58 protein-coding genes (1 of these 58 running past the window's edge) are annotated in these 54,596 nt (G+C 69.5%); 28 read left to right on the forward strand and 30 right to left on the reverse strand.

What is annotated here, in order from left to right; all coding sequences use genetic code 11:
* The first annotated feature begins 200 nt into the window (after positions 1-200).
* Positions 201-524, forward strand: a complete 324-nt coding sequence (locus tag KXC43_RS05240) for a hypothetical protein (RefSeq protein ID WP_221374789.1) — start codon at positions 201-203, stop codon at positions 522-524.
* 202 nt (positions 525-726) lie between these two features.
* On the opposite strand, the gene KXC43_RS05245 is transcribed toward KXC43_RS05240, so the two are convergent.
* Positions 727-1,347 carry an HAD family hydrolase gene (locus KXC43_RS05245; RefSeq protein WP_221374790.1) on the reverse strand — a complete coding sequence of 207 codons (621 nt, stop codon included), beginning with the start codon at positions 1,345-1,347 and terminating at the stop codon, positions 727-729.
* Positions 1,348-1,705: 358 nt separating this feature from the next.
* Complete coding sequence (locus KXC43_RS05250; protein WP_221374791.1) at positions 1,706-2,293, reverse strand: hypothetical protein; 588 nt, start codon at positions 2,291-2,293, stop codon at positions 1,706-1,708.
* 233 nt (positions 2,294-2,526) lie between these two features.
* On the opposite strand from KXC43_RS05250, the gene KXC43_RS05255 reads away from it, so the two are divergent.
* The gene (locus KXC43_RS05255; protein ID WP_221374792.1) at positions 2,527-2,973 is read left to right on the forward strand and encodes an SMI1/KNR4 family protein; all 447 of its coding nucleotides are present in this window, start codon (positions 2,527-2,529) and stop codon (positions 2,971-2,973) included.
* Between the two features lie 165 nt (positions 2,974-3,138).
* Here KXC43_RS05255 and KXC43_RS05260 read toward each other — a convergent pair whose 3' ends face one another.
* Positions 3,139-3,729, reverse strand: coding sequence for a hypothetical protein (locus tag KXC43_RS05260; protein WP_221374793.1), 591 nt, complete (start codon positions 3,727-3,729; stop codon positions 3,139-3,141).
* Between the two features lie 149 nt (positions 3,730-3,878).
* Complete coding sequence (locus KXC43_RS05265) at positions 3,879-4,169, reverse strand: barstar family protein (protein ID WP_221374794.1); 291 nt, start codon at positions 4,167-4,169, stop codon at positions 3,879-3,881.
* Positions 4,170-4,976: 807 nt separating this feature from the next.
* Here KXC43_RS05265 and KXC43_RS05270 point away from each other — a divergent pair.
* Positions 4,977-5,189: a hypothetical protein gene (locus KXC43_RS05270; RefSeq protein WP_221374795.1), complete on the forward strand. Its 213-nt coding sequence runs from the start codon at positions 4,977-4,979 to the stop codon at positions 5,187-5,189.
* A 744-nt stretch (positions 5,190-5,933) separates the two neighbouring features.
* Here KXC43_RS05270 and KXC43_RS05275 read toward each other — a convergent pair.
* From KXC43_RS05275 to KXC43_RS05285, 3 genes are all read right to left on the reverse strand, one after another.
* Entirely contained in the window at positions 5,934-6,620 is a 687-nt protein-coding gene (locus KXC43_RS05275) for a hypothetical protein (RefSeq protein WP_221374796.1), read from the reverse strand.
* Between the two features lie 320 nt (positions 6,621-6,940).
* On the reverse strand, positions 6,941-7,351 hold the full coding sequence (locus KXC43_RS05280) for a hypothetical protein (RefSeq protein ID WP_308128968.1): 411 nt from the start codon (positions 7,349-7,351) through the stop codon (positions 6,941-6,943).
* A gap of 71 nt (positions 7,352-7,422) precedes the next feature.
* The gene (locus tag KXC43_RS05285) at positions 7,423-8,226 is read right to left on the reverse strand and encodes a DUF1206 domain-containing protein (protein ID WP_221374798.1); all 804 of its coding nucleotides are present in this window, start codon (positions 8,224-8,226) and stop codon (positions 7,423-7,425) included.
* A gap of 134 nt (positions 8,227-8,360) precedes the next feature.
* Between KXC43_RS05285 and KXC43_RS05290 the strand changes: the two genes are divergently transcribed.
* The gene (locus KXC43_RS05290) at positions 8,361-9,431 is read left to right on the forward strand and encodes a hypothetical protein (protein WP_221374799.1); all 1,071 of its coding nucleotides are present in this window, start codon (positions 8,361-8,363) and stop codon (positions 9,429-9,431) included.
* Between the two features lie 191 nt (positions 9,432-9,622).
* On the opposite strand, the gene KXC43_RS05295 is transcribed toward KXC43_RS05290, so the two are convergent.
* Positions 9,623-11,020, reverse strand: coding sequence for an RICIN domain-containing protein (locus tag KXC43_RS05295; RefSeq protein WP_255643565.1), 1,398 nt, complete (start codon positions 11,018-11,020; stop codon positions 9,623-9,625).
* A 451-nt stretch (positions 11,021-11,471) separates the two neighbouring features.
* On the reverse strand, positions 11,472-12,545 hold the full coding sequence (locus tag KXC43_RS05300) for an NAD-dependent epimerase/dehydratase family protein (RefSeq protein WP_221374800.1): 1,074 nt from the start codon (positions 12,543-12,545) through the stop codon (positions 11,472-11,474).
* 1,841 nt (positions 12,546-14,386) lie between these two features.
* Between KXC43_RS05300 and KXC43_RS05305 the strand changes: the two genes are divergently transcribed.
* Genes KXC43_RS05305 through KXC43_RS05325 form a run of 5 tightly spaced genes read left to right on the forward strand, consistent with a single transcriptional unit; the run spans position 14,387 to position 20,916 of the window.
* Positions 14,387-15,658 carry a glycosyltransferase gene (locus KXC43_RS05305; RefSeq protein ID WP_255643566.1) on the forward strand — a complete coding sequence of 424 codons (1,272 nt, stop codon included), beginning with the start codon at positions 14,387-14,389 and terminating at the stop codon, positions 15,656-15,658.
* On the forward strand, positions 15,655-17,175 hold the full coding sequence (locus KXC43_RS05310) for an ArnT family glycosyltransferase (RefSeq protein WP_221374801.1): 1,521 nt from the start codon (positions 15,655-15,657) through the stop codon (positions 17,173-17,175). The genes KXC43_RS05305 and KXC43_RS05310 overlap by 4 nt, the downstream gene beginning before the upstream one ends.
* Positions 17,172-18,329 carry a glycosyltransferase gene (locus tag KXC43_RS05315; RefSeq protein WP_221374802.1) on the forward strand — a complete coding sequence of 386 codons (1,158 nt, stop codon included), beginning with the start codon at positions 17,172-17,174 and terminating at the stop codon, positions 18,327-18,329. Before KXC43_RS05310 ends, KXC43_RS05315 begins: the two co-directional genes overlap by 4 nt.
* A complete protein-coding gene (locus tag KXC43_RS05320; protein WP_221374803.1) occupies positions 18,326-20,401 on the forward strand; it encodes a galactose oxidase early set domain-containing protein in 2,076 nt (691 codons plus the stop codon). Before KXC43_RS05315 ends, KXC43_RS05320 begins: the two co-directional genes overlap by 4 nt.
* Complete coding sequence (locus KXC43_RS05325; protein ID WP_221374804.1) at positions 20,398-20,916, forward strand: hypothetical protein; 519 nt, start codon at positions 20,398-20,400, stop codon at positions 20,914-20,916. Before KXC43_RS05320 ends, KXC43_RS05325 begins: the two co-directional genes overlap by 4 nt.
* A 4-nt stretch (positions 20,917-20,920) precedes the next feature.
* On the opposite strand, the gene KXC43_RS05330 is transcribed toward KXC43_RS05325, so the two are convergent.
* A complete protein-coding gene (locus KXC43_RS05330; RefSeq protein WP_255643567.1) occupies positions 20,921-21,655 on the reverse strand; it encodes an SIMPL domain-containing protein in 735 nt (244 codons plus the stop codon).
* A gap of 123 nt (positions 21,656-21,778) precedes the next feature.
* On the opposite strand from KXC43_RS05330, the gene KXC43_RS05335 reads away from it, so the two are divergent.
* The 3 genes from KXC43_RS05335 to KXC43_RS05345 all read left to right on the forward strand — a co-directional run bounded on the left by KXC43_RS05335 (position 21,779) and on the right by KXC43_RS05345 (position 23,157).
* Positions 21,779-21,997 carry a sigma factor-like helix-turn-helix DNA-binding protein gene (locus tag KXC43_RS05335; protein ID WP_221374805.1) on the forward strand — a complete coding sequence of 73 codons (219 nt, stop codon included), beginning with the start codon at positions 21,779-21,781 and terminating at the stop codon, positions 21,995-21,997.
* A 10-nt stretch (positions 21,998-22,007) separates the two neighbouring features.
* Positions 22,008-22,601, forward strand: a complete 594-nt coding sequence (locus KXC43_RS05340; protein ID WP_221374806.1) for a GNAT family N-acetyltransferase — start codon at positions 22,008-22,010, stop codon at positions 22,599-22,601.
* 97 nt (positions 22,602-22,698) lie between these two features.
* Positions 22,699-23,157 carry a hypothetical protein gene (locus tag KXC43_RS05345; protein WP_221374807.1) on the forward strand — a complete coding sequence of 153 codons (459 nt, stop codon included), beginning with the start codon at positions 22,699-22,701 and terminating at the stop codon, positions 23,155-23,157.
* Between the two features lie 54 nt (positions 23,158-23,211).
* Here KXC43_RS05345 and KXC43_RS05350 read toward each other — a convergent pair whose 3' ends face one another.
* Complete coding sequence (locus KXC43_RS05350; RefSeq protein ID WP_221374808.1) at positions 23,212-23,574, reverse strand: DUF4267 domain-containing protein; 363 nt, start codon at positions 23,572-23,574, stop codon at positions 23,212-23,214.
* A gap of 85 nt (positions 23,575-23,659) precedes the next feature.
* On the opposite strand from KXC43_RS05350, the gene KXC43_RS05355 reads away from it, so the two are divergent.
* The gene (locus tag KXC43_RS05355) at positions 23,660-24,232 is read left to right on the forward strand and encodes a TetR/AcrR family transcriptional regulator (protein WP_221374809.1); all 573 of its coding nucleotides are present in this window, start codon (positions 23,660-23,662) and stop codon (positions 24,230-24,232) included.
* 79 nt (positions 24,233-24,311) lie between these two features.
* Here the strand turns inward: KXC43_RS05355 and KXC43_RS05360 are convergent, their stop codons facing one another.
* Entirely contained in the window at positions 24,312-25,307 is a 996-nt protein-coding gene (locus KXC43_RS05360; protein WP_221374810.1) for a LacI family DNA-binding transcriptional regulator, read from the reverse strand.
* A gap of 52 nt (positions 25,308-25,359) precedes the next feature.
* On the opposite strand from KXC43_RS05360, the gene KXC43_RS05365 reads away from it, so the two are divergent.
* Both KXC43_RS05365 and KXC43_RS05370 read left to right on the forward strand, forming a co-directional pair.
* Entirely contained in the window at positions 25,360-26,169 is an 810-nt protein-coding gene (locus KXC43_RS05365) for a phytanoyl-CoA dioxygenase family protein (RefSeq protein WP_255643568.1), read from the forward strand.
* Between the two features lie 16 nt (positions 26,170-26,185).
* Positions 26,186-26,761, forward strand: a complete 576-nt coding sequence (locus KXC43_RS05370) for a hypothetical protein (RefSeq protein ID WP_221374812.1) — start codon at positions 26,186-26,188, stop codon at positions 26,759-26,761.
* On the opposite strand, the gene KXC43_RS05375 is transcribed toward KXC43_RS05370, so the two are convergent.
* Together KXC43_RS05375 and KXC43_RS05380 are read right to left on the reverse strand one after the other, a co-directional pair.
* Positions 26,710-29,154, reverse strand: coding sequence for a M36 family metallopeptidase (locus KXC43_RS05375; RefSeq protein WP_221374813.1), 2,445 nt, complete (start codon positions 29,152-29,154; stop codon positions 26,710-26,712). The genes KXC43_RS05370 and KXC43_RS05375 overlap by 52 nt on opposite strands.
* A 60-nt stretch (positions 29,155-29,214) precedes the next feature.
* Positions 29,215-29,913, reverse strand: a complete 699-nt coding sequence (locus tag KXC43_RS05380) for a hypothetical protein (RefSeq protein ID WP_221374814.1) — start codon at positions 29,911-29,913, stop codon at positions 29,215-29,217.
* A 200-nt stretch (positions 29,914-30,113) separates the two neighbouring features.
* Between KXC43_RS05380 and KXC43_RS05385 the strand changes: the two genes are divergently transcribed.
* Positions 30,114-30,344, forward strand: a complete 231-nt coding sequence (locus KXC43_RS05385; RefSeq protein ID WP_221374815.1) for a hypothetical protein — start codon at positions 30,114-30,116, stop codon at positions 30,342-30,344.
* Here the strand turns inward: KXC43_RS05385 and KXC43_RS05390 are convergent.
* Positions 30,341-31,156 (reverse strand): AfsR/SARP family transcriptional regulator, encoded by an 816-nt coding sequence (locus KXC43_RS05390; protein WP_221374816.1) that lies wholly within the window; start codon positions 31,154-31,156, stop codon positions 30,341-30,343. The genes KXC43_RS05385 and KXC43_RS05390 overlap by 4 nt on opposite strands.
* A 300-nt stretch (positions 31,157-31,456) precedes the next feature.
* Here KXC43_RS05390 and KXC43_RS05395 point away from each other — a divergent pair, with 300 nt between their 5' ends.
* A complete protein-coding gene (locus KXC43_RS05395; RefSeq protein ID WP_221374817.1) occupies positions 31,457-33,235 on the forward strand; it encodes a carbohydrate-binding module family 20 domain-containing protein in 1,779 nt (592 codons plus the stop codon).
* A gap of 90 nt (positions 33,236-33,325) precedes the next feature.
* Here KXC43_RS05395 and KXC43_RS05400 read toward each other — a convergent pair whose 3' ends face one another.
* Positions 33,326-34,054, reverse strand: coding sequence for a siderophore-interacting protein (locus KXC43_RS05400; RefSeq protein WP_221374818.1), 729 nt, complete (start codon positions 34,052-34,054; stop codon positions 33,326-33,328).
* Positions 34,055-34,084: 30 nt separating this feature from the next.
* Between KXC43_RS05400 and KXC43_RS05405 the strand changes: the two genes are divergently transcribed.
* Positions 34,085-34,756, forward strand: a complete 672-nt coding sequence (locus KXC43_RS05405) for an HAD family hydrolase (protein WP_221374819.1) — start codon at positions 34,085-34,087, stop codon at positions 34,754-34,756.
* A 4-nt stretch (positions 34,757-34,760) separates the two neighbouring features.
* On the forward strand, positions 34,761-35,303 hold the full coding sequence (locus KXC43_RS05410) for a carboxymuconolactone decarboxylase family protein (RefSeq protein ID WP_221374820.1): 543 nt from the start codon (positions 34,761-34,763) through the stop codon (positions 35,301-35,303).
* 7 nt (positions 35,304-35,310) lie between these two features.
* On the opposite strand, the gene KXC43_RS05415 is transcribed toward KXC43_RS05410, so the two are convergent.
* Positions 35,311-36,204 carry a GNAT family N-acetyltransferase gene (locus KXC43_RS05415; protein WP_221374821.1) on the reverse strand — a complete coding sequence of 298 codons (894 nt, stop codon included), beginning with the start codon at positions 36,202-36,204 and terminating at the stop codon, positions 35,311-35,313.
* Positions 36,205-36,329: 125 nt separating this feature from the next.
* On the reverse strand, positions 36,330-36,917 hold the full coding sequence (locus KXC43_RS05420; protein ID WP_221374822.1) for a TetR/AcrR family transcriptional regulator: 588 nt from the start codon (positions 36,915-36,917) through the stop codon (positions 36,330-36,332).
* A 74-nt stretch (positions 36,918-36,991) separates the two neighbouring features.
* Here KXC43_RS05420 and KXC43_RS05425 point away from each other — a divergent pair, with 74 nt between their 5' ends.
* On the forward strand, positions 36,992-37,627 hold the full coding sequence (locus tag KXC43_RS05425; protein WP_221374823.1) for an NAD(P)-dependent oxidoreductase: 636 nt from the start codon (positions 36,992-36,994) through the stop codon (positions 37,625-37,627).
* Between the two features lie 8 nt (positions 37,628-37,635).
* Here the strand turns inward: KXC43_RS05425 and KXC43_RS05430 are convergent, their stop codons facing one another.
* From KXC43_RS05430 to KXC43_RS05440, 3 genes are read right to left on the reverse strand one after another with little or no spacing between them, the layout of a single operon-like run.
* Complete coding sequence (locus KXC43_RS05430) at positions 37,636-38,415, reverse strand: hypothetical protein (RefSeq protein ID WP_221374824.1); 780 nt, start codon at positions 38,413-38,415, stop codon at positions 37,636-37,638.
* A gap of 33 nt (positions 38,416-38,448) precedes the next feature.
* Positions 38,449-38,889 (reverse strand): RDD family protein, encoded by a 441-nt coding sequence (locus KXC43_RS05435; RefSeq protein ID WP_221374825.1) that lies wholly within the window; start codon positions 38,887-38,889, stop codon positions 38,449-38,451.
* A 45-nt stretch (positions 38,890-38,934) separates the two neighbouring features.
* A complete protein-coding gene (locus tag KXC43_RS05440; RefSeq protein ID WP_221374826.1) occupies positions 38,935-39,189 on the reverse strand; it encodes a DUF4386 family protein in 255 nt (84 codons plus the stop codon).
* On the opposite strand from KXC43_RS05440, the gene KXC43_RS05445 reads away from it, so the two are divergent.
* Positions 39,161-39,685, forward strand: a complete 525-nt coding sequence (locus KXC43_RS05445; protein ID WP_221374827.1) for a TetR/AcrR family transcriptional regulator C-terminal domain-containing protein — start codon at positions 39,161-39,163, stop codon at positions 39,683-39,685. The two genes, KXC43_RS05440 and KXC43_RS05445, sit on opposite strands and share 29 nt — an antisense overlap.
* On the opposite strand, the gene KXC43_RS52595 is transcribed toward KXC43_RS05445, so the two are convergent.
* On the reverse strand, positions 39,682-40,779 hold the full coding sequence (locus KXC43_RS52595; RefSeq protein WP_308128969.1) for a diguanylate cyclase domain-containing protein: 1,098 nt from the start codon (positions 40,777-40,779) through the stop codon (positions 39,682-39,684). The two genes, KXC43_RS05445 and KXC43_RS52595, sit on opposite strands and share 4 nt — an antisense overlap.
* A gap of 127 nt (positions 40,780-40,906) precedes the next feature.
* On the opposite strand from KXC43_RS52595, the gene KXC43_RS05455 reads away from it, so the two are divergent.
* The 6 genes from KXC43_RS05455 to KXC43_RS53200 all read left to right on the forward strand — a co-directional run bounded on the left by KXC43_RS05455 (position 40,907) and on the right by KXC43_RS53200 (position 47,246).
* Positions 40,907-42,799: a Na+/H+ antiporter NhaA gene (locus tag KXC43_RS05455; protein WP_221374828.1), complete on the forward strand. Its 1,893-nt coding sequence runs from the start codon at positions 40,907-40,909 to the stop codon at positions 42,797-42,799.
* 44 nt (positions 42,800-42,843) lie between these two features.
* Positions 42,844-44,331: an MFS transporter gene (locus KXC43_RS05460; protein WP_221374829.1), complete on the forward strand. Its 1,488-nt coding sequence runs from the start codon at positions 42,844-42,846 to the stop codon at positions 44,329-44,331.
* Positions 44,328-45,473, forward strand: coding sequence for a serine hydrolase domain-containing protein (locus KXC43_RS05465; protein ID WP_308128970.1), 1,146 nt, complete (start codon positions 44,328-44,330; stop codon positions 45,471-45,473). The genes KXC43_RS05460 and KXC43_RS05465 overlap by 4 nt, the downstream gene beginning before the upstream one ends.
* A 71-nt stretch (positions 45,474-45,544) precedes the next feature.
* The gene (locus KXC43_RS05470; RefSeq protein ID WP_255643572.1) at positions 45,545-46,036 is read left to right on the forward strand and encodes an anthrone oxygenase family protein; all 492 of its coding nucleotides are present in this window, start codon (positions 45,545-45,547) and stop codon (positions 46,034-46,036) included.
* Between the two features lie 75 nt (positions 46,037-46,111).
* On the forward strand, positions 46,112-46,903 hold the full coding sequence (locus tag KXC43_RS05475) for a hypothetical protein (RefSeq protein WP_221374830.1): 792 nt from the start codon (positions 46,112-46,114) through the stop codon (positions 46,901-46,903).
* Positions 46,896-47,246, forward strand: coding sequence for a transposase (locus KXC43_RS53200; RefSeq protein WP_221374910.1), 351 nt, complete (start codon positions 46,896-46,898; stop codon positions 47,244-47,246). The genes KXC43_RS05475 and KXC43_RS53200 overlap by 8 nt, the downstream gene beginning before the upstream one ends.
* Here the strand turns inward: KXC43_RS53200 and KXC43_RS05485 are convergent.
* The 5 genes from KXC43_RS05485 to KXC43_RS05505 form a co-directional block, all read right to left on the reverse strand.
* Positions 47,243-47,869, reverse strand: coding sequence for a response regulator (locus KXC43_RS05485; RefSeq protein ID WP_221374831.1), 627 nt, complete (start codon positions 47,867-47,869; stop codon positions 47,243-47,245). The genes KXC43_RS53200 and KXC43_RS05485 overlap by 4 nt on opposite strands.
* Positions 47,866-49,032 (reverse strand): sensor histidine kinase, encoded by a 1,167-nt coding sequence (locus tag KXC43_RS52600; protein WP_221374832.1) that lies wholly within the window; start codon positions 49,030-49,032, stop codon positions 47,866-47,868. The genes KXC43_RS05485 and KXC43_RS52600 overlap by 4 nt, the downstream gene beginning before the upstream one ends.
* A complete protein-coding gene (locus KXC43_RS05495) occupies positions 49,022-49,393 on the reverse strand; it encodes a hypothetical protein (protein ID WP_221374833.1) in 372 nt (123 codons plus the stop codon). Before KXC43_RS05495 ends, KXC43_RS52600 begins: the two co-directional genes overlap by 11 nt.
* 71 nt (positions 49,394-49,464) lie before the next feature.
* Positions 49,465-50,880: a pyridoxal phosphate-dependent decarboxylase family protein gene (locus KXC43_RS05500; RefSeq protein ID WP_221374834.1), complete on the reverse strand. Its 1,416-nt coding sequence runs from the start codon at positions 50,878-50,880 to the stop codon at positions 49,465-49,467.
* A 9-nt stretch (positions 50,881-50,889) separates the two neighbouring features.
* Positions 50,890-51,477: a DUF2278 family protein gene (locus tag KXC43_RS05505; protein ID WP_221374835.1), complete on the reverse strand. Its 588-nt coding sequence runs from the start codon at positions 51,475-51,477 to the stop codon at positions 50,890-50,892.
* Positions 51,478-51,646: 169 nt separating this feature from the next.
* Here KXC43_RS05505 and KXC43_RS05510 point away from each other — a divergent pair, with 169 nt between their 5' ends.
* Positions 51,647-52,222: a lysophospholipid acyltransferase family protein gene (locus tag KXC43_RS05510; protein WP_255643574.1), complete on the forward strand. Its 576-nt coding sequence runs from the start codon at positions 51,647-51,649 to the stop codon at positions 52,220-52,222.
* A gap of 150 nt (positions 52,223-52,372) precedes the next feature.
* Here the strand turns inward: KXC43_RS05510 and KXC43_RS05515 are convergent, their stop codons facing one another.
* The 3 genes in view from KXC43_RS05515 to KXC43_RS05525 are tightly spaced (each overlapping or abutting the next) and all read right to left on the reverse strand, a layout consistent with a single transcriptional unit that may run on beyond the window.
* Entirely contained in the window at positions 52,373-53,380 is a 1,008-nt protein-coding gene (locus KXC43_RS05515; protein WP_221374837.1) for a phosphotransferase family protein, read from the reverse strand.
* Positions 53,377-54,096 carry an SDR family oxidoreductase gene (locus tag KXC43_RS05520; RefSeq protein ID WP_221374838.1) on the reverse strand — a complete coding sequence of 240 codons (720 nt, stop codon included), beginning with the start codon at positions 54,094-54,096 and terminating at the stop codon, positions 53,377-53,379. The genes KXC43_RS05515 and KXC43_RS05520 overlap by 4 nt, the downstream gene beginning before the upstream one ends.
* Positions 54,093-54,596, reverse strand: the 3' portion of a protein-coding gene (locus tag KXC43_RS05525) for a TetR/AcrR family transcriptional regulator (protein ID WP_221374839.1). It continues 135 nt past the right edge of the window; the window shows 504 of its 639 coding nt (coding positions 136-639); the start codon falls outside the window, past its right edge; the stop codon is at positions 54,093-54,095. The genes KXC43_RS05520 and KXC43_RS05525 overlap by 4 nt, the downstream gene beginning before the upstream one ends.

The raw sequence follows: 54,596 nt of genomic DNA on the forward strand, positions 1-54,596 counted from the left end.
AGCCCTCGCCAGCAGCTACCGGCGGACGTGACCCGGTGTGTCGCCGACCCGGTGAACGTTCGTGGCCACCGCACTAGCCAGCCACATCCACCAGCACAGACCGGGACACGGAGCAGTCTTGCCGCCTCGAGCGCGCATTATCGGCGGCAGAAGAGCGCACTCGATCTGACCTATGAGAAGATCCCGAGGTGTCTCATTCTGTGCCACGGACCGTCAAGGTCAACGCCGCCTCCTGCGGTATCTGTGGTAACCCGCTGGACGATTGTCATGGCGTTGATGGCCACAGCGGCGACGGGGGCGTGACCGGCAAGAGAGTCGAATATGTCGTTGTCGGTAAGCGCGGCGGCATCGCCGATTTTCGTGAGACCGACGGCGACTCGAAGGTACGCAGGACTGACGCGGCGACCTTGGCGTTTGAGCTAGGCGTCGATGAGTCGGCCCTTCCGGGATGCCGGTTCAGTTGCTGGGTGGAACGCGCAGAATACGGCGTGATCAGGAGCAACTTCACGCTCTCGGTGAAGTAATCCCGGGTTGCCGGGGACCCAACGGAGCCGCGCAACCGCCAGCCGCGCACGGCCAGCGGCATGAGAGTGCGCTCAATCTTGACTGCATCTAATCATTTGCCAGCGTGGTCCGCGGCGCCGGCGTTGCCCACCGGTCCGGCGAGAGGAAGCTGCAGGTTGCAACGGGTTCGCCGGGCAGCTGGTCGCCCTGCGCCCCGGCCTGCTACTCCGCGCGCGGGGGCGTGAGGAGGCCGCGCTGGGCTAATTCCGTCAGCAGTTGGTCATTGTCGCGGTAGTGGACCGTGGCGATGCCCGCCTCGGCGGCCCCGGCGAGGTAAGTGACTTTGTCGTCGACAAACAGGCACTGGTACGCGCGGCGGCGCACCCGCATCAGAACGGCGTCGAAGAACGACCTGTAAGGTTTGCGGCTACGAAGTTCGTGAGAGATCAAGATGCCCGCTATCGCCGGGTGTCCTGCGTAGAGCTGCCTAACCTTGGCTCCTCGGACGGCTTCCTGGTTGGTGGCTAGAAAGATCTGTGCCACAGCAATCTGCGGCAGACATTCGAGTAGCTGCTCGTTGACGGCGATGTTGCCGGTCACCCACCGGTCGAGGAACTGCTCAGCGCTAAGACCGGTCACGTGGCGGGGTAGCAACCGTCGGACGACATCGACCAAATCACCGTCGCCGACCAGCGTTCGCTCCTCGCCCGGATCCTGCAGCAGCTCTCGCTGAAACGCAAGGAAGCCCGACGCCCACCGGTAGTCGCGCTCAATCTCAACGATGAACTCAGGCCGCGGGAACTGCAGAACCCCGTCGACGTCCAGCAGCAGGGTGTCAATCACCTCAAGCACTGTACGTACGGTGCCGACAGGATGGACCGGCGTCACCGTACGTCAGCCGTAACGTCGTCTGTTCAGCGCATACCATGCGGCAAATGAGGTCACTCGATCTTGGTTATGGCAGCCGGGGACTGAGTCTTTCGCTACCACGCGCTGGTATGAACGCCACGTCAGTCGTCGCTGTGGCCGGAATCGTCGGCACCTTGGTCGGTACGGTTATCGGTCCAGCCATGACCGCGCGGCTGGCAAGCGGCAACGAGCATCGGGCTCGACTACGCGACGCTCGGACGAAGCCGTTCATCGAAATCAATATTGCGACGAGTGCCGCTGAACGTCGAGTGCCCAGGCACGGGGGCAGACGTCACTCGCCGTGTTGCTTCATTTTCTCGGCTGCAGTTGCCTGCCGTCGTGCAAGTGCTTCGCGCTCTTCCAACGTCATCGTCGCGACGTGGTCCTCCCAACGGAGCTGGGATTCAATCGTGGCGATCTCGAGACCGAAGGCGTCCCTCAGTGCCTCGTGCAGGTCAAAGGTGACCGCTCGCAGCGCCTGAGCCGTCTCCTGCACCGCGGCGACCGATGTGCCCGAAGTAGGAAGAGTGTGGTCACGACGCTTGCTGCGCATCAGCACTGGACCCTCGGGCCCACCGAAGGCCCATACATCGTGGATGAGACGGTTGCGCGCTTCACTGAGAGCTTTCGCTAAGCTGAGGATCTCCGTCAGCCTCGACCGTGCAGGTTCGGTGATCTCGCGATGCCGCTTCGCCACTGCGGCAGAGTTCTCTATCAGTTCACCGGCCATCATGCCGGCCGCGATCACCGCCGCGTACTTACTACCCACCAGCGCGCAGAGCGCGGCCCGAAGTTGCATCTCAAATGTCGACGCTGCGTCGACGAGCTCGCCGAGGGCGAGGTATCGGGCATTCGTGTCGGCCTGGCCTGCCAATTCCATCGGAGAAGGATCTCAGATCGCTTCCATGTAGCGGCTCTCGCCCCGCTCGTGCCGCTCACTCAAAAGTCGGCCACCACGGCCACCAAATCCCTCCGACGTAGAGCTCGGCTTAGGTCAAAGCAGCATGAATCACCACAGCGTGCGAGCGCGCGGATCGCGGCAGAAGCGGATGCGGAAGAGTGGCCCGAATGCGTCTGAGAGTCATACCGATTCGTCCATGCCATCCTGTATCGATGGAAGATCAAGACGATCGAGCTGCCGTTCTGCGCCTACTTACTCAGGCCGAGCGCGCACCAGAGCAGCCGACGCCCGGAGGCGCGAGCGAGAATGAGCTCGCCGATCTGGAGCGGCGGCTCGGAGGGCCCTTGCCTATGGAGCTTGTTGAGTGGCTGCGAATTTGCAAGGGAGAGGCTATCTGCGCTGGTGGTGTATTCGGAGCGCGGCCCGATCGGGAAAACCTTGATATCGCCGCACACCTCACCTTGCATCCGTATTGGCGAGAACTAGGCTGGCTGCCGGTGGCCGGTGATGGTTGCGGCAACTACTACGTATTTATCAACAGCGGCCGGCTTCGTGGCAAGGTGGCATTCGTCGACACGATGTCGGACCCGAACTCCGTCGAAGAGATTGCCGGGCCCAACTTATGGACGTTCTTGAGGTCTCTCCTGATGCGCGGGTGAGTGCACTCAACTCGGCACGAGCGTGCGTCGCACCACCTGAATAAATCCGTCACCCACTGTCAACGGCCGTTAATCGGAAAGCCTCACTGCCACAGTCGCACGCAGTCGGCGGCAGATGAGGGCGCGGACTGCTGCCAGCGTTTTCCGGACCTTGGAAGCGGCGGGTCAGGCCCAGCGCCACGCAGGAAAGCCACGTTCGAGGACTTCGGAGCATTCATGCCAGCGTTCCCTGGACGTGGCCACTGGGGCCACGATTGACGGTGCCGTCTTCGGATCCGCAGATTCGTTGTAGCCCCAAGCGAACGACGCCAGCAGCGTGATCGGCTCGGACCTGGATCGTAGAGGAACGGTGACGAGGAACGTGTCCGCACGCCATTCGAGGTGGTGGGCTCCGTTGAGGTTGTTGGACGGCGCGTCATAGATGGCCGCCGGGTAGCCATGGGCGAAGAACGGTGAGTCCGCCTCGGCCCAGACAGGCCCCGAGTCGACCTCGCTCGCGACCACCTCGTTGGCGTGGTCCCATGTGCGTCTGGTGTGAACGACTTGGATCCAGCCCGTCAGCTTTCGGTATCCAGCGCCTTCGTAGCTCACTGTCGCCGACATGCTCGGGTACCCCGCCGCCGTTTCAGGGCCGAACGGCAGACCAGGGAGAATATCGAACCCCGCATCAATTCCATTCACGACCTTCGTGACCAGGACACTGACCTGTCCATCGCGGTCGTGGTGCCGGAAGGGAATCTGCAACGCCACGGACATGCCCGCCATCGTAGGGCTGACCAGATGTCCTCCGCTCGACTTGAAGTTGCACAGGGACGAAACGCACTAGCGTCACAGCGCGTGGCCGCGCGCTCGACCCGACGTACACTCTCGGCGGCCATGAGAGGGCGCTGACTAGCGCCGGGACACTACCCGAGTTCGTACGTGAAACGGTCGGTCCGTTGGAAGGCCGCGTCCTGTTCGACGGTCTTCTGGAGTATCCGTTCGATGCGATCAAACGTCAGCGGGCCCATCGCGGCGCGGCTGGTTCCGGATGCAGCCCAATGCAAGTGGACAGGCCGCTCGACGTCGGCACTCAGCCGATCCCACAACGCGTCCAGGTTCGCGCCGTAGTGGCGGCCGAAGTCAAGCAAGGCCGCCAGCTCGCGGTGAAAGTCGCGCTCAGGCTTCACCCGGTTGCCATCGAGGACTACTTGCACCCGAGGATGCTATCGACCACGCTAGCGGCTCCCGCCGACGGTCGCACGCTCTCCGCGGCCAGAAAAGGATGCGCGATCTTGGAAGCAATTCCGTTGCTATGCCCGGTGGACCTCCGGCACCGTCGAGCAGAACGCGACTCGCGGCAGCTCGGTACACCTCGTACCGCCAACGGCGACCGTCCTCGAACGCGGCCCCGTCCAGGACCTACCCTACAAGGGGACGGGTGGCGGTCACATTCGTGAGGTTCTCCCCGAGCCAAACCGCCGCCCGTCTCAACTCCTCACGCCCAGCGCACCCTGGCCGCGCCTTGTCTGCGGCATGAGGGTGCACTCGTCACCTTCTCGGCAGTGCAGTTTGATGCTTACCGCCCCGCTGGCCACGCGCATGCCCGGCCAGCACTGGACCGCCTCGCTGCCATAGACGTGGATAGGCCGTAAATGATCCGGGCAACGGCAACGGCAACGGCAACGGCAACGCCGGCGACAACCAGCTCACAACGTCGACCCCACGGGTATGGCAAGCGGCGAGGCGGGTGTCAAGCTGTGCTACGTCGCGGGCGACGGCGACAGCGATCACCCATATCCCTATCTGGGTGGAACCCCCGCCGGTGCCGCCACCGGAGGAGGGTTCATGTTTTCGAACAGCGACGTCAGCGAAGGCTGGTCCGCGGAAGCCGGTTGCAGCGCAGGGTTCATCGCCAGCTCCTGCGGCACGTCCGGACTGAGCGATGGGATCGACACCTACGCATCAACTCTGAGGGCGATGCGGGAGTCAAGCACACCTTCGGCGCTTACTAGGAGAAACGAGTGGGCAGGGTAATCGCAGGCATCGTGCTGCTGACGGGCATTACCGCGATCGTGATGAACCGCCGGTTCGTTCCTCTCCCGGCCAGGAAGGGATCCGCCAACAGTACGCAGGTCAAGGTGTCTCGGGTCTTTGCCGTGATCGTCGGGGCGTTCCTCGCGGTCGTCGGGCTGTTGGGGCTCTTCGGCACGGACTTCCGAACCCTATTCGGCTGACCGGCCATTTTAGTGCGGTGACAGCCGCCGCTTCGGCGGCGGCTGTCACTGTGGCCCGTTGACCGGCTTGCTTTCTGGGGATCGAACGTCTCGTGGCGGGGCCGCATCGCCACAAGATCGCCGGTCTTTGGCTGTCGTGCCTCGGGGCGCTTCACGGCGTTCAGGCGGTAGATCAGCGCGAAACGGTTCGCCTTGCTTGGTCAAGACTGCCTGTTCGAAGTCGTAATTCTGGGCACCGATGACTGCACTACTCTCGGCAGTTCAGGACGGCGGCCGGCCGAGTGCGCAGACCACCGCGCGTGACGGCGCAGCGTTGCCGGCGCGCACGGACGGCGGCAAATCCGGATGCCGGCGTAGGGGTCCGCGGGGTTCAATTCGCAACTGTGGTGAAGGAGAAAGGCGGCGGTATTGCCGAGACGGAAGATCCTGGAAACGTGGGACCACGACCTTCCCGGCCTTGACGACGACCAGCTGCGCGCGCCTGATCATGGCGCAGGGAGCGCGAGCAGTCGTCGAACCGTTCACCGGGCCGGAACCCCAAGGCTCAACGCGATTGGCGGCAGCGCCGAGAGGCTGTTGAGTTCGAGGCGCAGGGAGCGTGGGCTGTTGTAGGCATACGGGTCGACGTAGCGTAACTCAGCTTGCCTCCCTGTGGCCGCTCTGCGACCAAATGTGTGCCCCTGAGCTGAGTGAGCGTCACACTTTCCGAGCCGCTTCGGGAAGGTGCAGCGGCGTTACGAAGGATCAACCCTCTGCCCGACGTTGCTCGGACTTCGCAGGATCAGAAGATGATGGCCTGGTGCGCCTTAATGGCGTTTCGAGGATAAGTGGAACGAGGATGTTCAATGCTGAGTGATATTCGGCGAGTAACCTGATCGGGTTCTGCAGCTCCCTGACAGAGAGTCCAGAGTGCTCTTTTCCCTCACAATCTCGGGCGTTTGCTGCGTATAGCCGTGGCGTCGCCCGGCCCACTAGCTGCATATACCTCACGGTCAGTAAGTCGTCGACCTTATGCCAAGCTTCAGCGGGCTCTTCCGTCTCGAAGAGCGCCCTCAACTTGGCCTCCGAGGCTGTACCGATCGAGCGACTCTTGAGGTACTGTGCGTCCAACACCAAGCGCACTTTTTTCAACTCCTGTCGAGATCCTCCATTCTTCGCCCGCCAGTAATGCTGAGTCGAAAGGTACAACTCGGCAGCAGCACTGAGCAATGGTGTCAGCAACTCCTGTCGCAGCTTGTTGTCCAGCTCGTGCCGCGCGTGCTGCAGCTCGAGGTCCTTCCGCCCATTCTCCGCTTTGTTCGACAATAACCATAGCAACCATCCGATGACGCCTGTGCCAACGATGGCACCGGCTATTGGACCCGCCGCCGAGACAAGCAATCGCTCGGACAAAGGCGGGGTTTCCGCGGCGAAAAACATTCCCATCAGCATCGCTACCCTCTCTCGTGCTCAATGGCATGGCCATAGTCACTCACGAGTCCAGGGATCGATCAGGCGGATGACCGACAGCCCTTCTGTCGGATCGAGGCCGGACTTGACCTGTATAGACTAGTGACGCGGCACGAGTGATCGGGTGTCCTCTCATCGGCACGATAGTGCGTCGGGCGCTCGCGAACGTGCGTCACGTGGCGTGACGGCTCACCGCCGGCAGTCGCGCGCGGTCAGGGCCCAATTCCGGATGCCGGCGCCGGACCTGCTTTCGTGGTTCAAGGTTCCCGAGACCCATTACGCTCTTGGCACCTTGTCAGCACTTAGTGGTCGCGGTACGCCGTCAAAGCCCTCCATAACCGCCGTCGCCAGCTCGTGCGCCGAGGGTGGAGGAATACTTCGATGTCGTCCAGCGCGTCGGTCACCGTGGCGGCCATGTGTGGGGTCGATCGACGTCGGTGGAGTGCTTCCACCACGCGGGCTTCGTCCAGCTGCCGATGAACTCTGGCCAGATGTCCCAGGCACGTCGCGGCCAGGGCGCTGACTTGGTGGTCGTCGTGCTGGAGGAGTTCCAGGTGAAGCTCCTGCAACTCTTTCCAGTCGCCCCGGTCGTAGAGGGCGGTGCCGACCATGGCATCGAGCGCCGTCGGCAGGTCACCGCGATCCAGCGCGGCTCGAACGTCGGCCGGTGCGGCGGGCGGTGGATTCTGGAAGACGCGATGCTCATACGACACCAATGCATCGTGCCATTGCGGAGGAACGCCGACGGGTCGGGCGGATTCAGGATCATCGGCGCGGGCGGGTCTCAGACCTTGCGGTAGCGGGCCTCCGCTACGGCGAACAATCCGTACGCGACGAAGCCGATCGCGGTCAGCAGCAGCAACCACATGCCGTAACTACGCTCGGACAACGCCCGCAGCGCGGCATCCAGGCCACGCGCCTTGTCCGAGTCGTACTGCACGGCAGCCACCACGAACAGCACCCCGGCGATGGCGTAGGCGATTCCCTTCGCGATGTAGCCCAGCATGCCCAGCCGACCGATCAGCCGACGCATCGCGGAAGTCATCTGTCCGACCTTCAGGTGCTTCTCGAATCTCCGGGTGAGGCCGACGACCGCCAGGCCGATGCCGATCCCGGTGACCACCAGCCCGGCACCGACGACGGTGAGCCGGCCCGGGCCGGAGCCGAGCAGGCCTTCGGTCGCGTTCTGCTGGGTGTCCGCGCTGGACGTGTTCTTGCCGCGCAGCACCTTCACGCCGTTCCAGGCCAGATAGAGATAGAACGCGGCGCGGACGGCGGACGCGGCACGCTCCAGGTGGCGGCGCACCGTGAAGATCTCGAGGATCTGCCAGACCGCCATCGCGACCAGGCCGATCACCATGATCACGATCAGCGCCGCACCGAAGGACTCCTCGGCGAGCTCGTGCATCGCGCCGGATTGGTCGCCGTCCGCGGTCCGGCCGCCGACGGCGATCTGCACGATCACGTAGGCGAACAGGAGATGGAGTACGCCGTACCCGAGGAAACCCGCGCGGGTCAGCCGTTCGAGCCAGGTGTTGCCGGCGGCGCGTGAGGCCGCGCCGCGGGCCTGCGAGGTTACGGAGGGCATCACCCAGCTTTGACCCGAGAGCGCTAGAACAAAACCTCCCCCGGTTCCCATTCAGGGGGATACGGGACGACGTCCAATGCGGCAGTTGTGCCATATTCAGTGGTTGGACGCCTGGCTCTTGAGATCCTACGATCATGCTGGTTGAGGTCCTTCTGGACTCCGAGATCAACGTGCACTACGGCTTTCTCACCCTGTGCAGCGCGCAGACCGAGGAGGATGACGACACCCTCGTCGACGCGTGGCGTGGGCAGGTGAACGGGCTGGTGGGTGCGGCGGTGCCGGAGATGCTGCGAATCCGGACCGATACCCATACCGGGCAGGTCGACGTGCGCATCGAGCTGCACGACGGCGAGCCGGAGCTCAGCAACGACTGGTCCGAAATAGTGGATGTCTGGTTCGCCAGCTGGGTCGACGACCTCACGCTGAGCGCGTTCGAGGAGTTCGCCGGGCCGGTTTCCCTGCCACCCGGCAGTTACCAGGTCCGCTGTGCCGCCGTCAGCGAACCCACGTCCGGGTCGAGTGCCGAGAAGATCCTGCTGCAATTCTGGCCGGCCGCCGGCACCGATCGCATCGTGCGGCAAACCGGCCAGATCGCGGCTGCTTGGCACCGCGACGGTCGCACTGCGCCGTGGACCGCCGCCGAGCTCTCTGCCCGCGTCGAGGAACTACGCCAGAACCGGGACCTCGACGACGAGGAGCCGGAAGACCTGCCAGCCGGTTGGCCTCATCACTATCTGCTGAGCAGTCTGGGGTGGTCCGGACAGGAGATCGGTGGAATCGACCCCGCCTTGGCCGCCCATCTCACAACGGCCGGGCCGGAGACACTGCGCCGTCTCGCCTGCTGGGCCGTTGAGCAGGCGCTCACCATGGCGGAGATTCGCGACCGGCCGGAAATCGACGAGGCCTTGGCTGCCGTCCGCCGCGGGATGGACCTGCCACCAGACCTGGTCATGTCCGGCGGACCTCTTGGCGAACTCCTCTACCCACAACTCGAATCCGAGGACCCTGAGGCTGTCGAGCAATTTCGCCGAGCGGTCGTCCGGCGGCAGGCCGTGAAACTACTGTCCCAAGCTGCCGCGCCACCGGATCTGGAGAGAACCTGCTCGATCCTGCTCGCTGCCGGCCGCTTGACCGGCGGTAGCCCCGACTGGATTGTCGCCGCCGTCCGTCAGGTCTTTCCTCATCTCATACCGGCCGAGCGCTGACGGTCATCGTTGCGGAGGTCCCGCTGTGCCCATCCGGACCAACGGTCTGGTCAGCGTAGGTCAACGCGTCGACGATCGGTCTCCGGCCGCCACCCGCGCACAGGCCATGAACCGCTTGCGCCTCGGCTTACGCAGGGTGGCCCCCGGCAGCGGTGGTCCGACCGGTCAGCGGCCGGACCACCGTCGATCATTCAGGAGAACTGCGCGAAGAACCGCCAGATCTCGCCCTTCGTCCAGGTCGTGACGCCGCTCTCGGCATACGTTCCCTCCACGGGACCGGGCATGTGCCCGTTGTCGTACGCCGCCCACTGCACCGGGTAGCCGGCCCGGCAACCCGAGTACGTGGTGGTGATGTGCGTGCGACTGCCGGCTGCGGGCTCACGCGGGCTCTGCGCCGTGCACCCGTTGTTGCGCACGAAGGTGTCCCGCAGCCCCCGTCCCTGCGCGATGGGCAGTACGTTGTCCGAGATGCCGTGGAGGCCGAAGTAGGCGATCGGCTGCGTACCGCCGCTGCATCCGCTGATCTGCCCGCCGGAGATCACCGCGACGGCCCGGAAAACGGTGGCCCGGGCGCAGGCCAGCGCGTAGCTCATTCCGCCACCCCAGCTGAAGCCGAGTGCGAACCGTTGCCGGGGGTTGACGCAGAGGCTGCTCTCGATCCGGGTGATCATGTTGTCGACGAACGTCACGTCCTCACCGCCGGCGTTGCCCCAGCCGTTGCCAAGACCCTGCGGCGCCACCAGGACGGCGCTGTTGTTGGACTGTTCCTGTTGGCCGTAGTAGGACCACGCGGCGCCGCTGGTCCCGCCGGAGGAGATCTCCTGCATGGTGCCGCCGCGCCAGTGGAAGCCGAAGATCAGCCGGTACGGCTGGCTGTTGTTGTAATTGGCGGGCACCCGCAGGATGAATTGCCGGCTCTTGCCGCCGCTCTGGATCGTGTAGGTGCCGCTGGCCAGGGTAGGCGCCTTGCCGCAGCCGGAACTCCCACCCGGCGCCGGCGTCGTGGGGTCGGTCCCGCCGTCGGTACGCACCAGCTGCCACTGCTGGTTGGCGCCGCTCCAGTCGGCGTACTGCACAATGGCGGCGTTGTCCGCTGTGGACGCCCCCTGCACCTCGACGGCCTTGCCACTGTGCTGGGCCAGCAGCCGGACATGGCCGCCGTCCGAGTCGGCCAGCCGGAACTGCTGGTTCGTCCCGTTGTTGTCCGACCACTGCACGACAGCGCCGCCGTCCGCGGTGGAGCGGTTCGCGACGTCCAGGACCTTGCCGGAGCTCCGCGACTTGATCCGGTAGTAGCCACCGCCCGAGTCGACGAACTGCCACTGCTGGTTGGCGGCGCCGGTGCGGGTCCACTGGGTGATCCGCGCGCCGTCGGTGGTGGCCGACCCGGAGAGGTCCAACGCCTTGCCGCTGTTGCGGTTCACCAGGGTGTACCAGGCGTTTGTGTCGATCGTCGCCGCGTTCGCGGGAGCCGCGACCACCGCGACGAGCGTGCCGATCGTCATCGCCGCTATGGTCGCGGCGGCCATGACGGTGCGCCGGGGCCGTCTCAGGGCCGATTCGGTACGGGGTTCACCCGTGGCTCTCATGAGTCCACTCCTTACGGATCGGAGTCACCCGCGCGCGGCGGAACCCGCGCGGTGACGATCACAGGCGCCACTGCCGAAAGGGCACGCTGACACCCTGGGGATTGTGCGTGAAGTTAACGCTAACGACATCGATACGTCAAAGATGATTGTCGATGAACCATGATCTCGGATCATCTACATATCGGCGCATAACCATATTTTCAGCCGAGTTGGCGGGTCAGTTTCGCATGATCCGGAAGAACTCATCCCAGGGTTCACGGACGCCGAGCGGTGGAACATTGTGAACGCTTACATCGACGAGCACGACGAGACGCACCGGTGCGCCTCCCCGTTGCTCCGATGGCCGCCGAACATCGTGAGGACTACCCCCGAGACGAAAGCGACAGCCAGAAACCATCGATGGGCCGCGCCGACCGCAGCGGCATCCATTGGTCCGGCCAAGCGATGATTGTCAGATCGACGGACGCGCGTCGGTCCGGAGCCAGCTGTCTTCTGCCGCATAGTCGAACCACATCGCCGTCGCCTCCGGGGAGATGCCTGATGGCGTCCATGCGGGATGCCGGGCGACTTGGTCGATCATCCGGCTGATCTCGTCGGTGACTGTGGCCGCGTAGTCGCCCACCGGCCGGTATCCCAGCGCCTGCCCGGCACTGGTGTCCAGGACGATCGGCGGGATCCGGTGCCAGGGGTGCCTGCCCAGCCGCGGCGGCGCGTCCTCGTCGAGGAACACTTCGTGCCATGTGTGTCCGGCCAGGGCGGCGATCAGGCGCGAGATCGTCAACCCGTCGGGGACGTCCGGGTCGGCTGCGTTGAGAATTCGGCGCCCCGGCTGTTCCGCGACGACCTCGACGAGAGCGGCAATGTTGACAGCTGCTGATGGATGGTCGGCCCCCTTGCCGTGGCCGGCAAGCAGAAGCGCCGGCCGGCGGTCCAGGGCACGCTTCACGAAGTACCACTCTCGCGGTGGTGCAGCGCCTTCGCCGTGCACCTTCGATGGTCGCAGCACGGTTACCGGCAGGCCGCTGTCGAGCAGGACGAGTTCGGCGGCGACCTTGTTGGCCCCGTATCCCTGCGGTGAGTTGTACGGCATATCGCCTGGCTTCAGAGTGGCTTGCTGTTCGGTCACCGCTGCGTCGAACCGGGGCGGTGCAGCCGAATTGACGTGGTTGCCCTCGCCGTCGACGTATACCGCCTTGCTGGAGATCATCACCGTGGAGCTGACGTCGCGGATCAAGGGGAGGAGCAGCCGCGCCTGAGCGGCGGTATAGCAGGCGCAGTCGACCAGAAGATCACGCCCATCCTCCACGGCCGCCGCCAGACCGGCGGGATCGTCGTGATCCACCAGCACCAAGTGACCCCCGCCGGCTGCCAGATCAGCAGGCATGCGCCGCGGATCACGACCAGTCACAGTGACCTGCCAGCCGGCCGAGAGCAAACGACGTGCCACGGCGCGACCGATCAACCCCGTGCCACCGATGACCAGCGCAGACCGCACTTCCGACCCCCAACCGGCGTGGCCCGGCATACCGCACCTTGTCCAGCCGATCCTATTCGAGCGGCTGCCACTCGAGAGTCAGCCCGGAATCCCGCAGCGGCATGGCGGTGGCCGCCTCAGCCAGCACTCTGGCCATCCGCACATCGTCACATCGAGTTCGGGCCGCCCGGCGTGCGTCACGCCGCGTACGTATCCCCCACCGCGAGCACCTCCCAATCTGGAGGCGAGCCCTCATGATCCGGTCCGCGTGACGGCTCACCGCCGGCCGTCGCGCGTGTTCGGCGGCAAATAGGGGCGCCTCATCATGCATCAGTGGTTCAGCGACGGTGGTATCCGATTGTCCGGGGCGGCAGCGCAATTCGTCGACGTCGCCCTGCTCTCGCAGAAGCCCGACCAGCTGTCCGGCCGCGAACCATTCGCCCGCGGCGGCGCGGCGGCGGCTGGCTCTACTGATCAATCCTCGCCAGAGAAGCGTTCCAGGGGCGGACTGTCGGGTGGATACGGGTGCACCCCCGGGAAGGCGCGGTGCCGCTCGATGACTGACCAGCACAACAGCGGCATGACTGTGCGACCGATCGTGTTACCGGGCAGGTGGCAGGGCAGGGCGTGACGAAGCCCGGAACAAGAATGGAACGCCCACCCCGGTAGCGGAGTCGGAAAATACTCGTGAGATAATAATTGCGTCGTCGGGAATACAATTCGTTCCCCACATCACCAGCATAGCTGAGCCTGTTGGGCCCTTGCTGGTTTTCGCGTCCCGTTTGAACTCTGCCTTCACATTTCCCGGAAACGCTGGATCGTGGCCTGCCCGGCCCGCACATTGATCCTCGTCCAGCAGCCGTCGAAGGCATCGGGGGAACGGTCTTTTGAAACTGCACGCGATATTTCGAATGCTCACCATCGCGAGATCCGGAGCGCTGCGGCGAGCGTCCGTCGGGACGGAGCCGTCGCGGGAGATCGCACTCAAGGTCAGACGCGAGGAGGAACGGCAGCGGCTTCGATGAGAATCGTGGCACGCGTAGGAAACGAGGATCCCGCTCGGGCGACGCCGACCACCGTGCGCACGATCGTCACACCTGGGCCGAGGCCATGCCCGGGCAGGCTGCGCCGCGGCGTGGCGGTGGCCGGCCGCGCCGCCGGGACGGTCGATCCGACGCCGAGTCGCCGATTCGCCGGACTTCGACGCATCCGCTCGGCGTGCGGTGGATCTACCCGCACGCCGAGAGGCACCGAAGTGTCTTGAGTCAAGGAAATTGCCCGGGCCGGCGTTGGGCATGGCGGCCACCACACCGCACGCCCCAGCCGCGCTGCGCAGGGCGACGGTCGTCATCGGACGACGGTGGCGCACAGTGGCGCCGGACGGCCTGCGGCACGACGGCCGAGTTCCGGACAGGCGAGGACGGTCTCGATCGAGGTCGACGTCCACCATCTGCTGACAGCGCCAGAGACCCCGCCGCACAGGAGGCTGAAATCGCGTTCTGACCGAAGTGAAAACGGGTACGGTCCGTGACTCGGACAACAGCCCGGCCTGCGCCGTATCCCTTGCAGCCGATTGATCAAAACGTCGAAAGTTTCCACGGTTCACCACTGTGGACTCAACGCGTCGCGGCGGTAACACGTCGGAAGCAAAGGTTCGGCGGATCGGGCCGTTGTGTCGCAATCCCTTGTGCGGTAAGGGTTTCGGGCGACCGATCGGCCGGAAAGAAGATGGGATGCCCGGTTCCTTGTTGCGGTCCTATTTCTGATTGGATAACGCTTCCGTGCGGGCTGTAAAACCCACGACAGTCCACTTGATAGGTACGAGGCTATTCCGGTTAGGGTCTTTCTCGTACGGCAGGGGTACGCCTGCCGAGGAAATCGGGGAAGAGGCCATGACATTGGCTGCCGTCGTCATGATTTTTGTTTCTCTGGTGCTCGCGGCGTTCGCCGCGGTCACGTTGTGGTGGACCATGCACGCCTGGCGCACGCCGGAGACCCTGGCCGGCACCCGCTTCGCCCCGCCCGACGGGGAGCAGCACCTGACGTTCTCGTTGCTGTTGCCGGCCCGGCACGAGACCGCCGTCCTCGAGCACACGGTCGAGCGGCTGCTGCGCTCCACTCACGAGGGTTTCGAGATCATCATCATTGTGGGGCACGACGACCCGGAGACCGCCGAGGTCGCGAACCGGGTCGCCCTGGGCGCGCCGGGGCGGATTCTCGTGGTGACCGACCACAACGAACAAAAGAACAAGCCTCGCGCGCTGAATACCGCGTTGCCTTACGTACGCGGTGATGTGGTCGGGGTCTTCGACGCGGAGGACCAGGTGCATCCGCTGCTGCTGGAGCACGTCGACCACGCGTTCCGGGCCACCGACGCCGACGTCGTGCAGGGTGGCGTCCAGCTCATCAACTTTCACTCCAGTTGGTACAGCCTGCAGAACTGCCTCGAGTACTTCTTCTGGTTCCGCAGCCGGCTGCACCTGCACGCCAGGAAGGGGTTCATCCCGCTCGGCGGCAACACTGTCTTCGTCCGCTCCGACGTGCTGCGCCGGGCCAACGGGTGGGACGGCACCTGCCTCGCCGAGGACTGCGACCTGGGGGTGCGGCTCTCCAGCCGGGGTGCGAAGGTCGTGGTCGCGTACGACGCCACGATCGTCACCCGCGAGGAGACGCCGGGCTCGGTGACCGCCCTGCTCAAGCAGCGCACCCGCTGGCACCAAGGGTTCCTGCAGGTGCTCCGCAAGGGCGAGTGGCGCCGGCTGCCCACCTGGCGGGCCCGGATGCTCGCCCGCTACACGTTGACCAGCCCGTTCCTGCAGGCGTTCTCCGGTGTGGTGATCCCCCTCGGGGTGGCCGTCGCGATCTGGGCCCAGCTGCCGGTCTTCGTCGCGCTGGTGACCTTCCTGCCGGTGCTGCCGATGGCGGCCACGCTGATGTTCCAGATCGTCGGCCTGCACGACTTCGGCCGGCAGTACGACCTTCGGATCCGCTGGCACCACTACGCCAAGCTGGTGCTCGGGAGTTTCCCGTACGCGCTGGTGTTGTCGACGGCCGCGCTGCGAGCCGTGTGGCGGGAATACACCGGCAAGCGCAACTGGGAGCTGACGACCCACGTCGGCGCGCACCTGAGCGCCACGCGGCCGGCCACCGAGGTGGCGGCATGACCGTTCTGGAGCTCGTCAAGCCGGCACAGGAAGAACCGGTTCAAGCCCCCAGGGATCGCAGCGATCTTTACCTGTCCGTGGGGCTGACGACGGTGGTCCTCGCGTTGCTCGCGTGGAACATCACCGGCTTCCCGACGGCCAGCGACGACGAGGGCACCTATCTCGCGCAGGCCTGGGCGGTGCAGCACGGCAAGGGCCTGGCCCACTACACCTACTGGTACGACCACCCGCCGCTCGCCTGGATCCAGCTGGCCGCAGGCTCCTGGCTGCCAGGCCTGATCGCCCCGAGCCTGATCGCGGTGGCCGCGGGCCGGATAGCCATGCTGCCGCTGCAGGCCGCCGGGCTGCTGCTGGTCTACGTGGTCGGGCGCCGGATGGGCCTGCCGCGCTGGGCAGCGGCGGTCGGGCTGCTCACGTACGGGCTCTCGCCGCTTTTTCTCACCATGGGCCGGCAGATCTATCTGGACAGTTTCGCCGTGGTGTGGCTGCTCGCCGCGCTGGCCCTCGCGCTCTCGCCGCGCAAGCACCTCTGGCACTTCGCGGCAGCGGGCGCGGCGGCCGCGATCGCGGTGCTCTCCAAGGAGACGATCCTGCTCATCCTGCCCGCCGTGCTGGTGGCGATGTGGCAGAACACCGCGCGCAGCACCACGCGCCCGTGGGCGTTCGGCGCGTTCGCCAGCGGCCTGGTGCTGGTCGGTTGCTTCTATCCGCTCTACGCGCTGCTGCGCGGCGAACTGTTCCCGGGCGAGGGGCACGTGTCGCTGATCGGCGCCGTCCAGTTCCAGTTGGGCTCGCGCTCCGGCTCGGGCAGCATCTTCGAGGCGGGCTCGGGCGCGAACTCGCTGGTGCGCTCGTGGCTCTACTACGACAGCGTCATCCTGGTCGCGGGCATCGCCGCGACCATCGCCGGCCTGGCCATCCGCCGGCTGCGCCCGGTCTCGGTGGCCGGCGCGATCCTGATCCTGGTGGCCCTGCGCCCGGGCGGTTACCTGCCTGCCATGTACGTGGTGCAGGTGCTGCCCTTCTTCGCGCTGGCCGTCGCGGGCGTGCTGGCCTGGACGATCGGGCGGCTCGACCGCTGGTTCAAATGGGGTGCGATCGCCCTCGCCGTGGTGCTGGCCGCCACCGTCGTGGCGCCGCGCTGGTACGTCGGCGACCGCCGCGCGCTGACCGCGAACGACAACGCCGCGTACGTCCAGGCCGCCGAATATCTGCGCGCCCAGCCGCCGTCCACGGTCGTCGTCGACGACGTGCTGTGGCTCGACTGCGTCAACGCCGGCTACCCCGAGCAGCGGGTGATCTGGTTCTACAAGCTCGACCTCGACACCGAGGTCGCCGCCCGGCTCCCCGGCGGCTGGCGGGACGTCGACTACATCGTGTCCACCCCGGCCGTACGACAGGACCCGGGCACCCTGCCGACCGTGACCGCCCTGCTCGAGAACTCCACCGTGATCGCGTCGTTCGGCCCGGCCGACGGCCTCATCGAGATCCGCCAGGTCCTCAAGGAGCCACAATGACCATCACCCCGGTACGGGCGACGATGCGGGGCACGCTGGGCGAGTTGCCGGTGAGCACGGCCCTCGAGCAGACCGTCGTGGTGCCCACCTACAACGAGCGCGACAACATCGGGACCCTGCTGGAACGGCTCGCCGCCGCCCTGCCGCACGGCGGGACCGAGATCCTCTTCGTCGACGACAGCACCGACGACACACCGGCCGTGATCTCGGCCGCCGCCGCGGACTGCCCGATCTCCGTACGCCTGATTCATCGCGAGCACGCGACCGGCGGCCTCGGCGGCGCGGTGGTCGAGGGCATGCGGGCCGCCCGGGGCGAGTGGATCGTGGTGATGGACGCCGACCTGCAGCACCCGCCCGAGGTGGTTTCGACGCTGGTGGGAGCCGGCCGGCGCGACGGCGCGGACCTGGTGATCGGCAGCCGGTACGCCGGGGGCGGCAGCAGCCGGGCCGGGCTCGACGGCGGCTACCGGCGCATCGTGTCGGGCGGTTCCACCGTCGTCACCAAGGTGATCTTCCGGAACAACCTGTTGCAGGTGAGCGACCCGATGAGCGGGCTCTTCGCGATCCGGGCCAGCTCGCTGGAGACCGAGGAGCTGCGCCCGCTCGGATACAAGATCCTGCTCGAGCTGATCGTGCGCAACCGGCCCGGCCGCATCGTCGAGGTGCCGTACGCCTTCCAGCCCCGCCACGCCGGGGAGTCCAAGTCGAGCGTGACCGAGGGGCTGCGCTTCCTCAAGCACCTGGCGATCCTGCGGTTCGGCGCCAAGCGGGCCCGGATGCTCGTGTTCGCGCTCATCGGCATCTCGGGGCTGCTGCCCAACCAGTCGGCGCTGTGGTTCCTGCACGACGTCGTGGGCGTGCACTACCTGCCGGCCGCTGTCGTCGCCAACCTCCTCGCGGTCGGGTGGAACTTCCTGCTGACCGACGCGCTGCTCTACCGCGACCGCCGGCAGCATCGCAGCTTCGCCGGGCGGATCAGCCGGTTCTTCGTGCTCGGCAACGCCGACCTGCTGCTGCGGGTGCCCCTGCTGGCGCTGCTCGTCTCGGGCCTGCACGTCGGGGTGCTGATCGCGAACCTGCTCACGCTGCTGGTCTCGTTCGTGGTGCGGTTCCTGATCCTGGACGGCGTCATCTACCGGGCGCGACGCCCATGACCCCACGGCCCTGGCTCAGCCGGCGCAACCGCCGGGACCTCGGAGTCACGCTGATCCTGTCGCTTCTGCTGCTGCTCGCGCTGCCTACGCTGCCGGCCGCGGCGGGCGCCAATCTGGTCGCGAACGGCGGCCTCGAGTCGGTCGGCGCGGACGGCTTCCCGGTGTGCTGGGAACGCTCGGGGTGGGGCGACTCGCCGTACACGTTCGACGTGACCGCCCAGGCCCACACCGGCGCCAGGGCCATGCAGATCACGCTGGCTCAGACTACGGCCGGCGACCGCAAGGCGATGATGCTGGAGAACCCGTCCTGCGCGCCGAACGTGTCGCCGGGCCACCAGTACGACCTGAGCGTCTGGTACACGACGACCACCCCGAACACGGCGATGACCGTGTTCCGCCGCGACGTCGCGCAGGGCTGGGTCTACTGGACCGATCTGGCCAGCCTGCCGGTCACCTCGGCCTACCAGCAGCAGACCGTACGCACCCCGCAGGTCCCGCCCGGCACCGACCAGATCGTCTGGGGCGTCACCCTCTACGGCGCCGGCACCCTGCGCACCGACGACTACCGGATGGAGGACGTCACGCAGCCCTCCCCCGGCACGACCGCCTGCACCGCGGGCGCGGCCTGCACGAAGGGCGCCTGGCAGGTCATGCCGTTCGACACACCCGTACGGGCCATTCACGCCGTCGTTCTGCACAACGGCGACGTGTTGCTGGTCGCGGGCTCGGGCAACAACCTCGACGACTTCGCGGCCGGCACCTTCAAGACCGCCGTCTACCGCCCGTCCACCGGCGCCTTCTCGAACGTGGCGACGCCGGCCGACCTGTTCTGCGCCGGGCACGTGCAACTCTCCGACGGCCGGGTGCTGGTGATGGGCGGCAACAAGGACTATCCGTCGGCCGACGGGACGGTCGGTTACAAGGGACTGCGCGACTCGTTCGTCTTCGACCCGGCGACCAGCAGCTACGAGCGGGTCAACGACATGTCGGCCGGCTCCTGGTACCCGTCGGCGACGATCCTCGGCAACGGCGACGTGATCTCGCTCGGCGGGCTCAACGAGGACTCCTCGGGCATGGTCGCCACGCAGTACTTCGACGCGAGCGAGGAACGCTGGCTCGGCCTGGGCGAGGCCAACCAGACCTGGAGCTTCTGGGGTCTCTACCCGTCGATGATCCTCATGCAGGACGGCCGGCTGTTCTACACCGGCAGCCACGTCTTCGGCAACGGCCTGCCCGGCACGGGGGCGTCCATCTACGACTACGGGGCGAACACCATCACGCCCGTGCCCGGCCTGCAGAACAAGGACGAGCGCGACCAGTCGATGAGCGTGCTGCTGCCACCCGCGCAGGACCAGCGGGTGCTGACCCTCGGCGGCGGCAACATCGACACCAACCCGGACGCGAACCGCTTGACCGACCTGATCGACCTCAAGCAGGCAGCCCCGGTCTACACGGCCGGCCCGCTGCTGCCGACCGGCGTCGGCCAGACTGCCACCCAGGGCAAAATGTACGTGTCGGCGGTGCTCCTGCCCGACGGCAAGGTCTTCGAGACCGGCGGCGCCCTGCACAACCGGGCCGATCCGGTGTTCGAGGCGTCGATGTTCGACCCGGTGACCGACACGTTCACGGCCGGCCTGGCCACCGACCCGGTGCCGCGCGGCTACCACTCGTCGGCGTTCCTGCTGCCCGACGGGCGGGTGATGGCAGTCGGCAACAATCCCGGTGACGGCACGTTCGACACGCGCGTGTCGGTCTATTCGCCGCCCTACCTGTTCCGGGGCGCCCGCCCGCAGATCCTCACCATGCCCGACAACACCTGGGCGTACGGAAGCGCGAACACCATCACGGTCGACGGCCCGATTCTGAAGGCGGAACTGATCCGCCCGGCCGCCGTCACGCACTCCAGCGACCCGAACCAGCGCTTCGTCGACCTGCCGATGACCGTCACCGGCAACACGATCGCCCTGAACCTGACGAGCAACCCGAATCTGGCCCCGCCCGGCTGGTACATGCTCTTCGTGGTCGGCGCGAACGGCGTCCCGTCGGTGGCGAAGTGGGTGAAGGTCGGATGACCGCCCGGCGCGCGTCCCTGCTCCTGATCGCCGCGGTCGCGGTGGTCGCGACCCTCCTGCTCCTGTTGCGCCCGGGGCCGGCCGCACCGGTCGAATCGGGATTGCAGGCCCCCTCGGCGTGGTCGGCGCCACCGGCCCCGTCATCCGAGACGCCGGCGGCGCCGGCTCGGGTCAGCCCGCCGCCTGGCACCACTCGTCCGCCGGCCGCGACGGCCGCTACCGTTGCGGCCGGCGGGCCCCCGGCGCCGTTGGTCCAGACCTTCGCCGGGCAACCCGGCGTCCGCCCGCTGCCCGCACGGCCGTCGCCGACCGCACCGATGCCAGTGCCGGCCCATGTCGACGGCTGCGACCGCGCGTACGGCACGCGCGCGCAATGCGTGCCGTGGACCTTCCCGCCGAACGTGACCGACAAGTGCGCCTGGCTGGCCGCCAACGGCTTCACCGGGCTGACGGTCCGCTCCCCCGACCGGCACCGCCTCGACCCCGACCGCAACGGCACCGCCTGCGATTCCTGAGCTCCTACTGGGCCTTCGGCGCGTCGAGGACCCATTCCACCGTGACGCTCACGGTCAGCTGCTGCCGGCCCGGCTCGAGTGGAACCGGCGAGTCGGCCGCGAACCTGTCCTGCCCACCCTGTCCCCAGTAAACGGGGCCGCCCTCGCTCACCTTGACGACCCGGCCGAGCGGCCGACCTGCCTCCCGCGCATACAGTTCGGCCTTCCGCCGGGCATCGGCGAACGCCTTCCTCCGGGCCTCCGCCAGCAGAGCCGCGTCGTCCTCGATCGCGAAGGACGTTCCGTTGACCCGAGCCGCGTCGCCGCCGGCCGCCACAGCGGCGGAGATGAGCATCCCGCCCCGGGACAGGTCACGGATCTTCGCGGTGAGTCCCTGGTTCACCGTGTAGCCGGTGATCGCGCCGTCGTCCTTGCGCGTCGAGGTGACGCTGACGTTCGACGTCTGCAGGTCGGCCTTGGCCACCCCGCCCCGGACGAGCGAGTCCCGCATGCGACCGGCGGCCGCGCTGGCCCGTTTGAGGGCGTCGGCCACCGTGGACGAGCTGGTCTCGACCGCGAAGCTGGCATCGAGCCGGTCCGGCTGACCGGACACCTCGCCCTGACCGGTGACCGTCACGCTCTCCCAGGGCTGGTCCACCGCGGCCCCGCCCGCCGCGAGCGCCGTACCCCCGCCGGCAAGCGAGGACAGGGCGACAACAGCCGCCAGAAGGACGACCACGGATCTTGACTTCTTACTCATACTTTGAGGGTATATGCCGGTTTCGGAAAAGCTCCGCATCTCGCTGTGGCCTGCCGTCACCGGGCGACTACGCCGCAGGTGCTCACTGGAGTTGCGCCGCACCGGTTGACCACAGTGTCAGACATGCCGACCACCACCCAGCGGCCGCCAGCCGATCTGCTGCTGCGCAGCCTGTCGCCCCACCACCGCAAGATTCTGGTCGCCACGTACTTCCACCGCCGCACGACCCGCGAAGCCGCCCACCTGCTGGGCCTGACCCCCGAAGCAGCGAAGTCCGACCTCTACCACGCGATGCGCGACCTCTCCGACAAACTCCGTCGCGCGACGGTCGCCGGTATGTGATCGTCGCGGGATGGCCCAGCCCATTCTGCGCACCGACCGTCTGCTGATGGTGCCGCTGGCCGACCGCCACCTCGACCTGGAGGTCCATCTCGACGCCGACCCCGAGGTGCTGCGCTACCTCTGGGGACGGGCCCGATCCCGCGAGGAGGTGACTGCCAGCCACGCCCAACGAATCGCGGCCGCTCGCCCGGTCGACGGCCTGGGCCATTGGATGGCCTTCCGAGCCGACCGTGACTCCACCCCGGCCGAGGCCGAAGACACCTTCGTCGGACTCATGATGCTCCCGCCGGCCCACGGTCCCGACCAACCGGACGACCCGTCCGTCAGCGAACTCGGCTACCGGCTGGTCCGCCGCTGCTGGCGGCAGGGCCTGGCCGGTGAGGCATCCCGCGCTCTACTGCGCCACGCCTTCGACACCGTCGGGCAGCGTCGCGTGATCGCCCAGACCATGGCCGTGAACGCCGGATCCCGGGGCGTCATGGAGTCGATCGGGCTGCGCTACGTGCGCACGTTCTTTCCGGTCTGGGACGACCCCCTGCCCGGATCTGAGCTGGGCGAGGTCGAGTACGAGATGACCCGCGAGATGTGGCAGAGGGTGCGCTGAGCCGGAGGCACCGGGGAGCACCGGCCGGGCCTTAAGTGGCGACAGGTTGATACCGTCCGGCACATCGACTCTCGTCACCGTCCAGAAAGGACGTCGCGTGTCTTTGCGCCGCTCGTTCGCCGGCCTGTTCACCTTGCTGCTGATGGCAACCGGCCTCGTCGTGGCCGGCCCCGCCCCGGCCCACGCCGCCACTCGCTACGGCTCCTTCGACCTTCCGTACGGCCAGTCGTTCCTGACCGGCACGATCGCTTTCTACGACCGGAGCGTCCACATCAAGGGCACTCTCCGGACCACGGCCGGCAACTGCCGCGCGCTCTATGCCTCGACCCGCACCGCGGACGGCAGGATCCTCTTCCACACCGCCGACAACTACGCGGCGACCTGTGCCACGACCGCTTCCCGGTCGCAGCCCTTCGAGTTCGACCTGTCCGCTGACATCCGCGGCGGCGCCGCGTTCGTCCGCATGACTTTCCTGGGCCGCGCCAACGACGGCGGCATCAACTACGCCGACCTGGTGGACTGCGACGTCCGTCCGAATTTCGGCTGCGTTCCCTGATCGGCGCGCGCCCCGGCGCCGGGGCCGAGCGCGGGGCAACGACGCCGCGGCGCGTCACACCGCGAACAGCAGGGCGGCGCTGATCAGGACCGTCACGGCGGTGGCGAAGTGGATGCCGAACGCCGTGGCTCTCGTGCCGCCGTTGCGCAGGACGATCAGCGTGTCGCCCAGGGGCACCAGCGCGACCACCAGCATGAACCAGGCTCCGGCGGTCGCTCCCACGAAGGCGAGCAACGCGAGCCCGATCAGGCCGTAACTGAGGTCCCGGACGCCCTTGACCGACAGGAAGGCGACCTCCCGGGCCGGCACGCCGTAACCAGCCGCGGCCGCCTGGGGCACGACGAGGAATCTGACGCCGATGAAAATGATGAACAGGTTGAGCAGAATGGCGAGCCCGTAGGCGATCGACGTGAGCATCGGATCCTCTTTCTAGCGCTGCTAGGTTACACGGCAACGCTAACACCGCTTTGCTCGATTGGCTAGTGGCGCTAGGATTCCTGTCATGTCGATCCAGGAACGCCGTGAACGGGACCGCCGGGACCGGGAGCAGCGCATCATCGCTGTCGCCCGCGAACTGGCCGAGGCCGAGGGCTGGGACGCCGTCACCACACGCCGGCTGGCCGAGCTGATCGAGTACAGCCAGCCGGTGCTCTACAGCCACTTCAAGGGCAAGGCCGCCATCATGGCCGCGGTGGCGCTGGAGGGTTTCACCGAACTGGCCGCCGAGCTGCGAGCCGCCCGCGCCGCCGCGCCCGACCCGCGCACCTCACTGGCCGATGTGGCGGCGGCGTACGTCGGGTTCGCCGAGACCCGGCCGGTCCTCTACGAGGCCATGTTCACCAGCGACGTCGACCTGACCTTCGCCAGCCCGCAGACCCCGGCCCCGTTGCAGGAGGGCTTCGGCGAACTGCGCGAGGCGATCCGCCCGCTGGCCGGTTCCGACGACGTCGACGCCCGCACCGAGGTCTTCTGGGCGGGCCTGCACGGCCTCATGACACTGACCCGGGCCGGCCGCCTGCCCCCCGAGGACCACGACCGCCGGCTGGCGATCCTGCTCCGCCAGTTCGCCGCCTGACGGCCCGAGAACCGCCCGACAGCCCGAGAACCGCCCGACGGCTCAGGAACCGCCCGACGGCTCAGGAACGCCTGACGGCTCAGGAACGGCCCGTCGTGCTGGCGCGGATCTCCAGACGATGCGGGACGACCAGGCGTCTCGACGGGGCGCCGGGGTTCGCCAGCCGGTCGGCCAGGCAGGTCAGGGCGGCGTCGGCGATGGCGGGCTTGTCGGGCGCGACCGTGGTGAGAGCGGGATTGGCGAAGCGGCCGTCCTCGATGTCGTCGAAGCCGGCCACCGCCAGGTCGGCCGGGACCTGCCGCCCGCTCGCGACGGCCACGTGCAGGGCGCCCAGGGCCAGCTGGTCGCTGAAGCAGAAGACGGCATCGACATCCGATTCCAGCAACTCGGTCATCGCCGCAGCGCCGTCGGCGCGGTGCAGGCGCCGCACCGGGATCTCGCGAGCGGGCAGGCCGGCTTCGGCCAGCGCCCGGTGGTAACCCTCGGCGCGCCGGGCGGCCGTGCCGTTGACCAGGTGGGGCTGCAGGCCGATGGCGGCGATACGGCGGCGACCGGTTTCGATCAGGTGGCGGGTGAGGTCGGCGGCGGCGGCGACGTTGTCGATGGCCACGTGGTCGAGCAGGCCGCCGGCGTCCTGCTCGCCCAGCAGCACCAGCGGGGCGCTGTCGGTGCGGCGGGTCAGGTCGGACGGCGACAGGCCCCACGGGCTCATGATCAGGCCGTCGACCGTCTGGGACCGTACGCCGTCGAGCAGTTCCCGCTCGCGGGCGGCGTCACCGCCCGTCTGCTGCACCAGCAGAGTCCACGCGTACGCCCCGGCCCGGTCGGCCAGCAGACCGGCCAGCTCGCCGAAGTAGGGCGACGCGATCTCGGGCAGCACGAGCGCGACCAGCCCCGACCGGCCGCCGCGCAGGTGGCGGGCGGCCGCGTTGGGCTTGTAACCGAGCTCGTCGATCACCCGCTGCACACGTTCCCGGGTCTCGGGGGCGACCAGCGCGAAGCCGGACACCACATTCGACACCGTGCGCACCGAGACGCCGGCGCGTTCGGCCACCTGCCGCAGATTGGCGCTCACGAACCCATCCTAGGGGTTGCAACGTGGCATGCCACGTTGCAACATGAGGACTATGACGACTTTCATCAATGCGGCCGACGCGATCTACCGCGACGGCATCACGGCCCTCAAGGGAGCATTCGACACCGGCTGGGCCGACGCCATGCGCGAGGACATCGAGGCGGCGTTCGCCGAGGCCATCAACCGTGAGGGCGGCGCGGTGGGCCGCGGCCCCAAGCGCTACTACGTCGAGATCCACCCCGAGCAGCTGCGCGGCTTCGTCGACCTGGTGACCCACCCGTGGGTGGTGGGCGTCTGCACCCAGGTGCTCGGTCCGGACTACGAGATCGTCGAGCTCGGCTTCGACATCCCGTTCGCCGGCGCGGTCAACCAGCCCTGGCACCGCGACTTCCCGATGCCCACGGTCACCCGCGAGAAGCGCCGCCTCAACTCGCTCGCCTTCAACCTCACCGGCGTCGACACGACCGACGACATGGGCCCGTTCGAGATCGCGCCCGGCACCCAGTTCGACGACAGCCCCGAGTTCGGCCACGACATGTTTCCCCCGCGTACCCACTACGACCGCTACAACCAGCTTGCCGTGCGCAAATACCCGCAGCGCGGCGACATCTCGGCCCGCTCGGCGCTCACCATCCACCGCGGCACGGCCAACAAGTCGGCCAAGTCGCGCCCGGTCCTCGTGCTCGGCGTGGACGCCCCCGACGCCACCAACGGCGACAAGCACGCCATGGCTGTCACCCGCGGCTACTGGGAGTCGCTCCCCCAACTGGTCAAGGACCACCTGCACTGCCCGGTCGTCGACGAGCTGACCCCGATCACCCAGAAGCACACCATCGAGGGCCTGGTCATGGGCGACGCCTGAATGGCACCCTGCGGGGATGCCGTGGGAAGCCTCGAAACCGCCGCGCCCGCCGTCCCACCCGGTCGTGCTCAAGCCGCTCGCCCGCGGCGACCGGGCCGTGCTCGACCATCTGGGCCAGCTCTACCGCTACGACCTCTCCGACGCGTACGCGCTGCTGCCCAACGCCGACGGCAGCTTCAACTTCCGCGAACTCGACCGCTTCCGCCTCGCCGACGACCCGAAGCGGCGCGCCTGGCTGATCACCGCCGCCGGCCACACGGCGGGCTTCGTGCTCACCGGCCCGGGCGAGCCGGACGGCACGTCCATAACCGCTTTCTTCGTCGTACGAGCCCTGCGCCGCACCGGCGTCGGCCGGGAAGCCGCCGTCCGGGCGATCGGCGAGTTCCCGGGCCGCTGGGTGATCGGCTTCCAGCGCTACAACCCCGGCGTCGAGGCCTTCTGGTCCCGCGTGGCCACCGACGTGGCGGGCAACCGATGGACGATCCACGACGGCCCCGCCCCCGACGACCGGCCGCCCGACACGTTCATCACCTTCACCACTCAGGGCACCACCCGCAGTGCGGGGCCGGACTCGACGGCCAGCACCTCGTAGGGCGCGACGATGATGCCGCCCAGCAGCTGGTAGCGACCCGGCGGCGGCGCGGGGAACTCCAGCGTCACCTCGCCGCCGGTGCTGCCCGTCGCGACGCGGCCGGCGGTGGTGGCGACCACCCGGGTCTCCCACGCCTCGGGCGAGGTCACGACCACATGGGCGATGTATCGGGCCTGGTCGTCGGCCGTCCGGGCGGCGTCGGCGCCGGTGAGCGCGAAGGTGAAGGTGGCCGTCAGTCTGTCCGGGTGGGCCGGAGCGAACCGCAGGTCCACGATGTCGAGTCGCAGGTCGGCCGGCAGCGGGCCGGCCGGCGTCACTGCCTCGCTGGTCTCGACGAAGTACTGCACCTGACGACCGCCGTCGGACCGCGGCGGCTCGGCGCCGGCGGTCTGCTCGCCGTCGTTCCGGGCCACATGCTGTTCCCGCACCTCGCCGTCGGCGTCGAGCACCACGGTGACCGAATAGATCGGAGGGGTCGCCTCGGCCGTCGGCTCGGGGTCCTCCGGCGTACGGAAATCGGCCTTTATCCCCTGCAGCCGTGCGCCCACCGACCTTGCGCCCGGGCCCATGCCGAAGCGGGCGAACGCCTCCCACACGGCCTTGTTCGCCTCGGCGGAACGGTCGGCGGACAGCTGCCCGGCGTCCCGTAGATCGGCGAGCGCGCCGAGAATCGCGTCGCGCATGTCCAGGAAGCTCGGGTTGGGCGGCGACACCTTGAGCGCGTCCATGACGAGGCTCAGGGCGAGCTGGTCCGACCCGAGGCGCCGGGTCATCTCCATCAGCGTGGCGCACCAGACCTCGCCGACCTCGTGCACCTCGCGGTACTCGATGCCCAGCCGCCCGAAGTGCCCGGGATGCCGCTCGTCGTAGCGGTGCCCCCGGATGCCGCCCGGCCGGTCGACGACCCACGCGGCGACCACGTCACTTCCGGTGTGCATGCAGGCGAAGTAGTCGCCCCAGCCCTCGCCCATGCCGGCGCTCTGCGGTTCGTCCAGCGCGTGCGTGTCGAGCCCGCCGCCGACCAGCCGGTTCGTCACCCCGTGCGAGAACTCGTGGAACACGACCGACGCGTCCAGCGCCGTGTGCCGGTCGGTGCTGGTCACGAGGCCGAGCCGGAGCACGGGGCTGGTCCCGTCGACCGGTGTGAGCATCGAAGCCGTGCCGGGGACGCTCCGCGCGTACACACGGGCGTCCACCGGGTCGGTGCCCGCGCCGCCACGACCGAGGGAGTCGCGCTGGAAGTTGCCCTCGGCCTCGGTGAAGCCGAGCAGGTAGAAGAAGTCGTGGGCCGACGAGGCCAGGGCGAACGCGTTCAGCACGCGCTGCTCGGCGCTCTTCGGATCGGGCGAGAAGGTCAGGTGCGCATCGTCCTGGGTGCCCCGCACCGGTGGTTCGGCGTCGCCGGGGTGCGCCACCACATTGTTGCCGGAGGTGTCGTCGCCGGACAGCCACGGGTCGGGGAACCCCGCCGGCAACCCGGGCGGCGACTCGAGCCGGTAGTCCTGCAGGGCGCGGGGGAAGGCGATCCGCTCCCGTTCCCGGCCTCCGTCGATCAGGTGGACGTCGCCGACCGCGGTCCCGTTGAGGACGGTCTGGTGGGCGAAGAGCACTGTCCCGTCGCCGTCACGGGCGTCGACCACCACGACGAACCGCTGCACGTGGTCCGGCATCGTGAGGGTGACCCGCCAGCCGAGCCGGATGTCGCCGGGGCCGAGCGGGAACCACACCAGGCCGGCCGTGATCGGTTCGGCGAACGGGCCGGCCGCCAGGACAGTGGTGCGGTCCTGCGCCCCGGCCGGCACGGTGATGACGCGTGGCTCGAAGGAGTCCAGGTCGACCGCGGGCGGGTCGAACGGCTGGTGGAACTGGTCGTACCTACCGAGTTCATCGGGCGCCGGCAGCGCGACGTGCCGGGCCGCGGCCAGCACCGCGGCCTCCACCCGCACCGCCGGTTCGGCGTCGAGCAGCTGGTCGATCGTGACGCTGCGGCCGGCGGTCGAAACCACCGCGCCGGACGGATCGAAGACCACCGCCTGGGCGGCCTGGAACACCTGGATCCCCTGGTGCTGCTGCCGCAGGTGGACGGTGTGGGCGCCCGCGCTGGTGGTCCGCACGACGGGGTCGGGCACGAACTCGGCCGGCTGGGTCGCTGTCAGCCCGAGCAGTGGACCCACCGATCGCAGGTGGGCGAGCGCACGGGCCGCGTAGGGGCCGGGCTCGGCCTCGCCCCGGGCCACTTCGACGCGGGCGGCGTTGCCGGTCAACCGGTCGAGCGCCGCTACCCGTGCGGTCTGCTCGCCGGGCAACTGCTCCGAGACCGTACGGGCCAGTGCTCGCAGCCTCTGCTCGTCGGACTCCTCGACCGGGCGGCGGAGATCGACTTCCCGGCTCATGGTTCGCCTCCTCGTGATCGAGCGCCCGGCGCCGGGTGGCGCCGGGCGCTCGGCGGACGGTTACTGGGGGTAGACGAGATAGCGGAGCGGGATGTTCTCCTGGATCTGGCCGGTGTCGGCGTCGATGACCGTGCTGGCGAAGGCCGCGTACGGCTGACCGATGTCGACGATGTCGGCCGACAGGTTGGCCTCGAACAGCAACGGCTTGCGACCCGGGACCGGCGCCTGGAACCAGAACTCGAGAACGGTGAAGGCCGGCGCGGCGGGCGGTGTGAAGAGGTCCTGCCGGAAGTCGTCCGGCCCGTCCGTCACATCGGTCAGGTTGACCTGCTCCATGCTGACCCGGTACTCGCGGCCGCTCAGTTGCGTGGTGGGGGGAACGGCGAACCCGTTCGGGATGTCGATCGTCGGGTTGACGAACATCACGGCGTAGATGACCGCCCACTCGCCGCCGGCGATGATCCGGCTGGGCTGGTAGGGCGGGGGCCCGCCGAACTGGATGGGAGTGAACGCGTACAGATCGAACGCGACGTACGGACCGACAGTGGGCTCACCCAGCTGGGCCTCCGTCTTCGCCTTCTGCGTCTTGGCCCGCTGCGCCGCCTGGCGCTCGTCGAGACGGTCCTGCATGGTCGCCCGGAACCGGTCGATCAGGTCGTCGCGGGTCTCGTCCGCCCGCTTTCGCACGTCGTCCGGGGGAGCCAACGTCGGCGCCGTGCCGGCGCTGACAACGATCTCGTCCTTGGTGCTGCTGCTCATCGGGGTGCCTCCTGGTAGCCCTGCGTCTGACCCGACAGACCCTTGCAGCGAGCGCTTAACCGGCATCGTCCCGAGACTTAGCCGCGGACCGGCCCGCCCTTAAGCGACTGGCACGCCCACGTGGTTTTGGGATGGTTTCCGGGGGGAATTGAGCCCTCCCCGGGCCGCGGGGGGTGTCACCGAGTGACCGGGAGACGACAGTGGTCCCACACGAGATGATGGTGGTGAAGTCCGGCGAGGCCGGCGCCGAGGAGTGGAACTGCCCGAGCTGCGGGCGCCGGCTGCTGCTGCGCTGGCCGCCACGCTTCGAGCGGACCGTGCTGCACCCGGGCGACGACCGCGTGATGCACGTGGGCGCGCGGACGTCCGTCGGCGACGTGCCCGAGCAGGAGCTCCGCTGGCTGAGCGCCAACGGCATCCTCTGGACCTAGACCGGTTCGTGCCGCCGGATGCGCTGGTAGAGGGCCTGCGTCTCCGGGCTCGGCTCCACGCCCAGGTCGCGCCAGAGCGCGTCGGCGCACGCCCGGTGCTGGAGCAGGGCCAGGTGCGGCTGCCCCTGCCGGCTGTGACAGACCATCAGCCGCCGGTGCGTCGTCTCCCGGCAGGGATCACCCTCGACGACGCGCGCGCACAGACCCGCGGCCGCGGCGTAGCGCCCCGCCTCGAAGGACAGCTCGCCCAGGTGGTCGAGGGCGTCGATGTGGGCCAGGCGCCACTGCTCACGCGGCAGGACGGGCCATTCCTCGTACGGATTCTCGGCCAGCAGGTCGCCGCGGTAGAGCCCGTCCGCCACCTCGTACTCCCGGATGGCGGCGTCGGCCTCGCCGGCCAAGCGCCGGCGGCGGGCCAGCCGCAGGTGCCGGTCGAACTCGTCGACATCGAGCCAGAGGCGCACGGCCGGGTCGAGGCCGTAGCGGTTGCCGAGGAAGCGGACGATCGGCCGCTCGGTGACCGTGCGCAGCGCCCGCCGCACGCCGTGCAGGGCCACATTGAGGCTGTTGCGGGCGGCCTCCGGGGTGGAGCCGGGCCAGAAGACGTGCATCAGCGTCTCGCGGGACGGCCACGGGTTGCGGTGGGTGAGCAGATACGCGAACAGGGACTCGTTGCGCCCGCCGTGCCAGAGCCCGGCCGGCACGCCGTCCAGCGTCACCAGGAACGGGCCGAGCACGTGGACAGCCAGGAGCGGGCGGGCTGACCAGGGCTTCTCGGCTGTGAGCAGGCGGGCTGGCGAGTGATCGTCCATGCGGCACCTCCGGGACGGCCACTCCCCACGCTACGAGTGCCCGGCCGCCGTGGCCCGGTCAGATCAGGGACACACCGCTCGCGTGATCCCAGGGATTTACGTACGTAAGTATTTGCAAGCCCTTCCACCGACTGCAAGCACTTGCTATGGTCCGTTCCAATGTGAACGCGGGATTACGTCCCTGTCACCGATCCGTCCCGGGCGGTAGCGGCACCGCGGTTCCCAGGCAGCGAAACCTGTCGTTGAAACCCACCCCCGCCGACGGCCGTCGTGGCTCGCACCTGACGTAAGGAGATCCCCATGAAGAGATTCGCCGCACCGCTGATAGCAGCGTTGCTGGCCGCGATCGTCGCGGTCGTCGTGGTGGGCCGCCCCGAGCAGGCCGGCGCCAAGCCGGACGCGAACCCCGGCGCCCGGGACGTGATCGTGCACCTCTTCGAATGGCCGTGGGCCTCCGTCGCCGCCGAGTGCACCAACGTGCTCGGACCCAAGGGCTTCGGTGGCGTGCAGGTGTCACCGCCGCAGGAACACGTCGTCCTGCCGGGCGCCGGCTACCCGTGGTGGCAGGACTACCAGCCGGTCAGCTATCAACTGGTGACGCGGCGCGGCGACCGGGCGGCGTTCGCCGCCATGGTCAGCACGTGCCACGCGGCCGGCGTGAAGATCTACGTCGACGCGGTGATCAACCACATGGCGGGCGGGGCGTCGACCGGCACGGGCTCGGCCGGCACGTCGTACAGCCACTACTCGTACCCCGCAGTGCCTTTCGGCACCAACGACTTCCACCACTGCGGGCGCAACGGCAACGACGACATCGCCAACTGGGGTGACCGCTGGGAGATCCAGAACTGCGAGCTGGTCGACCTCAGCGACCTCAGGACCGAGGACTCCTCCGTGCGCGGCAAACTGGTGGCGTACCTCAATGATCTGATCTCCCTGGGCGTCGACGGTTTCCGCGTGGACGCGGCGAAGCACGTGCCCGTGGCCGACCTGCAGGCCATCTACGGGCAGCTGAACGGAAATCCGTACGTCTTCCAGGAGACCATCGAGGGCGGGGCCGGCGAGCCCAGCCCGACCGAGTACACCGGGATCGGCGACGTGACCGAGTTCCGCTACGGCGACGTGGTGGGCAACGCCTTCCGTGACGGCAACCTGCAGAATCTGCAAAGCCTGCCAGGCCAGATGCTGCTCTCCAGCGGCGACGCGGTGGCTTTCATCGACAACCACGACACGCAGCGCAACGGGCGGGCCAAGCTGACCTACAAGGACGGCACGAACTACGCGCTGTCCGAGGCCTTCATGCTGGCCTACCCGTACGGGACGCCGTCGGTCATGTCGTCGTTCACGTTCAGCAACCCGGAAGCCGGGCCGCCCGCGGCGTCCAACGGAACGACCACCGCCGTCAACTGCTCGTCCGGCTGGGCCTGCGAGCACCGCTGGCGCACGACGGCCAACCTGGTCGCCTTCCACAACGCGGCCGCGGGCACGGGCCTGACGAACTGGTGGTCCAACGGCGGCAACCAGATCGGCTTCGGGCGCGGTTCCAACGCGTACGCCGTGTTCAACCGGGGAGGCGCGCTGAACCGCACGTTCAGCACGTCCCTGCCCGCCGGCACCTACTGCGACGTGGCCAACGGCGACTTCGCCAACGGCAGCTGCACGGGTACGGCGTACACGGTCAACAGTTCGGGCCAGTTCACCGCCACCGTTCCGGCCAACGGCATGCTGGCGCTGCACATCAACGCCCGTGGCGCCGGCAGCACGACACCGCCGCCCACCGGCTGCACGACAGTCGCTGTCACGTTCGCCGCCAACGCCACCACGGCCTGGGGCGAGAACGTGTTCCTGCTGGGCAACCGGGCCGAGCTGAGCAACTGGAACACCAGCGGCGGCGTGGCCCTGTCGTCGGTGGCTTACCCGGTCTGGCGCGGCACGGTCAGCCTGCCGGCCAACACCGCGATCGAATACAAGTACGTCAAGAAGAACGGCTCCACGGTGGCCTGGGAATCCGGCGGCAACCGGACTCTCGACACCGGCAGCGCCTGCACGCTCACCGTCAACGACAGCTGGCGTTCCTGACTGGTTGACCGGACCGCATGAGGCGGTCCTGACGATGCTCGTCTCCGGCTGCACCGCCACCCAGCCGGAGGCGAGCATCGACGCGACCGTTCAGTCGTCCCGTCCGGCGCCGAAGCCGGGGCGGTTGGGGGCCCACTGCGGCTGGACGCGGATCGCGTGGCGGTTCCAGCCGCGTTGTTCCACGAGGTGGCGTTGCAGCAGCCGGCAGGTGTCGCTCTCGCCGGCCAGATAGGCCGCGCCGCCGGTCGGGGGCAGGTCGAGACCCTGCACCGCACGAAGCAGCACCCGCGACGCCACTGCCGGGGTACTGCCGCGATGGACCCAGGGCAGCGGGGGCAGGCCGTCGACGTCGGGCACCTCGTCAGCGGGGCCGGCCGCCTCGAACACGCCGTGGATGTCCGCGGCGCCACCGGTGGCCCGATGCAGGGCGGCCCGCATGGCCAGCAGGGGGACGGCTCCGGTCTCGTCGCCCACGAAGAGGGGGAACGTGGCCGACGCGTCGACTGTGATCTTGGTGCGGGGCGGTTCGACGGTCAGGCGGTCGTCCGGGGCGACGGTGCGGGCCCAGGTGCAGCCCGGTCCGCCGGCGTCGTGCAGAGCCACCCGGAGCACCAGCAGGGACGATCGCGGATCGTGCCGCCAGATGGAGTAGACGCGCCGCGCGCCGCCGTCGGGCAACCGGGCGACCAGGTGGGCGCCGGGGCGCAGTCGCAGGCGGGGCACATCCGGCCCGACCAGCTCGATCTCTCGCATGTGCGGCGTCAGGTCCCGCACCGACCGCACCCGCGTCGGCATCGAGGCACGCCGCGGGTACGTCACCGGGCGACCCTAGCCGATAGGCTCCGATCGATGCCCATCCGCGGAGTCATGTTCGACGCCGGCGGCGTGCTGACGCGCCCGGTCGGCGGCCGTTGGAACCCGCGCTACGACTTCGAGACGATCGTCATCATGCACCACCCCGGCGTCCGGCACGACCTCTTCCCGTACGCCATCCGGGCCGGCCAGGCCTTTCTCGACGCGACCCCGTTCACCGCCAACCGCACCGACTACCACCGCACGATGCTCAGCGCGCTCGGCATCGACCTGCCGTCCCCCTCGCTCCTGCAGCAACTCGAGGCTCCGGCCGCCGGCCCGGTCATCGAGCTCTATCCCGACGTCCGCCGCACCCTGTCCCGCCTCCGGCGCGCCGGCCTGCGGATGTCGGTGGTCAGCGACAACTGGGCCGGCCTCGAGGCGACCTTCGACGGCCTCGGCATCGGGCACTACTTCGAGGGTTTCGCCATCTCGGAACTGGTCGGCTGCCGAAAGCCCGACCCCCGCATGTACACCGAGGGCAGCCGGCTGCTGTCGCTGGCCCCGGACGCGTGCCTGTTCATCGACGACGACCCCGCGCTCGTCGCGGCGGCCCGCGAACTCGGGTACCACGGTGTCACCCTCGACCGCTCGGCCTCGCATTCCTCGGACGGGGTGATCCGGTCGCTGGACGAGCTTCTGCCACCGCCGTCCTCTCTGCCAGGATGATCGGATGGCGTACATCGATCTGGGTCTGGATGAGACGGTCAACCCGGGAATCCGGGGGCTGCTGCGGTATCGGCCCGAGACCGGGCGGCCGCTGATGGAGCTGGCCGAGGTGCTGCTGCGGGGTCCGAGCACGCTCAGTCGCGGGGAGCGGGAACTTGTCGCGGCCTACGTCTCGGGTCTCAACGAATGCGTCTACTGCCGGAACTCGCACGGCGCTTTCGCCGCTGCCCAGCTCGAGGACGGCCGGCCCCTGGTCGACCAGGTGTGTGACGACCCGGCGTCCGCCCCGATCACGGACAAGTTGAAGGCGCTGCTGCGCATCGCCGCCGCCACCCGCGTCAGCGGCCATGACGTGACCCCGTCGCTCGTGGCGGCGGCCCACGACGCGGGCGCCACCGACGCCGAGATCCACGACGTGGTGCTGATCGCGGCCGCGTTCAGCATGTTCAACCGTTACGTCGACGCGCTGGGCACCCTTGCTCCCACCGACCCGGCGCCGTACGAGGCAGCCGCTCCCCGCGTGACCGAGAGCGGCTACCTCGCCTGATCCGGGCCTACGAGGCAACCACCCGCAACGCGAAGCGGCGATACCCGAGCCGCTCGAAGGCGGCCACCATCGGCGTGTTCGTGCTGTCGGTGTCGGCCCGGACGGTGACGGCGCCGGCCGCGGCTTCGGCGATGATCCAGGTGATCTCGGCCAGCAGGTCGTCGGCGTAGTGGTGGCCTCGCCGGGACGGGACCACGCCCACGAAACCGACCACCGGGCCGCCGTCGTTGGCCGAGGGTAGGGCGGCGCCGACCAGGGCGCCCGATCCGTCGTACGCGAGCCGCCACCAGTCGCGGGGGCCGCGCATCGACTTGTAGTCCTCGACCTCCTCCAGGGCCTGGGCGCGGGCGCCGATCCGGGCGACGCCGGCCCGGGTCGCCACGTCGAGGCTGCCGGCCGAGATCTGCTCGAAGGCGTCGGCGAACGCCCCGTCGGAGGCGGGCTCGAACGTCAGGCGGGTCGAGCGCTTCGGCAACGGCTGGGCGCTCGTCCATTCGTACCGGAAACGCTCGGTGACGGTCGTGAGCCCGGCCTCGGCGGCAGCCGCGAGACGGGTGGTGATCTGCGGGTCGTCGCGGCGGCCGGGCTGGGTGAAGATGTGGTACTCGACGGGCGGCGGCACCTGACGGATCAGCCCGGCCCAGACGGGAACGGGATCGGTGACGCTCGGCGCGGCCCACAGGCAGTCGAGGGCGAGCGGCCGTTCACCGTCGGGGAAGCCCCACCAGACGGCCAGCCCGACGGGCGTCTCGCCGTCGAGGGCGAGCCACGTCCAGGCGGGGCGGTAACTGCCGCTTTCCAGATAGGCGACGAAGCGCTCGGGCGTCGTCGTGTTGACGGACGGTTCGGTCAGACAGGTCAGGACGAAGTCGAGATCGGACTCGACCATGGTGCGGAACAACGAAGCCTCCTGGGCGTCGATTGGCGAAGCGTGACCATGCGCCCTCCTTCCCGGTCGAATGCTCTGGCGGCGGCAATCCTGCCCGACCGCCCAGCTGCCGTCATCCGATTAATCCGGCCGAGCCGTCACCGCGGCGCGAGGCCTGCCATCACCGTGCCGACGAGGGCCGTGGCGAAGGCGTCGGGGTCGGTCGGCTGTTCGGTGAAGTGACCGAGGAAGGCGCGGTTCAGGCAGGCGCCCAGCAGGGCCTGGGCGGCGGCCAGGGGGTCGGCCTCTTCCGACAGGCGGCCGATCTGCTGTTCCGCGCGTAGGTAGGCCGCGAGCGCCTGCCCGGGGATCTGCGGGCCGGCGCCACGTTCGCGCAGCACCGAGCGATGGGCAGCGAGCAGGGCGGGCTCGGAGAACAGCGAGGCCGCCATCGGGAAAGCCTGGTCGTAGAAGTCGGCCGCGGCGAGCACCACATCGCGAAGCACCGTCACGACCGGTTCCGTGCCGACCCGGCCGGGCAGATCGCCGAGCACGGCGACCAGCTTCGTGGGACCGCGCTCGCCGAGCACGGCCAGGAAGATGTCGGTCTTGTCGCGGAAATGCTTGTAGAGCGCCGCCTCGGACAGACCCGCCGCGCGGGCGATCTCCTTGGTGGTGGCCCGGGCCAGCCCGCGGTCGCGGATGACCTCGGCAGCGGCGGTGACGATGCGATCGCGAGTGCTCAACAGCGCTCCTTGACACGGTGGTGAGTGCTCACTAACTATAGAGGTTAGTGAGCACTCACCAACCGGGAGAAGCCATGAAAATCACCGTCTTCGGCGCCACGGGCGGCACAGGAGAGCAGGTCGTCCGGCAGGCGTGCGCGGCCGGGCACGAGGTGACCGCGGTGGTCCGCGATCCGGCTCGACTCAGTTTTCAGGCGCCGGCACTGCAGGTTGTGCGGGCCGACGTGATGGATCCGGCTGCCATCGCCCCGACGGTGGCCGCACGCGACGCCGTCGTCTCCGCGATCGGCTCCCGACAGGGCCGCTCCCCCACCACGGTCTGCACCGACAGCGCCCGCGCGATCATCGCCGCCATGAGCCGGCAGGGCACCCGGCGACTGGTCGTGGTCAGCAACAGCGGCATGCACACCGACGACCAGGACGGCGTCTTCGTCCGCACGGTGGTCAAGCCGCTGCTGGGCCGCGTGCTCCGGTACGCCTACGCCGACATGCGGCGCATGGAGGAGCTGGTGCGGGCGGCCGACCTCGACTGGACGATCGTGCGCCCGCCCCGCCTCACCAACGCCCCACCCACGAACACGTACCGCACAGCCGTCAACAAGAACATCCCCGGCGGCAGCGTCATCGCCCGAGCCGACCTGGCCGCCCAGATCCTCCACTGTCTGACCGACCCCACCACCATCCGCGCCGCCGTCTCGGTAGCCCGCTGATGCCGCCCTTACACGGCCCCGCGCTGCTGGGCCGGCTGGGTCAGCAGGGCCGGCAAGCGGGCGACGTCGGCCGGTGCGCTGAGCCCGTGATCGACGGCCAGCAGCGACAGCAGCCGGATGGGGAGGCCCGCCTCGGCTGCGGCCTGGAGCCGGTGATGGCCGTCCAGCAGGAAGTGGGTGAGCGCCCAGTGGGCGTAGTAGTCGGAGCCGTTGTCGGTGGCGGGCAGGCTCACGTCGAGGATCGAGACGGCCACGGCCGTCGCGGGCTCGCCCCTGGCGAGCTCAGCCGCGTACTTGTCGACCTGAGCCCGCTCGTTCCAGCTGGGCGGAACCATCGGCACCACGAACTCGTAAAGGTGGGCGTCGGCGTCGACCGCGGTCTCGAACGTACGGTAATAGGGCGTCCGCGGATAGACCGGCAGCCCCCAGAACGAATCCAGGCCCCAGGTCGCCACCTGCTCCCCGGCGAAGTAGTCGCCCGGGTGTGACGGCTGGACAAGCCGCGGCTCGATCCGCAACCGCAACGGCTGATAGTCGCCCCGGGGCAGCAGGGCCCCGAACGCTTCGACCGGGTCGTCGCCCTCGGCCGAGAACGTCTCGGTCGAGCCCTCCTGCCGCTGGAACAGGATCTGGCACGTGCCGCACCAGAACGACAGCTCGAAGGCGGGCTTGTCGTCGACGAACAGCAGGCGTCGCGGATCGGGCCCGTCCGGCCCCTCCTCGGAGAAACGAAGGCGTGGATTGTCGGCGTCGCCCAGGACGCGCACGGGCTCGGCATTGAGCAGCACGCGCCCACCCTAGGGCCGATCCGCCCCGCCCGCTTACTGTGCGCGGACGACCAGGGTCTTGGCGGCCATGTCGCCGAGGCGGCGGCGACGGTCGGAGTTGACGACGACGAGGAAGCCGACCAGGTACCCGAGGAAGCCGTCGATCAGGCGCAGCAGCGTCCGGACCAAGCCGGACAGCAGGCCGGGGCGGCCACCGGTGTGGGCGTCGACGACCCGGATACCGGTGATCCACTTGCCGATCGTGCGGCCGGTCAGGCCCTCGAAGAGCGTGTAGTAGAGCAGCACGATGACGCTCAGCCAGAGCGTGCCCGTGTTGTCGAAGCGGGTCAGGTCGAAGCCCGATTCCGCGCCCTCGACGCCGAACGCGGCCACCAGCGCGCTGTTGATCAGGCCGAAGATGAGGCCGTCGATGAGGGTCGCCACGATCCGGCGACCGGTGACCCGCACCTCCGGGGCGCCCGTTGCGTACGTCATGCCACTGATCATGCCGGACGGGCGCCAACGCCATTCCCGGCCGCGTCAGCGTTGCGGTGCCGGCACGTCGGCCGGGAGCGGCACGGGTGATGCGGCCGGGCGGCGGATGCCGATGATGAGCAGGTAGCCGACCATCCACAGTTCGCCGACCGTGGCGGGGTAAGCCAGCAGATCGGCAGCCAGGGTCATCCCGGGCATCGCGTAGCGGACGAACGCGCTCAGCACGTAGCCGACACCGCCGGCGATCAGGATCCAGCCGAGCGCCCGGGGCATGGCCGCGCGCAGCGCACACCAGCCCATCGGGATCAGCCACAGGCCGAAGAACACCCCGCCCAGCGGGGCGGAACCGGACTGGCGGGCGCGGCTGAAGCAACAGTTCCTGGCCGCGCGCGAAGTGATGTTGCGCCACCCGTGGATGCCGGGCCTGCTCGGTTCGCGGCGCACCGTTCCGGCGACGGTCTTCACCTACTACGACGGCATCGTCGGCACGCTCGTCGGCGCCGGATTCTCGTACCGGCTCGCGCACCGCGCCCTGCACGCGCTGGGCAGCATGCCGCTCGGCTTCGTGCAAGAGGTCTTCAGTCCGGGCGCCGCCGGCGGCGATTTCGACCCGGCGACCGCCGAAGCCGAGATGGCAGCCATGGCCGAGGCGATGCCGAACATCACCGCCATGGTCGCCGCGGAGATCCACGCGGCCGATGACCCCACGCTCGGCTGGTGCGACACCCAGACGGAGTTCGAGTTCACCCTCGACCTGATGCTGGACGGGTTGGAACGCCTGCGATCGAAGGGTTAGGCGACCCAGGCGCGCTTGGCGCGGTGGTGCTGCTTGGTGCGGTACATGTCGGCGTCGGCAGCCGAGGCGAGCTGGGCGAAATCGGTGCAGCAGGCCCCGTACGCATGGCCGATGCTCGCCCCGACGCGGTACGGACCGCTGCGGGTCTCGATCGGCTCGGCCAGCGCCCGGTGGATCCGCTCGCCGGTCGCCCGCAACATCTCGTCCACGCCCTCGCCCGTAGCGACCAGCACGAACTCGTCGCCGCCGGTGCGCGCGAGCAGGTCGTCGGGGCGGATCAGGACCGCCATGCGCGCCGCCACGGTGCGCAGCACCTCGTCGCCGGCGTCGTGGCCGCCCGCGTCGTTGACCGCCTTGAACTCGTCGAGGTCGATCACCATCACACCGACCTCGCCGCCGGCGCGGCCGGCCAGCTCGTCGGTGAACGCCCGCAGCAGCGTCCGGTTGGCCAGCCCGGTCAGCGGGTCGTGGGTGGCCGCGTGATGCAGGCGGGCGCGGCTCTCGGCCAGCTCGTGGTGCAGCTTGGCGTGATGCACCGCCATCGACGCGTGCTGGGCGAACAGCTCGAGCATCTCGCGCTGCACCGGGCCGGGCCGGCGGCCGTCGCGCGGCAGGTCGACGCTGAGTATGCCGACCAGGTCCCCGGTCGGCGAGGTGAGCGGCGCGAACAGCATGTCCTCGGGGTGCCAGCCGTCCGGGTCGGCCGGCACGGGCAGCGAGTCCGACGTCCAGGTGATCATCGCGTCGGGCATGTCGTGGTTGTGGTCGACGAAGTACAGCGAGCCCCACTGCTCCGCCTTGCCGAACAGCTCGTCCCAGTTGCCGGGCGTCGTGGTGGTGCCCAGCAGGGAGCGCCGGATCTCCTCGGTGCCGTCGACCGACACGACCGCGAAGTCGCCGTCGGGCTGGAGCACGTTGACCACCGCCACCTCGAACCCGGAGGCCCGGGTGACGCCGTGCACCACCGCGTCCATCGTCGCCCTGAGGTCGAGGCTGGCGTGCACCGCCTTGCTGACCTCGTGCAGCGTCCGCAGGCCGTCGAGCTGCGCGAGAGCGTCGGAGAGCTGCGACGAGAGATCCTCGATGCTGGTCACTTCGCCTCCGTTCCGCGGCCCCGAACCAGGGATCTTAACCGCCGCGCGCCGAGGTGAACGGCAGCTCCCGATAGGCGCAGGTCACAGACTGTGGCGGGCCGGGCTACCGCGTGCTTGGGTGTGATCCGTGACCGACACGACCGACCAGAGCGACTCGACCCGGACGACCAGGTGGAGGCGCCGGGTCGCCACCCCGCTGCGCGACTTCCTGAGCACCGAGGCGGGCAGCGCCGGCGTGCTGGTCGCGGCCATCGTCGCCGCCCTGATCTGGGCCAACACGGCCGACAGCAACTACGAGTCGTTCTGGCACACGGCCGTGAGCTTCGAGTTCGGCAGCCGGGGCATCGAACTCGACCTGCGGGAGTGGGTCAACAGCGGCCTGATGACCCTGTTCTTCCTGGTCGTGGGGCTGGAGGCGCGACGCGAGTTCGACCTTGGCGACCTGCGCGACCGGCGGCGGTTCGTCCTCCCCGCACTGGCCGGCATCGCGGGCATGGCCCTGCCCATCGGCATCTTCCTGGCGTTCAACCACGGGCACGCGGGCGGTGCGGGCTGGGGCGCGGCGATGTCGACCGACACCGCGCTCGCGCTGGGCCTGCTCGCGCTGGTGGGCCGGCACGTGCCGGTGCAGGCGCGGCTGTTCCTGGTGACGGTGTCGGTGGTCGACGACGTGGTCGCGCTGATCGTGATCGCCGTGGCCTACTCGGACGACATCCGGATGATGCCGTTGATCGTGGCGGTCGTAGCCTTCCTGCTGACCCTGGTGATGGTTCGGGCCGGCGTGCGCAGCGGGTTCGTCTACCTGCCGGTCTGCCTGGTCGTCTGGGGCGCGACGCTCGAGAGCGGCATCGACCCGGTCGTGTCCGGCCTGGCCATCGGGCTCGCCGCCGCCGCGTACACCCCCGGCCGCAACGACCTCGAGCAGGCCAGCGACCTGTTCCGTTCGTTCCGCGAGCAGCCGACCCCCGAGCTCGCGCGGTTCGCCCGGATGGGCCTGCTGCGGTCGCTCTCCCCCAACGACCGGCTGACGCGCACCTGGTCGGGCGTGTCGAGCTACCTGATCGTGCCCCTGTTCGGCTTGGCCAACGCGGGCATCGTGATCGACGCGGGCTTTCTCGGTGACGCGCTCGGCTCCCGGGTCACGCTGGGCGTCTTCTTCGCGTACGTGGTGGGAAAGCCTCTCGCCATCACCGGTGTCTCCGCGCTGGTGACGCGGCTGAGCCGCGGCCGCGTCCGACCGGCCGCCGGATGGGCGTCGGTGCTGGGCACCGGGACCATCGCCGGCATGGGCTTCACGGTGTCGTTCCTGATCGCGAACCTGGCGTTCGAGGAGCCCGAGCTGTCCGACGCCAAACTGGGCCTGCTGCTGGCCATCCCGGCCGCGTCGCTGATCACGTGGACGGTCTTCTGGGTGACCGGCCGGCTGCCGAGGCCCCGCAAGGCGGTCGCGCTGCTCGGCGATGTCGAGGAACTGATCGACCTGATCCCCGACGTCGACCCGGAACGCGACCACGTGCGCGGCCCGGCCGAGGCCACGGTGACCCTGGTCGAGTACGGCGACTTCCAGTGCCCGTACTGCGGCCGGGCCGAGCCCATCGTCCGCGAGCTGCTGACCGACGACGACCTGCGCTACGTGTGGCGCCACCTGCCCCTGACCGACGTGCACCCGCAGGCGCAGCTGGCCGCGCAGGCCGCGGAGGCCGCCGGCCTGCAGGGCAAGTTCTGGGAGATGCACGACTTGATGTTCACCCAGCAGGACCACCTGCGGATCGCCGACCTGCTGCGCTACGCCGGCGAGCTCGGCCTCGACCAGGACAGGTTCCACGACGACATGATGCAGACGATCTGCAAGGACAGGATCAGCGCCGACCTCGAGTCGGCCGACCTCAGCGGCGTCTCCGGCACCCCCACGTTCTTCATCAACGGGCGTCGTCACTACGGCTCGTACGACGTACAGACCCTGAAGGAAGCCATCCGGGTGGCCCGCGTGCGCGCGAAGATCGCCGCCAAGCGCCGCTGAACGGTGGCCGGTTTCTGTCGTAGGGCTCGCATAGAGTCTCGTGCGTGGAACCGGGAGCGGGGGCGCCGGCCAAGGCGAGGGAGGCGCGCACCCATTGGGCGGCGGCGCTGGCCAATGGGCCTCGTGAGCTGCTCGATTTCCTGTTGCCGCTGTGGGCCGGGGCCGCGCTCGGCGCAACCGCGACGCAGGTCGGCCTGCTGATCGCGGTCGAGTTGGCGGTGTCGGTGGCGGCGCGGCCGGTGGCGGGGTGGCTGGCCGACGTGCGGGATCGGCGGCGGGTGGCCGCCGTGGGCGCCCTGCTCTACGCGGTTTCCTGCCTGGGGTATGCGTTCGCCGCGGGTCTCGCGGTCGCCTTCGGCGCGGCGGCGATCGGCGGCGTGGGTGGGGCGTTGCTCTGGGTTTCCGTACGCGCCATGGCCGGCGAGCGATTGGCCGAGGACACAGCGGTGTACGCCCGGCTGACCGCCGCCGAGGAGAACGGGACGTGGATCGCCTTCGTGGCCGGCTTCACGGTGTTGCAGGCCGCGGGCTACCGCTCCGTCTTCCTGGGGTGCGCGGTCGCCTGCCTAATCGCGGCGGGCGCCCTGCTCGGCGCGCCGGCCCGAGCGGTCCCGCCCGCGCCGCCCCTGCCGGGAAGCACTCTGCGGCGGCTGCGCCCGATGCTGCTGGCCGTCGTCATCACCATGACGGCCGAGGCGGCGGTCGGGCTGCTCCTGCTGCTGCACCTGCAACGCCGGTTCGAGCTGCAGATCGTCGAGATCGCCTACGTCTTCCTGCCCGGCGCGATTGCCATGGCCCTGCTGCCGACGTGGCTGCACCGGTTCGTGCTGCGCTACGGCCGCACCCGGGTGCTGGCCGTGGCGTCGGTGTCGTCGGCGGTCTTCGCGGCGGCCCTGGCCTGGTCGCCGCATCCGGTGGCGATCGCCGGACTGTGGATCCTCAGCGGGGTGGCCTGGGCCGCGGTGCTCCCGATCCAGCAGGCGGTGATCGCCGAGGCCTCCGGCTCGCAGGTGGGTCGCGGCATGGGCGCGTACGAGGCCGCCGTCCTTCTCGGCGCCCTGATCGGATCGCTGGCAGCCGGCGTGCTCTACGACGCCGGGCCGTGGCCGCTCGCCTGCGCCCTGGCCGCCGCCGTGATCCTCTCGGGCGCCGTGCTCGTCCCCTGGTCGGTGCGCGCGGTGGGCGTACCCGATATCCCACCCGCACCGCCTCCACTCGCAACGTCCACGCCCGCACCCCCCACGCCCGACACGGAACCGGCGCCCGACGCGGAAGCCAAGCCGGCCCGGTCGCCGTATCGCAAGCTGGCCGAGCACGCCGCGCTCTACACCCTCGTCCAGGTCGTGCTGATCGTCCTGGCCGAATCCTGGCTGCTCGACCTCGCCCGCGGGAACGCCGACATCCTCAACGGCACCCGGAAGGGCGGCGCGTCGTTCGTGTACGGCGCCGGTCGCATCTGGACCTTCATCATCGTCATCGATCTCGTGTGGACCCTGATCGCCGCGCGTCGCTACCGGAGGAGCAGCAAGTGACTTTCTCGAAGAACCGGCTCACCCGGCTGCGCGGTCAGCTCCAGCGCCGTGTCGACGACGGCTTCGCGCCCGGCATGCTCGCCCTGCTGGCCCGCCGCGGCGAGGTGCACGTCGAGGCGACCGGCTACCTCGCGTACGAGGGCGCCGGCTCGACCACGCCGATGGCCACCGACACGATCGTCCGCATCGCCTCCATGTCGAAGCCGATCGTCGCCGCCTGCGCGATGACCCTGGTCGAGGACGGCACCCTGCGCCTCGACGATCCGGTGGACGATTTCCTGCCCGAACTGGCGAACATGACCGTGCTCGCCGACCCCACCGGGCCGCTCGACGACACTGTCCCGGCCGAGCGCCCGATCACCCTGCGCGACCTGCTGACGTACACCTTCGGCACCGGCATGGTGGACGCCGGTCCGATCGCCGACGCCCTGGACGGCCTCGGCTACCCGCCGCCGGCCGACTTCGTGGCCCGGCTCAGCGCGCTGCCGCTCGTGCACCAGCCCGGCGAGCGCTGGATGTACGACACCGCAGCCGCCGTGACCGGGGAACTCATCGCCCGGGCGACCGGCACGAGCTTCGGAGCGGCCCTGCGCGAGCGGCTGCTCGACCCGCTCGGGATGCGGGACACGGGCTTCCTCGTCGGCCCCGACTGCCTCGACCGCTTCGCCACCGCGTACGCGGCCGAGAACCCCACCGAGGTCGAGGACGGCCTCGACGGGCTGCTCAGCCGGCCACCGGCCTTCGAGAACGGCAGCGGCGGGCTCGTCTCGACGGCCGAGGACTACCTGGCCTTCGGCTCGGCCCTGCTCGCCGGGGGCAACGGCGTTCTCTCGCGGCCGGCCGTGACCCTGATGACGACCGACCACCTGACCCCGGCCCAGAAGGCCGTCTCCGGCTTCCGGCCGGACTACTTCGCCGCCATGGGCTGGGGTTTCGGGATGTCGGTCCAAACCCGCCGCACCGGCCTCGGCCCGTCGGCCGGCACCTACGGATGGCCCGGTTTCTACGGCACCGCCTGGTACAACGACCCGGCGGAGGACCTGACCGCGATCTTCATCATGCAGCGGGCGCACGCCGGCGACCAGACCGGAACGCTCTGGGCCGACCTGTGGACCGCCGTCTACCAGGCGATCGAGGACTGACAAGCGTCTCGCGCATGGGGTGTGGACGCTCGGCGATGGAGCACCGGGCGCCGCGCCGGTTGACTGGGGGCATGTTCGCACTGCGAGTGACCGCGCTGATCGCGGCAACCATGACGACCGGGTTGATGGCCGGAGTGTTCGGCCTCTACCAGCACACCGTGATGACCGGCCTGGGCCGCACCGGCGACCGCACGTTCATCGGCGCCTTCCAGGCGATCGACCGGGCGATCATCAATCCCTGGTTCCTGCTCAGCTTCGTCGGGGCGCTGCTGTTCACGGCCGTCTCGGCGTTCCTCAACCCGGGCCGGCAGATCCTGCCCTGGGTGCTGGCCGCGCTCGTGCTCTACATCGTCGTCTTCGCCATCACCGTCGCCGTCAACGTGCCGATGAACGACGCCCTCAAGGCCGCCGGCGACCCCGACCGGATCCCCGATCCGGCCGCCGTCCGCGCCGCCTTCGACGAGGCGCGCTGGGTGGCCTGGAACCTGGTCCGCACACTCGCCACCACGGCCGCCTTCGGCTGCCTGTGCTGGGCGCTCGTCGCCCGGGGCAAGCTCGGTTAGAGCTAGTGCGGTGGCCACTAACGTTCACGGGTCTGCCACTGGTCGTATAACACCTAGCCGTGCGACGATAGCGGTATGCCTAGACGTCAGGACGTAGGAACCGGTCCGGTGGTGCACCGCACCGCCCGGATCGGCCTGCGCCTGACCCGCGCCCAACGGCAACGCTGCTTCGGCCTGCTGCACGCGGCCGGTGATGTGTGGGCGTGCGTGTTGGAGGTCAATGCTTGGCGGCGTCACCGGGACGACCAGCCGGCCGCCGGCTATCAGCAGTTGTGCCGGCTGTTGGCCGAGTCGGGGCCGGGCACGTTCGGTGAGCTCGACACGACCGGGGCGCGGTCGGTGCTGCGTCGCTACTCCGATGCCTGGTTCTCCGCCGCCGCCCGCCGCAAGGCCGGCCTCATCGAGGTGCGGTTTCCGCGGCGCCGGCGGGCGTTGATGCCGGTCCGCTGGTATCACGGCACGTTCACCCTGACCGGACGTGCCTTGCGGCTACCGGCCGCCCGCGGTTGCCCGCCGCTGCTGGTCCGCCTGGCCCGGCCGGCACCGTATCCGCCGGGCGCGGTGCGATCGGTGACGCTGGTGTTCGACACCGGCCGGTTGTGGATCGACGTCACCGCCGAACTGCCCGTGGCCACCTACCCGCCCGGCAGTCAACCCGACCCGGCCCGGGCGGCCGGGGTCGACCTGGACATCATCCACCCGTTCGCCGCCGCCGACCCGGCGGACGGCACCGCCCTACTGATCTCCGGGCAGGCCATCCGCGCCGAACACCGGCTGCACCTGACCGAGCCGGGATCCGCGTGCATCTGGTCGATGAAAACGCGGCACCTCCTCCACCTGCCCCCACTGCCGGCAACCGATCAGTAAACCGCGGGGCCGGGTGATGACCTGCCCACATTGTCAGTTCGCCGGGCATCGTGATGTTGCCGCGGCGTTCACCATCGCCACCCGCACCCCGGGCGGCGCCACCACCACCCCGATGTCAGCCCGACCGTGGGTGGTCACGCACCGTCGAGCCGGAACCCACCTGCCCGGGCGGGGACCAGCACGGCGTGACCCACGCCGCCCACCACGAGCGGTTTCAGGGTCAGTTGGCCGGCGGAGGCCCGCCCCACCACCACCGGTAGGGAGTCGCTCGCTCACTACGGTGAGCGAGGATCCACAACGAAGCCGGACCCAACCCGGCCAACATTCGTGGACACCGCACTAGATGCCGGCGTCGCGGGCGCGGGCGATCGCCTCCGCCCGGGAGGCGACGTGCAGCTTGCTGAAGACGTTGCTGACGTAGTTGCGTACGGTCTTGGCACTGAGCTGGAGCTGGGCCGCGATCACGTCGTTGGACAGACCGCGGGACATCAGCTGCAGCACGTTGCGCTCGCTGGCCGTCAGGCTGGGGAACGGCTCGGCCGCTGGGCGGCCCGCGAAGAACGCCACGATGCGCGAGGCGATGGCCGCGCTGAAGATGGCCTCGCCGTGGCCCACGGCCAGGATGGCCCGGGTCATCTCCGCATCGTCGGTGTCCTTCAGGACGTAGCCCCGGGCGCCGGCCCGCAGGGCCGCGAAGACCGAGTCGTCGTCCTCGAACATCGTCACCACGAGGATGTGCGGGCCGTCCGGCAGCGACGCCAGGCGCCGGATCGCGGTCAGGCCGTCGCCGGCCGGCATGTGCAGGTCCATGAGGACGAGCTGCGGCTTGAGCTCGAGAGCAAGGTCCACCGCCGCTCTGCCGTCGACCGCCTCGCCGACCACCGACACCTCGGGCATCGTGGCCAGCAGCGCCCGCAAGCCCTTGCGGAACAGCGGGTGGTCGTCCGCCACGAGCACCGTGATCATGAGTTTTCCAGCGCGAAGGTGACGGCGACCCGGGTCCCGCCGCCGGCGGCGCCGTCGATGGCCAGGGTGCCGCCGAGCTCGCTGCTGCGCTCGCGCATCGACCGGTGGCCGACGCCGGCCAGATAGTCGGCGGGCAGTCCGCGCCCGTCGTCGGTGACCGTGAGTGTCACCCCGGCCGGGGAAACGGCCACATCGACTGCGCACGTCGTGGCGGACGCGTGCCGGGCCGCGTTGTGCAGAGCCTCCGCCGCTATCCGGTACAACGCCACCTCCACCGCGGCCGGGAGCACGGGCATCGGCTCCGGCGCAGACACCGTACGGGAAAGCCCGTCGCCCGACCGCAGATTACGCAGCGCGTCGACGAGGCCGAACTCGTCCAGCAGGGGCGGCCGCAGCTCGTAGACCAGGCGACGGATGTCGGCTGTCGCCTGCCGGACGTCGGTGCGGAGCTCCCCCGCCAGGTCCGCGGCCGCCGCCGGGTCGGTCCGGACCGTACGCTGAAGCACCCCCAGCCGCAGCCCGAGCGACGCCAGCGTCGGCCCCAGTCCGTCGTGCAGGTCGCGGCGGATGCGCAATCGCTCCTCCTCGCGGGCCGCCACCAACCGCTCGCGCGAGCGGGCCGCGTACAACGTCATCGCGACCTGCCGCCCCAGATCCTCGAGCAGTCGCACGTCGGCCGCCGACAGCCTGTCCCGCCGGCGGCGCGCGCTCACCCGCAGGGTGCCGAGCCGCTCGTCCTGATAGGTGAGCGCGATCTCGACCATCGACGCGCCCTGCGGCACCTTCCCGTACGAGGTCACGACGCGCCCGTCCGACTCGATCTCCACGTACGGCAGGGCCATCGTGCCCGCCAGGGCCGCCGCCACCGACGGGAGCAGCTGCCTCGACACGTGCCCCGCCACCTCGTACGCGTTGTCCCGCTGCCCGAACGCGAGCTGATGCACCCCGCGGTCGAGCCAGGCCGACACCGGCGCCCAGGTCGCGGCGACGACGGCGAACGCGATCGCGTGCGACCACCACGGGATCTCGTCGAGCGACCCGATCGGCCGGTGCGGAAAGGTGGACACCGCGGCGACCAGCCCGGTCACCACAAGGGCGTACCAGATCAGCAGGAACGGAAGGAGCAGCTGATAGAGGCGGCGGTTGGCCGCGTCAGACCGCACTGACGACCCGTTCCCGCCACAGGCAGAACGAGATGACGACGACGTGGTGGACCAGCATCACCGACGCGAAGAGCAGCTCGGCGCCGGTGCGGTCGAACAGCAGCGAGGTGACCGCCTGCACGATCCAGAACGCGTTGACCGCGATGAGCAGCACCGCGCCCCACTTCTGCAACCGCCAAGCGCCGTACGCGGCCACCAGCGCCAGCACGTCGGAGGTGAAACTGCCCAGCACCAGGCCGAACGGCGCCTCGCTGTCGCGCGCGCCGAGCACCAGGTTGGGCAGGTCGAACAGCGCGATGCCGATGATCGCCACCAGCACCGACAGTGCGGCCGCGATTCTCAGCGCGGTCGAGCGGGTCATACGTCCCATGAGAAGCCCTCCGGATCACCGTTGTCGAGGGCCTTCACGCTAGGAACGGGCCGTCCCACCGGTCACGATGCGCGTGTCCCGACCTCATGGGACACCTTCTGGGCGAGCTCAAGCACCACGTCGACGAACAGGTCGACGTCCGCCTCGGTGGTGCGCCAGTTGACGATGGCCGGGCGCAGCGCGACCCGGCCGTCGTACACGGTCGTGCCCGCGTACACCCGGCCGTCCCGCAGCAGGGCGGCGCCGAGGCGACGGTTGAAGTCGTCGAGGTCGGCCACGCCGCGCGGCCTGGCCCGGAAGCACACGATGCACAGTTTCACGTCGGCCAGCCGTTCCAGCTCGGGCGCGGCGTCGACGCGGGCCGCCAGGTGCTGGGCCAGATCGAGGTGGCGCTCGATCATCGCGCGGTGACCGGCTTTCCCGTACGCGGCCAGCGTGGCCCAGATCGGCAGCGAGCGCGCCCGGCGGGAGGATTCGGGCCCGTACAGCGCGAAGCCGCTCGCCGGGTCGCCCGGTCCGGGCAGGTAGGCCGCACCCGGCATGCCGAACGCCGCCCCCAGCCGGGCCTGATCACGGACCAGGGCGAAGCCGCTCTCGTACGGCACATTGAGCCACTTGTGCGCGTCGGCCGCGATCGAGTGGGCGCGGTCGATGCCGTCCACGAGAGGGGCCGTACGCGGCGAAAGGGCGGCGAACAAGCCGAACGCGCCGTCGACGTGCAGCCAGCAGCCGAACTCCTCGGCCAGCCCGGCCAGCTCGGCCACGGGGTCGAAGTCGCCCGCGTTCACCTCGCCCGCGTTCGCGATGAGCACGGCCGGGGCGCCCTTCAACGAATCCAGGTGCCGCCGCATCAGGCCGAGGTCGACCCGCCCGACGCCGTCCCGCGCGCAGACCATCACGGCGTTGCGCCCGTGCCCGAGCATCTGCAGGGCCTTGCGGGCGCTGGCGTGCACGTACCCCGATGACAGCACCGGCATCCGCGGCAGCTCGGCCAGCCCGTCCGCTGCCGTGTCGACCCCGTGCTGGAACCCCCACCAGTGAGTCGCGCAGCCCAGCGACGTGAAGTTGGCGAACGTGGCGCTGCCCACCAGCGCCCCGCCCCACGATTCCGGCAGCCCGAACAGGTCCCGCAGCCAGCCCAGCGCCACCGTCTCCACCTCGTGCGCGAACGGCGACGACACCTTGGAGAACGCGTTCTGGTCGAGCAACGCCGCCGTCCAGTCCGCGGCCAGCGCCGCCGGCGTCACTCCCCCGGTCACGAAATGAAAGAACCGCGGCCCCGACGACGCCGTGCCGGCCGCCGTCCCCACCCGGAGCAGCCGCTCGAGCACCTCGGCCGGATCGCTTCCCGACTCCGGCAACGGACCACCGAGCTCAGCAAGAAGCGACAGCGCCGCCGCATCCTGCACAGCCCGCCCCGGCAGCGACGCGAGGTAGGCCCCGGCAGCCGCGTGAACCTGCCCCAGAAGATCCGACATGCGAGCAGACTACGGCGCGCCCACGACCGGATGCCCGTCGTCGTCGGTCCACCCGGCCTGCGTGGAGAACTTCGACAGGAACACATCGAGCCGCCCGTCCGGCCGCTCGGTCACGGTCCCGCCGTCCTGCCAGATCCCGTTCTCGTCCCACCACTGCGAGCCGTACGGGTCTCCCTGATTCTGATGTACGTTGTGCATCCCGAGCCCCTCGTCGAACGGCTCCCCGAACACGAGAATCCGCCGCCCCACCTCGAGGATCGGTTCCAGCGCGGCCGAGGCCTCGAGAAACGACCCACTCCGCCAAGGCGCGTCCAGCGCGAGCCCCGGATGGCGCAGGTAGTCGAGCGCGCCTTCCCCCGGCATCCGCTTCAGCTCGTGATACCCCGGCGCCCGCGCAGCGACCGGTTCCATCGCGAAGACCTTCCACTGCACCCCGGTGGCTGAGCTCTTGCTGTCCACGTCGACGGCACACTTGTACCGGCCCGCCGGCGCGTCCACCCGCAGGTTGACGTGGAACCAGCGACCCTGATCGTCGGGCTGGTCGCGAAAGTGCCGCTGCAACACCCCAGCCAGCACGCCGTACCGCTCAAAGGGCATACTCGCAGTCAACCAGCCCTACCGCGACGACGCCTGTCCGATCGGGGACATGTCGTCTTCTCCTCCGCGCTGATCCGGCGGGGCCGACTGAGAGTGAGTCATGGAACGCAATCGTTCAGCCGCTGCTACGAACACCGCCGGCCGGATCCCGCCGGTGTATCGAGCGGTCATGACGGCGGCAGGGCCGATCGTCCGCTGGTGGGGTCGTCTCGAGGTGGTCGGCCTGCACCACCTCCCGATGCACGGCGCGACAATCGTCCCGGCCAACCACGACAGCGCGTGGGATCCCGTGGTCATCGCGTTCGCCGCCCGGCGGCACCGGCAGATCCAGGCCCTCGCGAAGGCGTCGTTGTGGAAGAACCCGCTGCTGCGGCGCGTGCTCGACGGGATGGGGCAGATCCCCGTCCGGCGCGGCCAGACCGACACGGACGCCTTGGACGCCGCGGTGCAGTGCCTTTCGGCCGGCGGCTGCGTCGGAATCTTCCCCGAAGGCAGCCGCTCGCAGGGCCGGCAGCTGCGCGCCCGCAGCGGTGTCGGACGCCTCGCTCAGGCCGTGCCCCAGTCCCGCATCGTCTGCGCCGCGGTCTCCGGGACCGTGGACATCACCCGCTTCCCGCGACGCCCCCGGCTGAAGGTGACGTTCTTCGAGCCCACCCCGTCGTCACCATCGGAATCGGCCTCGGATCTCGCCACGAGGCTCACCGCCGAACTCCGCGCCGTCGCACCGGTGGCAGCCGGGCGGTAGCACGGTCACCGCCCACGTTTGCCCCGGGCATCCGGCTATTCGTAGCCTCCGCAGAGCGCTTCGGGCAGGCGGGCGCGGCAGCCAGCACCAGAGCGACAACCTTGGCCGTTCGGCGGCCGGTCCGCTTCATCGGAGCAGACATGCGGACGATCACGGGGTGAGGGCGCGGAGGCCGGCCGCGAGCAACGGCTGCACAGCGTCCTCGGCCCGGGCCGACGTCGGGTCCGCGGCGGCGCCCCGGCGGGCGCGGTAGCTGATGCCCTGGGCGATGACGGCCAGTTTGAAATTGGCCAGGGCCAGATAGAACGGCCAGTGGTCGAGGCTCACGCCGCGGCGGCGGGCATAGGCCTCGGCTATCGCGTCGGCGCTGGGCAGGCGGTCGCTGGCCCAGGCCGCGTCCAGGCCCAGGATCGGGTCGAGCTGGGGCTGGCGGTAGACGCACATGAGCGCGATGTCGGTCAGCACGTCGCCGACCGTGGCCAGTTCCCAGTCGACCACGGCCAGAACCTTGCTGATGTCGGCGCTGTCGAGCAGCGTGTTGTCGATCCGGAAGTCGCCGTGCACCACGCCGATGTGGGCCGACCGGGCCGGCACCGCCTCGGTCAGGCGGCTGTGCAGGGCCGTCGCGTCGGGCAGGTCCCGGCTCTTCACCTCGGTCCACTGCCGCCACCACAGGCGCACCTGACGGTCGAGGAAGCCGTCCGGACGGCCCAGACCGCCCAGCCCCACCTCGTCGACATCCACCGCGTGCAGGTCGGCCAGCACCCGCACCAGTTCGGTCACGCACGAGTCGAGTTCGCGCGAGGTGTACGCCTCGAGCTGGGACCGGGTGCGCACGACCAGGCCGGTGATGAACGCCGACACCGCGAACGGCGCCCCGATCACGCCCGGGTCCTCGCAGAGCGCGACCGCCGGCGGCACCGGCACCGCGCTGTATTGCAGAGCCTGCGTCACTTTCCATTCCCGGGCCACGTCGTGGGCCGACGGGGTGAGGCCGGACATCGGCGGCCGCCGGACGATCCAGCGGTGAGCGCCGTCGGTGACCGCGTACGTCAAGTTGGACCGGCCGCCGCTGACCAGGGTGCTCGCCAGCGGCCCGGCCACCGGGATCCCCCGCTGCCGGAGGAACGCCCGCACCCCCTCGACGTCGAGGCTCACGGCCGGTGTCCCACGGCGGAGGCCCGGCGCATCACGATCTCGTCGATCACGCTGCGCGGCGACAGCTCCAGGACGGCCGTCACCGTGCGGACGACGTCGTCGACCGGGATCATCGTGCCGGGCGGCACGGTGTCGTGGACGTAGGCGCTCATGTCGGTGTCGACGTAGCCGGGCGCGATCGCCGTCGCCGTGACGCCGCGAGCCGATTCCTCCGCGTTGACGGCGCGGCACAACGCGAGCAGCGCCGCCTTGCTGGCCCCGTACACGCCCAGCGACGCTTCCGCGTGCACGCCGGCGATCGACGCCAGCGCGATGACCCGCGCCCCGCCCGAAGCCGACCGCAGCAGCGGCAGCAACTGGCTGACGAGCACGAACGGCGCCCGCGTGTTCAGCGCGAACTGCTTGTCGAAGCGCCCGATCGGATAGCCGTCGAGCGGTGCCGCCGATCCCACGCCGGCCGCCAGGATCAGCGCGTCCAAAGACGAGTTCTTCTCCGCGTACGCGGACACGACGGCGTCAGCGGCGTCCGGTGCGGCCAGGTCGACAGCGATCCTGTCGATCCGGGACCCGCCGACGCCGTCGAACGCCGCGGCGAGCCGGTCCGGATCACGGGCCACCACCGTGAGCTTCCACCCCTGGGCGGCGAGGGCGAGCGCTATCCCCCGCCCGATGCCGCGGGAGGCGCCGGTCACCAGCGCCGACCGTCCGGCGCTCACGCGGTCTCGCCCGGGATGCCGACGATGGAACGCGCGATCGTCGAGTACCGCTCCAGCAGCGCCTCGACCGGCAGCGACCCGTCCGGCCGGTACCACGATGCGACACCCACGCAGAGCGACGCGATGGCCCGGCTGGCGTCCTTCGGATACGGGGTGGCAAAGGCCTTCTCCCGTACGCCGTCGAGAATCACCCGGTCGAGCATGCGCTGCTGCTCGTCCCGTTTGGCGACGTAGCGCTCGCGGTTCTCGGGCTCCAGGCTGCGCAGCTCCGCCGTCGACACCGTGGCGCCGATCCGCCGGTACATGTGGAACCGCAGCAGCGACTCGACCAGCGCGTCGAACTGCGACCGCGGATCGCCGGGCGCGGCCGCCAGCGCCTGCTTGCTGCGGTCCAGCAGCTCGTCGATGATCACATTCATCAGGTCGAAGAGGATGTCCTGTTTGGACGGGTAGTAGTGGTAGACCCCCGGAACCGACAGGCCGCACCGGCGCGCGAGGTC

Source organism: Paractinoplanes polyasparticus, assembly GCF_019710575.1.
In the GTDB taxonomy this organism is placed as follows: Bacteria; Actinomycetota; Actinomycetes; order Mycobacteriales; family Micromonosporaceae; genus Actinoplanes; species Actinoplanes polyasparticus.

Excerpts from the sequence above, each read along its gene's own strand:
- KXC43_RS05250 (WP_221374791.1), bottom strand. The coding sequence starts at position 2,293 with ATGGAATTGGCAGGCCAGGCCGACACGAATGCCCGATACCTCGCCCTC.
- KXC43_RS05255 (WP_221374792.1), top strand. The coding sequence starts at position 2,527 with ATGGAAGATCAAGACGATCGAGCTGCCGTTCTGCGCCTACTTACTCAG.
- KXC43_RS05260 (WP_221374793.1), bottom strand. The coding sequence starts at position 3,729 with ATGTCCGTGGCGTTGCAGATTCCCTTCCGGCACCACGACCGCGATGGA.
- KXC43_RS05275 (WP_221374796.1), bottom strand. The coding sequence starts at position 6,620 with ATGCTGATGGGAATGTTTTTCGCCGCGGAAACCCCGCCTTTGTCCGAG.
- KXC43_RS05285 (WP_221374798.1), bottom strand. The coding sequence starts at position 8,226 with ATGCCCTCCGTAACCTCGCAGGCCCGCGGCGCGGCCTCACGCGCCGCC.
- KXC43_RS05290 (WP_221374799.1), top strand. The coding sequence starts at position 8,361 with ATGCTGGTTGAGGTCCTTCTGGACTCCGAGATCAACGTGCACTACGGC.
- KXC43_RS05295 (WP_255643565.1), bottom strand. The coding sequence starts at position 11,020 with ATGAGAGCCACGGGTGAACCCCGTACCGAATCGGCCCTGAGACGGCCC.
- KXC43_RS05300 (WP_221374800.1), bottom strand. The coding sequence starts at position 12,545 with ATGCCGGGCCACGCCGGTTGGGGGTCGGAAGTGCGGTCTGCGCTGGTC.
- KXC43_RS05305 (WP_255643566.1), top strand. The coding sequence starts at position 14,387 with ATGACATTGGCTGCCGTCGTCATGATTTTTGTTTCTCTGGTGCTCGCG.
- KXC43_RS05310 (WP_221374801.1), top strand. The coding sequence starts at position 15,655 with ATGACCGTTCTGGAGCTCGTCAAGCCGGCACAGGAAGAACCGGTTCAA.
- KXC43_RS05315 (WP_221374802.1), top strand. The coding sequence starts at position 17,172 with ATGACCATCACCCCGGTACGGGCGACGATGCGGGGCACGCTGGGCGAG.
- KXC43_RS05320 (WP_221374803.1), top strand. The coding sequence starts at position 18,326 with ATGACCCCACGGCCCTGGCTCAGCCGGCGCAACCGCCGGGACCTCGGA.
- KXC43_RS05325 (WP_221374804.1), top strand. The coding sequence starts at position 20,398 with ATGACCGCCCGGCGCGCGTCCCTGCTCCTGATCGCCGCGGTCGCGGTG.
- KXC43_RS05330 (WP_255643567.1), bottom strand. The coding sequence starts at position 21,655 with ATGAGTAAGAAGTCAAGATCCGTGGTCGTCCTTCTGGCGGCTGTTGTC.
- KXC43_RS05335 (WP_221374805.1), top strand. The coding sequence starts at position 21,779 with ATGCCGACCACCACCCAGCGGCCGCCAGCCGATCTGCTGCTGCGCAGC.
- KXC43_RS05340 (WP_221374806.1), top strand. The coding sequence starts at position 22,008 with ATGGCCCAGCCCATTCTGCGCACCGACCGTCTGCTGATGGTGCCGCTG.
- KXC43_RS05350 (WP_221374808.1), bottom strand. The coding sequence starts at position 23,574 with ATGCTCACGTCGATCGCCTACGGGCTCGCCATTCTGCTCAACCTGTTC.
- KXC43_RS05355 (WP_221374809.1), top strand. The coding sequence starts at position 23,660 with ATGTCGATCCAGGAACGCCGTGAACGGGACCGCCGGGACCGGGAGCAG.
- KXC43_RS05365 (WP_255643568.1), top strand. The coding sequence starts at position 25,360 with ATGACGACTTTCATCAATGCGGCCGACGCGATCTACCGCGACGGCATC.
- KXC43_RS05370 (WP_221374812.1), top strand. The coding sequence starts at position 26,186 with ATGCCGTGGGAAGCCTCGAAACCGCCGCGCCCGCCGTCCCACCCGGTC.
- KXC43_RS05375 (WP_221374813.1), bottom strand. The coding sequence starts at position 29,154 with ATGAGCCGGGAAGTCGATCTCCGCCGCCCGGTCGAGGAGTCCGACGAG.
- KXC43_RS05380 (WP_221374814.1), bottom strand. The coding sequence starts at position 29,913 with ATGAGCAGCAGCACCAAGGACGAGATCGTTGTCAGCGCCGGCACGGCG.
- KXC43_RS05390 (WP_221374816.1), bottom strand. The coding sequence starts at position 31,156 with ATGGACGATCACTCGCCAGCCCGCCTGCTCACAGCCGAGAAGCCCTGG.
- KXC43_RS05395 (WP_221374817.1), top strand. The coding sequence starts at position 31,457 with ATGAAGAGATTCGCCGCACCGCTGATAGCAGCGTTGCTGGCCGCGATC.
- KXC43_RS05405 (WP_221374819.1), top strand. The coding sequence starts at position 34,085 with ATGCCCATCCGCGGAGTCATGTTCGACGCCGGCGGCGTGCTGACGCGC.
- KXC43_RS05410 (WP_221374820.1), top strand. The coding sequence starts at position 34,761 with ATGGCGTACATCGATCTGGGTCTGGATGAGACGGTCAACCCGGGAATC.
- KXC43_RS05425 (WP_221374823.1), top strand. The coding sequence starts at position 36,992 with ATGAAAATCACCGTCTTCGGCGCCACGGGCGGCACAGGAGAGCAGGTC.
- KXC43_RS05435 (WP_221374825.1), bottom strand. The coding sequence starts at position 38,889 with ATGACGTACGCAACGGGCGCCCCGGAGGTGCGGGTCACCGGTCGCCGG.
- KXC43_RS05445 (WP_221374827.1), top strand. The coding sequence starts at position 39,161 with ATGGCCGCGCGCAGCGCACACCAGCCCATCGGGATCAGCCACAGGCCG.
- KXC43_RS05440 (WP_221374826.1), bottom strand. The coding sequence starts at position 39,189 with ATGGGCTGGTGTGCGCTGCGCGCGGCCATGCCCCGGGCGCTCGGCTGG.
- KXC43_RS05470 (WP_255643572.1), top strand. The coding sequence starts at position 45,545 with ATGTTCGCACTGCGAGTGACCGCGCTGATCGCGGCAACCATGACGACC.
- KXC43_RS05475 (WP_221374830.1), top strand. The coding sequence starts at position 46,112 with ATGCCTAGACGTCAGGACGTAGGAACCGGTCCGGTGGTGCACCGCACC.
- KXC43_RS05485 (WP_221374831.1), bottom strand. The coding sequence starts at position 47,869 with ATGATCACGGTGCTCGTGGCGGACGACCACCCGCTGTTCCGCAAGGGC.
- KXC43_RS05495 (WP_221374833.1), bottom strand. The coding sequence starts at position 49,393 with ATGACCCGCTCGACCGCGCTGAGAATCGCGGCCGCACTGTCGGTGCTG.
- KXC43_RS05500 (WP_221374834.1), bottom strand. The coding sequence starts at position 50,880 with ATGTCGGATCTTCTGGGGCAGGTTCACGCGGCTGCCGGGGCCTACCTC.
- KXC43_RS05505 (WP_221374835.1), bottom strand. The coding sequence starts at position 51,477 with ATGCCCTTTGAGCGGTACGGCGTGCTGGCTGGGGTGTTGCAGCGGCAC.
- KXC43_RS05510 (WP_255643574.1), top strand. The coding sequence starts at position 51,647 with ATGACGGCGGCAGGGCCGATCGTCCGCTGGTGGGGTCGTCTCGAGGTG.